Annotated in this window: 54 protein-coding genes and 1 tRNA gene (1 of these 55 running past the window's edge); 33 read left to right on the top strand and 22 right to left on the bottom strand. The window is 66.5% G+C overall.

The genetic code is table 11. From position 1 onward, the window contains the following. Positions 1 to 587, bottom strand: the beginning of a protein-coding gene (locus tag AC07UK_RS26840; RefSeq protein ID WP_436221340.1) for a PAS domain-containing sensor histidine kinase. The gene continues 1999 nt to the left of window position 1, outside the view; only the first 587 of its 2586 coding nucleotides appear in the window; the start codon lies at positions 585 to 587; its stop codon lies off the left edge, out of view. Positions 588 to 1009: 422 nt separating this feature from the next. Between AC07UK_RS26840 and aceE the strand changes: the two genes are divergently transcribed. From aceE to amrS, 7 genes are all read left to right on the top strand, one after another. Continuing rightward, complete coding sequence (gene aceE, locus AC07UK_RS26835) at positions 1010 to 3697, top strand: pyruvate dehydrogenase (acetyl-transferring), homodimeric type (protein WP_494686819.1); 2688 nt, start codon at positions 1010 to 1012, stop codon at positions 3695 to 3697. Positions 3698 to 3864: 167 nt separating this feature from the next. Further along, a complete protein-coding gene (aceF, locus tag AC07UK_RS26830; RefSeq protein WP_494686818.1) occupies positions 3865 to 5532 on the top strand; it encodes a dihydrolipoyllysine-residue acetyltransferase in 1668 nt (555 codons plus the stop codon). A 72-nt stretch (positions 5533 to 5604) separates the two neighbouring features. After that, positions 5605 to 6282 (top strand): Ntn hydrolase family protein, encoded by a 678-nt coding sequence (locus tag AC07UK_RS26825; protein ID WP_436221343.1) that lies wholly within the window; start codon positions 5605 to 5607, stop codon positions 6280 to 6282. Positions 6283 to 6315: 33 nt separating this feature from the next. Then, the gene (lpdA, locus tag AC07UK_RS26820; protein ID WP_436221344.1) at positions 6316 to 8106 is read left to right on the top strand and encodes a dihydrolipoyl dehydrogenase; all 1791 of its coding nucleotides are present in this window, start codon (positions 6316 to 6318) and stop codon (positions 8104 to 8106) included. A 276-nt stretch (positions 8107 to 8382) separates the two neighbouring features. After that, entirely contained in the window at positions 8383 to 8820 is a 438-nt protein-coding gene (locus AC07UK_RS26815) for a universal stress protein (RefSeq protein WP_436221345.1), read from the top strand. An 85-nt stretch (positions 8821 to 8905) separates the two neighbouring features. Next, on the top strand, positions 8906 to 9100 hold the full coding sequence (locus AC07UK_RS26810; protein ID WP_013956395.1) for a hypothetical protein: 195 nt from the start codon (positions 8906 to 8908) through the stop codon (positions 9098 to 9100). After that, complete coding sequence (gene amrS / locus AC07UK_RS26805; protein WP_494686817.1) at positions 9097 to 10185, top strand: AmmeMemoRadiSam system radical SAM enzyme; 1089 nt, start codon at positions 9097 to 9099, stop codon at positions 10183 to 10185. Before AC07UK_RS26810 ends, amrS begins: the two co-directional genes overlap by 4 nt. A 278-nt stretch (positions 10186 to 10463) precedes the next feature. On the opposite strand, the gene phaP1 is transcribed toward amrS, so the two are convergent. Further along, positions 10464 to 11042 carry a TIGR01841 family phasin PhaP1 gene (gene phaP1 / locus AC07UK_RS26800; RefSeq protein WP_011615034.1) on the bottom strand — a complete coding sequence of 193 codons (579 nt, stop codon included), beginning with the start codon at positions 11040 to 11042 and terminating at the stop codon, positions 10464 to 10466. Between the two features lie 359 nt (positions 11043 to 11401). Between phaP1 and AC07UK_RS26795 the strand changes: the two genes are divergently transcribed. The 5 genes from AC07UK_RS26795 to pbpG all read left to right on the top strand — a co-directional run bounded on the left by AC07UK_RS26795 (position 11402) and on the right by pbpG (position 16009). Continuing rightward, positions 11402 to 12322: a histone deacetylase family protein gene (locus AC07UK_RS26795; RefSeq protein ID WP_494686835.1), complete on the top strand. Its 921-nt coding sequence runs from the start codon at positions 11402 to 11404 to the stop codon at positions 12320 to 12322. Then, on the top strand, positions 12319 to 13242 hold the full coding sequence (locus AC07UK_RS26790) for a DMT family transporter (RefSeq protein ID WP_436221348.1): 924 nt from the start codon (positions 12319 to 12321) through the stop codon (positions 13240 to 13242). Before AC07UK_RS26795 ends, AC07UK_RS26790 begins: the two co-directional genes overlap by 4 nt. Positions 13243 to 13314: 72 nt before the next feature. Next, complete coding sequence (locus AC07UK_RS26785) at positions 13315 to 13773, top strand: acyl-CoA thioesterase (protein WP_436221349.1); 459 nt, start codon at positions 13315 to 13317, stop codon at positions 13771 to 13773. A gap of 17 nt (positions 13774 to 13790) precedes the next feature. Beyond that, the gene (locus AC07UK_RS26780) at positions 13791 to 14513 is read left to right on the top strand and encodes a nitroreductase (RefSeq protein WP_081050391.1); all 723 of its coding nucleotides are present in this window, start codon (positions 13791 to 13793) and stop codon (positions 14511 to 14513) included. A gap of 272 nt (positions 14514 to 14785) precedes the next feature. Further along, on the top strand, positions 14786 to 16009 hold the full coding sequence (pbpG, locus tag AC07UK_RS26775; protein ID WP_436221350.1) for a D-alanyl-D-alanine endopeptidase: 1224 nt from the start codon (positions 14786 to 14788) through the stop codon (positions 16007 to 16009). 68 nt (positions 16010 to 16077) lie between these two features. Here pbpG and AC07UK_RS26770 read toward each other — a convergent pair whose 3' ends face one another. The 3 genes from AC07UK_RS26770 to AC07UK_RS26760 all read right to left on the bottom strand — a co-directional run bounded on the left by AC07UK_RS26770 (position 16078) and on the right by AC07UK_RS26760 (position 19180). After that, positions 16078 to 17490 carry an FAD-binding oxidoreductase gene (locus AC07UK_RS26770; protein WP_013956403.1) on the bottom strand — a complete coding sequence of 471 codons (1413 nt, stop codon included), beginning with the start codon at positions 17488 to 17490 and terminating at the stop codon, positions 16078 to 16080. A 16-nt stretch (positions 17491 to 17506) separates the two neighbouring features. After that, positions 17507 to 18253, bottom strand: coding sequence for a FadR/GntR family transcriptional regulator (locus AC07UK_RS26765; RefSeq protein ID WP_494686816.1), 747 nt, complete (start codon positions 18251 to 18253; stop codon positions 17507 to 17509). A gap of 141 nt (positions 18254 to 18394) precedes the next feature. Then, positions 18395 to 19180 carry an IclR family transcriptional regulator gene (locus tag AC07UK_RS26760; RefSeq protein ID WP_013956405.1) on the bottom strand — a complete coding sequence of 262 codons (786 nt, stop codon included), beginning with the start codon at positions 19178 to 19180 and terminating at the stop codon, positions 18395 to 18397. A gap of 235 nt (positions 19181 to 19415) precedes the next feature. On the opposite strand from AC07UK_RS26760, the gene AC07UK_RS26755 reads away from it, so the two are divergent. The 3 genes from AC07UK_RS26755 to AC07UK_RS26745 are packed head-to-tail and all read left to right on the top strand — an operon-like array spanning position 19416 to position 21849. Continuing rightward, positions 19416 to 20141 carry a (Fe-S)-binding protein gene (locus AC07UK_RS26755; RefSeq protein WP_011615043.1) on the top strand — a complete coding sequence of 242 codons (726 nt, stop codon included), beginning with the start codon at positions 19416 to 19418 and terminating at the stop codon, positions 20139 to 20141. Between the two features lie 29 nt (positions 20142 to 20170). Then, entirely contained in the window at positions 20171 to 21583 is a 1413-nt protein-coding gene (locus AC07UK_RS26750) for a LutB/LldF family L-lactate oxidation iron-sulfur protein (RefSeq protein WP_436221352.1), read from the top strand. After that, positions 21580 to 21849: a hypothetical protein gene (locus AC07UK_RS26745; RefSeq protein WP_011615045.1), complete on the top strand. Its 270-nt coding sequence runs from the start codon at positions 21580 to 21582 to the stop codon at positions 21847 to 21849. Before AC07UK_RS26750 ends, AC07UK_RS26745 begins: the two co-directional genes overlap by 4 nt. Positions 21850 to 21867: 18 nt before the next feature. Here the strand turns inward: AC07UK_RS26745 and AC07UK_RS26740 are convergent, their stop codons facing one another. After that, on the bottom strand, positions 21868 to 22755 hold the full coding sequence (locus AC07UK_RS26740) for a LysR substrate-binding domain-containing protein (RefSeq protein WP_436221353.1): 888 nt from the start codon (positions 22753 to 22755) through the stop codon (positions 21868 to 21870). A 151-nt stretch (positions 22756 to 22906) separates the two neighbouring features. On the opposite strand from AC07UK_RS26740, the gene AC07UK_RS26735 reads away from it, so the two are divergent. Genes AC07UK_RS26735 through AC07UK_RS26725 form a run of 3 tightly spaced genes read left to right on the top strand, consistent with a single transcriptional unit; the run spans position 22907 to position 25844 of the window. Then, positions 22907 to 23908, top strand: a complete 1002-nt coding sequence (locus tag AC07UK_RS26735; RefSeq protein WP_011615047.1) for an ornithine cyclodeaminase family protein — start codon at positions 22907 to 22909, stop codon at positions 23906 to 23908. Next, positions 23905 to 24741 (top strand): phosphate/phosphite/phosphonate ABC transporter substrate-binding protein, encoded by an 837-nt coding sequence (locus AC07UK_RS26730; protein ID WP_436221354.1) that lies wholly within the window; start codon positions 23905 to 23907, stop codon positions 24739 to 24741. Before AC07UK_RS26735 ends, AC07UK_RS26730 begins: the two co-directional genes overlap by 4 nt. Positions 24742 to 24797: 56 nt before the next feature. Next, positions 24798 to 25844 carry a tripartite tricarboxylate transporter substrate binding protein gene (locus tag AC07UK_RS26725; protein WP_436221355.1) on the top strand — a complete coding sequence of 349 codons (1047 nt, stop codon included), beginning with the start codon at positions 24798 to 24800 and terminating at the stop codon, positions 25842 to 25844. Positions 25845 to 25908: 64 nt separating this feature from the next. On the opposite strand, the gene AC07UK_RS26720 is transcribed toward AC07UK_RS26725, so the two are convergent. The 3 genes from AC07UK_RS26720 to AC07UK_RS26710 all read right to left on the bottom strand — a co-directional run bounded on the left by AC07UK_RS26720 (position 25909) and on the right by AC07UK_RS26710 (position 28754). Continuing rightward, complete coding sequence (locus AC07UK_RS26720; RefSeq protein ID WP_035815713.1) at positions 25909 to 26703, bottom strand: ABC transporter ATP-binding protein; 795 nt, start codon at positions 26701 to 26703, stop codon at positions 25909 to 25911. 1 nt (position 26704) lies between these two features. Continuing rightward, entirely contained in the window at positions 26705 to 27601 is an 897-nt protein-coding gene (locus AC07UK_RS26715) for an ABC transporter permease (RefSeq protein ID WP_013956412.1), read from the bottom strand. 175 nt (positions 27602 to 27776) lie between these two features. Then, positions 27777 to 28754 (bottom strand): ABC transporter substrate-binding protein, encoded by a 978-nt coding sequence (locus AC07UK_RS26710; RefSeq protein WP_436221356.1) that lies wholly within the window; start codon positions 28752 to 28754, stop codon positions 27777 to 27779. Positions 28755 to 29391: 637 nt separating this feature from the next. On the opposite strand from AC07UK_RS26710, the gene AC07UK_RS26705 reads away from it, so the two are divergent. Further along, positions 29392 to 30210 (top strand): DUF2092 domain-containing protein, encoded by an 819-nt coding sequence (locus AC07UK_RS26705; RefSeq protein ID WP_436221357.1) that lies wholly within the window; start codon positions 29392 to 29394, stop codon positions 30208 to 30210. 11 nt (positions 30211 to 30221) lie between these two features. Next, on the top strand, positions 30222 to 30722 hold the full coding sequence (locus tag AC07UK_RS26700) for a hypothetical protein (RefSeq protein ID WP_494686815.1): 501 nt from the start codon (positions 30222 to 30224) through the stop codon (positions 30720 to 30722). 53 nt (positions 30723 to 30775) lie between these two features. Here the strand turns inward: AC07UK_RS26700 and AC07UK_RS26695 are convergent, their stop codons facing one another. The 11 genes from AC07UK_RS26695 to AC07UK_RS26645 form a co-directional block, all read right to left on the bottom strand. Further along, positions 30776 to 31810, bottom strand: a complete 1035-nt coding sequence (locus AC07UK_RS26695; protein WP_436223062.1) for a quinone-dependent dihydroorotate dehydrogenase — start codon at positions 31808 to 31810, stop codon at positions 30776 to 30778. Positions 31811 to 31920: 110 nt separating this feature from the next. Then, positions 31921 to 32688 (bottom strand): arginyltransferase, encoded by a 768-nt coding sequence (locus tag AC07UK_RS26690; RefSeq protein ID WP_436221359.1) that lies wholly within the window; start codon positions 32686 to 32688, stop codon positions 31921 to 31923. 68 nt (positions 32689 to 32756) lie between these two features. Further along, the gene (gene aat / locus AC07UK_RS26685) at positions 32757 to 33509 is read right to left on the bottom strand and encodes a leucyl/phenylalanyl-tRNA--protein transferase (protein ID WP_436221360.1); all 753 of its coding nucleotides are present in this window, start codon (positions 33507 to 33509) and stop codon (positions 32757 to 32759) included. Between the two features lie 40 nt (positions 33510 to 33549). Then, positions 33550 to 34134, bottom strand: coding sequence for an NUDIX hydrolase (locus AC07UK_RS26680; RefSeq protein ID WP_436221361.1), 585 nt, complete (start codon positions 34132 to 34134; stop codon positions 33550 to 33552). Between the two features lie 213 nt (positions 34135 to 34347). After that, a tRNA-Met gene (locus AC07UK_RS26675) sits at positions 34348 to 34423 on the bottom strand. Positions 34424 to 34545: 122 nt separating this feature from the next. Then, entirely contained in the window at positions 34546 to 35298 is a 753-nt protein-coding gene (locus AC07UK_RS26670) for an RES family NAD+ phosphorylase (protein WP_494686814.1), read from the bottom strand. Beyond that, positions 35258 to 35647 (bottom strand): antitoxin Xre/MbcA/ParS toxin-binding domain-containing protein, encoded by a 390-nt coding sequence (locus AC07UK_RS26665; RefSeq protein ID WP_436221363.1) that lies wholly within the window; start codon positions 35645 to 35647, stop codon positions 35258 to 35260. Before AC07UK_RS26665 ends, AC07UK_RS26670 begins: the two co-directional genes overlap by 41 nt. 93 nt (positions 35648 to 35740) lie before the next feature. Further along, the gene (gene boxA, locus AC07UK_RS26660) at positions 35741 to 36991 is read right to left on the bottom strand and encodes a benzoyl-CoA 2,3-epoxidase subunit BoxA (protein WP_494686813.1); all 1251 of its coding nucleotides are present in this window, start codon (positions 36989 to 36991) and stop codon (positions 35741 to 35743) included. A gap of 43 nt (positions 36992 to 37034) precedes the next feature. Continuing rightward, on the bottom strand, positions 37035 to 38459 hold the full coding sequence (gene boxB / locus AC07UK_RS26655; RefSeq protein WP_436221365.1) for a benzoyl-CoA 2,3-epoxidase subunit BoxB: 1425 nt from the start codon (positions 38457 to 38459) through the stop codon (positions 37035 to 37037). A gap of 35 nt (positions 38460 to 38494) precedes the next feature. Then, a complete protein-coding gene (gene boxC, locus AC07UK_RS26650) occupies positions 38495 to 40204 on the bottom strand; it encodes a 2,3-epoxybenzoyl-CoA dihydrolase (RefSeq protein WP_436221366.1) in 1710 nt (569 codons plus the stop codon). A gap of 106 nt (positions 40205 to 40310) precedes the next feature. Then, positions 40311 to 41270 (bottom strand): helix-turn-helix transcriptional regulator, encoded by a 960-nt coding sequence (locus AC07UK_RS26645; protein ID WP_436221367.1) that lies wholly within the window; start codon positions 41268 to 41270, stop codon positions 40311 to 40313. Between the two features lie 268 nt (positions 41271 to 41538). Here AC07UK_RS26645 and AC07UK_RS26640 point away from each other — a divergent pair, with 268 nt between their 5' ends. The 7 genes from AC07UK_RS26640 (at position 41539) to AC07UK_RS26610 (ending at position 48904) form a co-directional block, all read left to right on the top strand. Continuing rightward, positions 41539 to 43194: a benzoate-CoA ligase family protein gene (locus AC07UK_RS26640; protein WP_436221368.1), complete on the top strand. Its 1656-nt coding sequence runs from the start codon at positions 41539 to 41541 to the stop codon at positions 43192 to 43194. Between the two features lie 56 nt (positions 43195 to 43250). Next, positions 43251 to 44066: an alpha/beta fold hydrolase gene (locus tag AC07UK_RS26635; RefSeq protein ID WP_436221369.1), complete on the top strand. Its 816-nt coding sequence runs from the start codon at positions 43251 to 43253 to the stop codon at positions 44064 to 44066. A 120-nt stretch (positions 44067 to 44186) separates the two neighbouring features. After that, positions 44187 to 45389: an ABC transporter substrate-binding protein gene (locus tag AC07UK_RS26630; RefSeq protein WP_013956428.1), complete on the top strand. Its 1203-nt coding sequence runs from the start codon at positions 44187 to 44189 to the stop codon at positions 45387 to 45389. 72 nt (positions 45390 to 45461) lie between these two features. Beyond that, complete coding sequence (locus AC07UK_RS26625; RefSeq protein ID WP_153956163.1) at positions 45462 to 46328, top strand: branched-chain amino acid ABC transporter permease; 867 nt, start codon at positions 45462 to 45464, stop codon at positions 46326 to 46328. A 1-nt stretch (position 46329) separates the two neighbouring features. After that, positions 46330 to 47427, top strand: a complete 1098-nt coding sequence (locus AC07UK_RS26620; protein WP_436221370.1) for a branched-chain amino acid ABC transporter permease — start codon at positions 46330 to 46332, stop codon at positions 47425 to 47427. Continuing rightward, a complete protein-coding gene (locus AC07UK_RS26615; RefSeq protein ID WP_114134773.1) occupies positions 47424 to 48194 on the top strand; it encodes an ABC transporter ATP-binding protein in 771 nt (256 codons plus the stop codon). The genes AC07UK_RS26620 and AC07UK_RS26615 overlap by 4 nt, the downstream gene beginning before the upstream one ends. Then, positions 48191 to 48904 (top strand): ABC transporter ATP-binding protein, encoded by a 714-nt coding sequence (locus AC07UK_RS26610; protein ID WP_436221371.1) that lies wholly within the window; start codon positions 48191 to 48193, stop codon positions 48902 to 48904. Before AC07UK_RS26615 ends, AC07UK_RS26610 begins: the two co-directional genes overlap by 4 nt. Before the next feature lie 62 nt (positions 48905 to 48966). Here AC07UK_RS26610 and AC07UK_RS26605 read toward each other — a convergent pair whose 3' ends face one another. Beyond that, positions 48967 to 49224: a hypothetical protein gene (locus AC07UK_RS26605; RefSeq protein WP_436221372.1), complete on the bottom strand. Its 258-nt coding sequence runs from the start codon at positions 49222 to 49224 to the stop codon at positions 48967 to 48969. Between AC07UK_RS26605 and AC07UK_RS26600 the strand changes: the two genes are divergently transcribed. From AC07UK_RS26600 to AC07UK_RS26575, 6 genes are all read left to right on the top strand, one after another. Continuing rightward, entirely contained in the window at positions 49223 to 51121 is a 1899-nt protein-coding gene (locus AC07UK_RS26600; protein ID WP_436221373.1) for a potassium transporter Kup, read from the top strand. The two genes, AC07UK_RS26605 and AC07UK_RS26600, sit on opposite strands and share 2 nt — an antisense overlap. Positions 51122 to 51402: 281 nt before the next feature. Beyond that, positions 51403 to 51807 (top strand): hypothetical protein, encoded by a 405-nt coding sequence (locus AC07UK_RS26595; RefSeq protein ID WP_436221374.1) that lies wholly within the window; start codon positions 51403 to 51405, stop codon positions 51805 to 51807. Between the two features lie 211 nt (positions 51808 to 52018). Next, positions 52019 to 52408 (top strand): hypothetical protein, encoded by a 390-nt coding sequence (locus tag AC07UK_RS26590; protein WP_436221375.1) that lies wholly within the window; start codon positions 52019 to 52021, stop codon positions 52406 to 52408. A gap of 67 nt (positions 52409 to 52475) precedes the next feature. Then, entirely contained in the window at positions 52476 to 53612 is a 1137-nt protein-coding gene (locus AC07UK_RS26585) for an alpha/beta fold hydrolase (protein WP_436221376.1), read from the top strand. Between the two features lie 225 nt (positions 53613 to 53837). Continuing rightward, positions 53838 to 54278, top strand: coding sequence for an Hsp20/alpha crystallin family protein (locus AC07UK_RS26580; protein WP_436221377.1), 441 nt, complete (start codon positions 53838 to 53840; stop codon positions 54276 to 54278). Between the two features lie 15 nt (positions 54279 to 54293). Beyond that, positions 54294 to 54719, top strand: a complete 426-nt coding sequence (locus AC07UK_RS26575; protein ID WP_436221378.1) for an Hsp20/alpha crystallin family protein — start codon at positions 54294 to 54296, stop codon at positions 54717 to 54719. Between the two features lie 102 nt (positions 54720 to 54821). Here AC07UK_RS26575 and AC07UK_RS26570 read toward each other — a convergent pair. Next, the coding region (locus tag AC07UK_RS26570; RefSeq protein WP_494686812.1) for a bifunctional UDP-4-keto-pentose/UDP-xylose synthase at positions 54822 to 55367 on the bottom strand (546 nt) is incomplete at its 5' end.

Raw genomic sequence — 55367 nt, 5'->3', positions numbered from 1 at the left:
AGCGGCTGGTCCTGGGTCTCGCGCAGGCGGCTGGCGAATTCCGAGGTCGATGGCAGCGACCAGCGGCCGCGCTTGGTGGCATCGAGCCAGTTGATGAAGACGATCTCGGGGTTTTCGCGCAGGATTTCCTGCGCCGCGGTGCGGTAGGCACCTTGCTCGAGCTGCGCGGCGGCGATGTCGCGCGCCAGCGAGGCCAGCTGGTCCTGGTTGCTCAGCAGCGACAGGCGCACGCGCTGCTGTGCCCAGGCGGCGTCGCGGTACAAGGCGTCGCGCTGCTGCTGGCGCTCGGTCTCGTGCAGGGACCACAGGATCACGCCCATCGCCACCGTGAACAGTACGATGGCAACCAGCGGGATGAACATGAACCAGCTGGTGGCGACCAGGTTGCGCCAGCGCAGCCACCACAGCCCGCGCGGTGCGGCCACGGGGGCGCCGTCGTCGGGGCCCAGCGCCTCGATCGGCCCCAGTCCGGCCGCCGGCGAAGGGGCGTGCGCGGGATCGCCTCCGGCCGCCTTGGCTGACCCCGACGCGTCGGGAGGAAGCATGGCTGCACGCAGGCTGGAGAGAAGTCGGTCGAAAAACGGCATGGGAGGGATTGACGGCTGACCGACCAGTGTACCGAGATTATTGCGGTGCGTCGCTTGGGGAAAGCGCCAATGAAAACATTGCTGCTGCGGCCGGTGCGGGCAGGCTTATGGCGCATGGCAGGCCGGTCCGCTGGTGATTCTTGGTGCGCTGCCGCATAATTCCACATTATAAAAAACGATATCGCAATTTGAAAATTTCACTTGTGTTGGACTTTGCGCTTCCATAGAATCGGTTCGACCCAAGAATGCGGGCGGCAGCCATGCGCCTGCCGCGCGGAGAGACCGGAACAGGTTTCCCGGCGGTGGCCCGATGCAAGGCGGCATGGCGCCGGATCCGCAAGTCGGTGCGAGTCATACGTAAAGTCGTGTCCGGGCGCTGCCAGCGCGGGCGCGGAAGCAAAGAATTCACCCAGGAGACAGTCATGTCCGCCGTACCAGAGCAGATTCTCGGCGCCTCGAGCGCCAACGACGCCGATCCCCAGGAAACCCATGAATGGCTCGACGCCCTGCAGGGCGTCCTGGCCGCCGAAGGTCCGGCGCGCGCCGCTTTCCTGATCGACAAGCAGATCGAATACGCACGCGTGAACGGCGTGACCCAGCCGTTCCACGCCGAGACGCAGTACATCAACACGATTCCGGTCGAGCAGCAGGCCCGCATCCCCGGCGACCAGGACATCGAACACCGCATCCGCTCGTACACCCGCTGGAACGCCATGGCGATGGTGCTGCGCGCCAACAAGCACACCAACGTCGGCGGCCACATCTCGTCGTTTGCCTCGGCGGCCACGCTGTATGACGTCGGCTACAACCACTTCTGGCGCGCCCCGTCGGAAGCCAGCGGCGGCGACCTGGTCTTCGTGCAGGGCCACTCGGCCCCGGGCGTGTATTCGCGCGCCTTCCTGCTCGGCCGCCTGACCCAGGACCAGCTCGACAACTTCCGTCAGGAAGTGGACGGCAAGGGCATCTCGTCCTACCCGCACCCGTGGCTGATGCCGGACTTCTGGCAGTTCCCGACGGTGTCGATGGGCCTGGGCCCGATCATGGCCATCTACCAGGCCCGCTTCATGAAGTACCTGGACAGCCGCGGCCTGGCCAATGCCGGCGACCGCAAGGTCTGGGCCTTCCTGGGCGACGGCGAGACCGACGAGCCGGAATCGCTGGGCGCGATCGGCATGGCTGGCCGCGAGAAGCTCGACAACCTGGTCTTCGTCATCAACTGCAACCTGCAGCGCCTGGACGGCCCGGTGCGTGGCAATGGCAAGATCATCCAGGAACTGGAATCCGAGTTCCGCGGTGCCGGCTGGAACGTGATCAAGGTGGTGTGGGGCAGCAAGTGGGATTCGCTGCTGGCGCGCGACACCAAGGGCCTGCTGATGAAGCGCATGATGGAATGCGTCGACGGCGAGTACCAGACCATGAAGGCCAAGGACGGCGCCTACGTCCGCGAGCATTTCTTCAACACGCCTGAGCTGAAGGCGATGGTGGCCGACTGGTCCGACGACGACATCTGGCGCCTGAACCGCGGCGGCCACGATCCGCACAAGATCTATGCCGCCTACAAGTCCGCCAGCGAGCACAAGGGCCAGCCCACGCTGATCTTGGCCAAGACCATCAAGGGCTATGGCATGGGCGACGCCGGCCAGGCCATGAACGTGGCCCACCAGCAGAAGAAGATGCCGGTGGACGCGATCCGCAAGTTCCGCGACCAGTTCAATCTCCCCGTTGCCGACGACCAGCTGGAAGATGTGCCGTACATCACCTTCCCGGAAGGTTCGAAGGAACTGGAATACATGCGCCAGGCGCGCCAGAACCTGGGCGGCTACCTGCCGGCCCGCCGCCAGAAGGCCGAAGCGCTGCCGGTCCCGCAGCTGTCCGCGTTCGAGGCGCTGCTGAAGGCCACCGGCGAGGGCCGCGAAGTGTCCACCACCATGGCCTTCGTGCGGATCCTGAACACCCTGCTGAAGGACAAGCAGATCGGCAAGCACGTGGTGCCCATCGTGCCGGACGAGTCGCGCACCTTCGGCATGGAAGGCCTGTTCCGCCAGGTCGGCATCTGGAACCAGGAAGGCCAGAAGTACGTGCCGGAAGACCATGACCAGCTGATGTTCTACAAGGAATCGCAGACTGGCCAGGTGCTGCAGGAAGGCATCAACGAAGCCGGCGCCATGTGCGACTGGATCGCCGCCGCCACGTCGTACTCGACGCACGGCGTGCAGATGATCCCGTTCTACATCTACTACTCGATGTTCGGCATCCAGCGGATCGGCGACCTGTGCTGGGCCGCTGCCGACATGCGCTCGCGCGGTTTCCTGCTGGGCGGCACCGCCGGCCGCACCACGCTGAACGGCGAAGGCCTGCAGCATGAAGACGGCCACTCGCACGTGTTCCACGCCGCCATCCCGAACTGCATCTCGTACGACCCGACCTTCCAGTACGAGCTGGCGGTGGTCATGCAGGACGGCCTGCGCCGCATGTACGCCGAGCAGGAAGACGTCTACTACTACCTGACGGTGATGAACGAGAACTACGAGCATCCGGAAATGCCGGCTGGCGTAGAGCAGGACATCGTCAAGGGCATGTACCAGTTCCGCAAGGGCGTCGAGAACAGCAACGCGCCGCGCGTGCAGTTGCTGGGCTCGGGCACGATCTTCCGCGAGGTGATCGCCGCTGCTGACCTCCTCAAGAAGGACTGGGGCGTGGAGTCGGACCTGTGGGGCTGCCCGAGCTTCACCGAACTGGCCCGCGAAGGCCACGACGTCGAGCGCTTCAACCTGCTGCACCCGACCGAGACCCCGCGCGAATCGCACGTGGCCAAGAGCCTGAAGTCGGCCCGCGGCCCGGTGATCGCCTCCACCGACTACGTGCGCGCGTTTGCCGAGCAGATCCGTCCGTTCGTGCCGCGCCGCTACGTGGTGCTGGGCACCGACGGCTTCGGCCGCTCGGATACGCGCGAGAAGCTGCGCCACTTCTTTGAAGTGGACCGCTACTGGGTCACGCTGGCCGCGCTCAAGGCGCTGGCCGACGAGGGTGCGATCGGCCGCGACAAGGTCGCCGAGGCCATCAAGAAGTACAACCTCGACCCGAACAAGCCCAACCCGATGTCGGTCTGATCCGGCAGCCAGCACCAACCCCCGCAGTACGGCAACGCCGTGCCGCGGGCGCCCCGGCCAGATGCCGGACGGCGCCTTGCGGCATGGCGGCGTGACAGAAGCGGGCGGCGAAGGTAATCTCGCCGCTTGCGGACGTCGCGCGTGCCGGCCTGCCCAGGAGACACTGAATGAGTCAAGCGATTGAAATCAAGGTGCCGGATATCGGCGACTATGACGCCGTTCCCGTCATTGAAGTGCATGTGAAGCCCGGCGACAGCATCGACGCGGAAGACGCGCTGGTGACGCTGGAGTCGGACAAGGCCACCATGGACGTGCCCTCGCCGCAGGGCGGCGTGGTCAAGGAAGTCAGGATCAAGGTTGGCGACAACGTTGCCGAAGGCTCGGTGCTGGTGATGCTGGAGCCGGCCGGCCAGGCCGCTGCCGCGCCCGCGCCTGCAGCCGCACCGGCGCCTGCCGCCGCTGCACCGGCCCCGGCCCCGGCACCCGCCGCAGCTCCCGCGCCGGCCCCGGCCGCAGCGCCGGCTGGCGGTGGCGGCATCATCGAGGTGAAGGTGCCCGATATCGGCGACTACGACGCCGTGCCGGTCATCGAAGTCCACGTCAAGGCGGGCGACACCATCAATGCCGAAGACGCCGTGGTGACGCTGGAGTCCGACAAGGCCACCATGGACGTGCCGTCGCCGCAAGGCGGCGTGGTCAAGGAAGTCAAGGTCAAGGTCGGTGACAACGTCGCCGAAGGCACGTTGCTGCTGATCCTGGAAGGCGCAGCCGCCGCCGCCGCCCCGGCCGCTGCCGCCGCGGCACCGGCTCCGGCTGCCAGCGCGCCCGCACCGGCACCGGCCCCCGCAGCCGCCGCCCCGGCTCCGGCCGCAGCGCCTGCTGCCGCGCCGGCCGCCGCTGGCGCAACCGGCAAGGCCGCCCACGCCAGCCCCTCGGTGCGCAAGTTCGCACGCGAGCTGGGCGTGGACGTGTCGCGCGTGCCGGGTACCGGCCCCAAGGGCCGTATCACCCAGGAAGACGTGCAGGGCTACGTCAAGGGCGTGATGAGCGGCCAGGCCGCCGCGCCCGCGCAGGCCGCGGCGGCTGGTGCCGGTGGTGGCGAGCTTGGCCTGCTGCCGTGGCCGAAGGTCGATTTCACCCGCTTCGGCGAGGTCGAAAGCAAGGCCCTGTCGCGCATCAAGAAGATCTCGGGCGCCAACCTGCACCGCAACTGGGTCATGATCCCGCACGTCACCAACCATGACGAAGCGGACATCACCGAACTGGAAGCCTTCCGCGTCCAGCTGAACAAGGAAAACGAGAAGGCCGGCGTCAAGGTGACGATGCTCGCCTTCATGATCAAGGCCACGGTGGCGGCGCTGAAGAAGTTCCCGAACTTCAATGCCTCGCTGGACGGTGACAACCTGGTGCTGAAGAAGTACTTCAACGTCGGTTTCGCCGCGGACACCCCGAACGGCCTGGTCGTGCCGGTGATCAAGGACGCCGACAGGAAGGGCGTGCTGGAGATCAGCCAGGAGATGAACGAGCTGGCCAAGCTGGCACGCGACGGCAAGCTCAAGCCGGACCAGATGCAGGGCGGCTGCTTTTCGATCTCGTCGCTGGGCGGCATTGGCGGAACGTACTTCACGCCGATCATCAATGCGCCGGAAGTGGCCATCATGGGCGTGTGCAAGTCGTACCAGAAGCCCGTGTGGGACGGCAAGCAGTTCGTGCCGCGCCTGACGCTGCCGCTGTCGCTGTCGTGGGACCACCGCGTCATCGACGGTGCCGAGGCCGCGCGCTTCAACACGTACTTCGGGCAACTGCTGGCGGATTTCCGCCGGATCCTGCTGTAAGCGGGGTTGCGCCGGGCGGGCAGGCCGACGGCCTGGCCTGCCCGGCGCACCACGCGCAACCGGGAGCGAGCCATGACTACCTGCGTGGTCGTCAGGAAGGGCGCCGAGGTGGCCATTGCGGCAGACGCGCTGGTCACCTTTGGCGACACGCGCCTGTCGCGCGCCTACGAGCGCAACCAGAAGGTGTTCCCGGTGGGCGACGGCTTTATCGCGCTGGCCGGGACCACCGCGCACTTCCCGGTCATGCGCACGCTACTGGCGGGGATGGGCGAAGAGTGCCGGCTGGGCTCGCGCGATGACGTGTTCCGCACCTTCCTGAAGGTGCACGAGAAGCTGAAGACGGACTACTTCGTCAACACCAAGGAAGACGAGGACGATCCCTACGAGTCGTCGCAGATCGTTTGCCTGATCGCCAATCCGGCGGGCATCTTCGGCGTCTACTCGTACCGCGAGGTGTTTTCGTTCGACCGCTTCTGGGGCATCGGCTCGGGCCGCAACTACGCGCTGGGCGCGATGCATGCGGTCTATGACCGGCCGGACCTGGATGCGGGCGAGATCGCGCGCATCGGCGTCGATGCGGGCGTGGAGTTCGACAAGAGTTCGGCGGGGCCGATCGAGGTGCACACCGTGCGGCTGCACGAGGGTGACGCTGCACCGGCGCCGGCGGCTGGCGGTACCGCGGGTGGCAATCCGTCGACCGGCAATACAGCACCCGACAGCGCGGCAACCAACAACGACGGCGCGCCCTGAAGCCGAGAGGCGGGCGCGCATAGAGGAGCAAACATGAGTGTGATCGAAGTCAAGGTGCCGGATATCGGCGATTTCGACGCGGTGGAAGTGATCGAGGTGCTGGTCAAGGCCGGCGACACGGTCGAGGTGGAACAGTCCCTGATCGTGCTGGAATCCGACAAGGCCAGCATGGACGTGCCGTCGTCGGCCGCCGGCAAGGTGGTCGAGGTCAAGGTCAAGGTCGGCGACAAGGTCGGCCAGGGCGCGGTGATCTGCACCATCGAGGCCCAGCAGGCCGCGGCCGCCCCGGCGCCCGCGCAAGCCCCGGCATCGGCACCGGCGCAGGCTCCCGCACCCGCGGCGGCTGCTCCGGCCCCGGCTCCTGCCGCCGCCAGCCACAGCGGCGGCGCCGATATCCAGTGCGAGATGCTGGTGCTGGGCGCCGGCCCCGGCGGCTATTCGGCCGCCTTCCGCGCCGCGGACCTGGGCATGAACACCGTGCTGGTGGAGCGCTACGGCACCCTGGGCGGCGTCTGCCTGAACGTGGGCTGCATCCCGTCCAAGGCGCTGCTGCACAACGCCGCTGTGATCGACGAAGCCAAGGCGCTGGCTGCCCACGGCATCCTGTTCGGCGAAGCAAAGATCGACCTGGACGGCCTGCGCCACTACAAGAACCAGGTGGTCGGCAAGCTGACCGGCGGCCTGGCCGGCATGGCCAAGGCGCGCAAGGTGCAGGTGGTGCGTGGCATCGGCAACTTCCTCGACCCGCACCACCTCGAGGTCGAGCTGACCGAAGGCGAGGCCAAGCGGACCACCGGCAAGAAGACCGTGATCCGCTTCGAGAAAGCCATCATTGCCGCCGGCAGCCAGGCGGTGAAGCTGCCTTTCATCCCGGAAGACCCGCGCATCGTCGACTCGACCGGCGCGCTGGAGTTGCCGGAAGTGCCGAACAAGATGCTGGTCATCGGCGGCGGCATCATCGGCCTGGAAATGGCCACGGTGTACAGCACGCTGGGCGCCGACATCGACGTCGTCGAAATGCTGCCGGGCCTGATGAACGGCGCCGACCGCGACCTGGTCAAGGTCTGGGAAAAGAAGAACAAGGACCGTTTCGGCAAGGTCATGCTGAATACCAAGACCGTTGCGGTGGAAGCCAAGCCGGACGGCGTCTACGTCAAGTTCGAAGGCGAGCAGGCGCCGGCCGAGGCGCAGCGTTATGACCTGGTGCTGGTCTCGGTGGGCCGTGCGCCCAACGGCAAGCGCATCAGTGCGGAGAAGGCCGGCGTGGCCGTGACTGACCGAGGCTTTATCAACGTCGACAAGCAGATGCGCACCAACGTGCCGCATATCTACGCGATCGGCGATATCGTCGGCCAGCCGATGCTGGCGCACAAGGCGGTCCATGAAGCCCACGTGGCGGCGGAAGCCGCGCACGGCGAGAAGGCTTACTTCGATGCCAAGCAGATCCCGTCGGTGGCCTTCACCGATCCGGAAGTGGCCTGGGCCGGCCTGACCGAGGACGAGTGCAAGGAGCAGGGTATCAAGTACAGCAAGGGCGTGTTCCCGTGGGCCGCTTCGGGCCGCGCCATTGCCAACGGCCGCGACGAGGGCTTTACCAAGCTGATCTTCGATGAGGAAACCCATCGTGTGATCGGCGGCGGCATCGTCGGCACGCACGCGGGCGACCTGATCAGCGAAGTGTGCCTGGCGATCGAGATGGGCGCGGATGCGGTGGATATCGGCAAGACCATCCACCCGCACCCGACGCTGGGCGAGTCGATCGGCATGGCGGCGGAGATCTACGAAGGCACGTGTACCGACGTGCCGCCGCCGCGCAAGCGCTGAGCGCCGTTCGCTGCAAGCGAGAAAGCCCGCCTGGACAGGCGGGCTTTTTCATCGGAAAATTATGCAATTAACCGCCAGAATTTGCCGACGTCCGCGAGATTGCGACAGAAGCTGCGCAAGACCTTCGCTGCCTATACTGAATTCAGCCGGCATGCACCCCAAGGCGACCGAGGCCAGCACTGCATATTCGCACGCGGCCGATCGTTTGCCGGATGCCTGCTGCCGGGATCCGGTGGCCCCCGGTGGGCTACCGTTCAGCTGACAAGGAGGCACGACGTGTTCAAGCATCTTCTTGTTGCGGTAGACGGCTCCGCTCTGGCCGAAGCGGCCTTTCGCAAGGCACTGGCGTTCGCGAAGGAGACCCAGGCCAGCATTACGGCGGTGCGCGCCTGCCAGGATTTCCATATCACGACTTACCACACCGAAATGCTCACCGACACCCGGGAGCAGTTCGAAGAGGCGGTCCTCGAGGACGCATCGAAATACCTCGACGGTATCGCGCGAGAAGCCGCCGCGGCAGGCGTGCCCTGTGACACCAGCAGCGTGGTCGACGATCACCCCTACGACGCCATCATCAAGGCTGCCGAAGAAAGGGATTGTGACCTGATTGTCATGGCGTCTCATGGGCGCCGCGGTGTGAAGGGGCTGCTGATCGGCAGCGAAACCCTGAAGGTACTGACCCACAGCAAGATTCCGGTGCTGGTATATCGCTGAATGTCGGGGGCCCCAGCATCATGCCGCCGGACACATTCGTGATGCCACCATGGTTGCCTGTCATGGGCGCCATAAAGGATCCGCCATGAGCACTCGCCGCTATGTCGTGATGATCGACCAGCCCAGGGACGTTGCCGACGAGCAGATGGCAGAGTACATCAAGCATGCCATCGCCGGCTGGGGTGCCGGATTGCCCCCGCCTCCGGCGGACAGCCCGTTCTTCGACCTGGATGTGTTGTCGGTAACCGTGATCAGCAAGCCGCACAAGGACCATCCATGAAGGATGTGCCCGGTTCAGGGAGCTACCCCGGCCGTTACTGGCATTTCCTGGATGACGGCCGCATGCAATGCGACCTCTGCCCGCGCCACTGCCGCCTGCATGGCGAGCAGCGCGGCGCTTGCTTCGTGCGCCAGCGGGTCGGCGACCGGATGGTGCTGACCGCCTACGGCCGCTCGTCGGGCTTCTGTATCGATCCTGTCGAGAAGAAGCCGCTCAACCACTTTTACCCGGGCTCCGCCGTCCTGTCGTTCGGCACGGCCGGCTGCAACCTGGCCTGCAAGTTCTGCCAGAACTGGGATATCAGTAAATCGCGCGAGATGGAGACCCTGGCCGATGCGGCCATGCCCGAAGCGATCGCCGCATCGGCGGCGGCGCATGGTTGCAAGAGCGTGGCCTTCACCTACAACGACCCGGTGATCTTCGCCGAATACGCCATGGACGTAGCCGATGCCTGCCACGATCTGGGCATCAAGGCGGTGGCGGTGACCGCCGGGTATATGGGCGCCGAGGCGCGGCGTGATTTCTATTCCAGGATGGATGCGGCAAACGTCGACCTGAAAGGCTTTACCGACGCGTTCTATGTTGCCTTCACCGGGGCGCACCTGCAGCCGGTACTGGAGACGCTCCGGTACCTGAAACACGAAACCGATGTCTGGCTGGAGATCACGACACTGCTCATTCCCGGCAAGAACGACAGCGATGACGAGATCCGCGCCGAGGCCCAGTGGATCGCCAGGGAGCTTGGCCCCGACGTCCCGCTGCACTTCACCGGATTCCATCCAGACTACAAGATGCGAGACGTGCCGCCGACACCATGCTCCACCCTTGCGCGCGCTCGCAAGCACGCGTTGGCGGAGGGACTGCATTACGTCTACACCGGCAACGTCCACGATACCGCCGGTGCCACCACGTATTGCCCTGTTTGCCGCGCGCAGCTCATTGTGCGCGACTGGCATGCGATCGAAAGCTATCGCCTGACGCCCACGGGAACTTGCCCGGACTGCTTTGCGCAGATTGCAGGACGTTTCGGCAATTTTGAGCGTCAGTTCGGGCGGCGACGGATTCCTGTGCACATCGGAGGATAGGCCTGCATGCAGGCCCGGGGCCCACGGCCGTTGTCACTGGAACCAACCTGGTGGAAAGGTGAAGAGCAAAAAAAAGCCCGACCTGTAGAGGTCGGGTTTAACGATACCTTTGGACAAGGAGACCGCGGTACCGAGGAGACATCGGCAGACAAGGCAGCGCCGGTGCAACTCAGTCAGGGCACTTCCTTCATCGTTGGCAAAGCACACCGCAAACGCCGGGCGTCGATATGCTTTGCCAACGGACCGGCCGTAGCCGGTCCATCCAACGCAGACTGCTATCAGGCAGCCGTCGTCTTCTTCGCCGTGGCCGTACGGGCCGTGGCGCTGGCTTGCTGGGCAGCCTTGGTGGCAGCCGTTGCCGCAGCCTGGAAGTTGGTTTCAGCGATTTCGACCGCTTGCTTGGTCGCCTTCTGCACCGACTCGTAGGCGTTGTTGGCAGCGGAGATCGCCGACTTCACGATGGCCACGGTCGATTCCGAACCGGCCGGGGCATTCTTGGCCAGGTTCTCGACCAGCGCTTGCACGTTCTTCGAGCCTTCGGCCAGTTGGGCCTCGGCTACCTTGGTGAACTCGCTCTGGGTTTCCGAAGCGATTTCATACAGGTGGCGGGTGTAGGCCAGGGTCTTTTCGGCAACCGGCTGCACGGCTGCGGCCTGGATGGCCAGCAGTTCCTGCGCGTCCTTGGCCGACAGTGCCTTCTTGGCGTTGTCGACGCCTTCTGCGAACGAGGTCTTGACGACCTGCAGGTTCAGCTCGACGAGCTTTTCGACGCCTTCAAACGCCTTGGTGGTCAGGCCGAACAGCGTTTCGAGGTTGGCCTTTTGCGCTGCTGCAACTTGTTCCGGGGTGAGGATCATTGCTGGTCTCCAGTGGTGAACTTCAAGGTCTAGCAAATTAAGCCGCCTAGATGTCAAGGCCGTGACGGTGTTGTGCCCGATTCGGCCAGCCCAGGCGTGTGGGTGGGTCAAGGCGCATTTCTTGTTTGGTGCGCCGCAACAATTCCTATTTTAGAGACGCCGGATTCAATGTCAAGTGGATTTTGTGCGATGCACAAAACAGCGTGGCAGAAGATGTACGGATGTGGCGGCTGCGCCATCCCGGGGCGCTCCGACGATGACCGGGCAGGGGTGCTACCATCCCGGATTGCCCGCGCCCGCACGGCTGGCCGCCGCCGGGAATCCAACAAGACGTGAACCGAACCGCCCAGGCCACTTCCATGCTCGCCTTCTACGCCGACCACTTTGTGCTGCCACTGCCACCCGGGCACCGTTTCCCGATGCGCAAGTACAGCATGCTGCGCGATGCCGTCGCGGCGCAGGTGCCGGGGCTGCTCCTGGTGGAGGCGCCACGCGCGGGCGACGACGCCTTGTTGCTGGCGCACACACCCGGGTACGTGCAGGCCGCGTCAGCCGGCACGCTCGACGCGGCGCGCCAGCGCGAGATCGGCTTCCCGTGGTCCGAGGCCATGGTGGAACGCTCGCGGCGCTCCGCCGGCGCCACCATCGAGGCCTGCCGGACGGCGCTGCGCGAAGGCGTTGCCGTGAACCTGGCGGGCGGCACCCACCATGCGTATGCCGACAAGGGCGGCGGCTTCTGCGTGTTCAACGATGCCGCCATTGCGGCGCGCGTGCTGCAGCGCGATGGTGCCGTGCGCCGCGTGGCCGTGGTCGACCTAGACGTGCACCAGGGCAACGGCACCGCGTCGATCCTGCAAGGCGATCCGTCCGTGTTCACGCTGTCGCTGCATGGCGAGAAGAACTATCCGTTCCGCAAAGAAGCCAGCGACCTGGACGTCGGCCTGCCGGACGGCTGCGACGACGACACCTATGCGCAGGCGCTGCAGGCGGCGCTGGACACGCTGTTCAGCCGCTTCGATCCTGAGCTGCTCATCTACCTGGCCGGTGCCGATCCGCATGAGGGCGATCGCCTCGGACGGCTCAGGCTGACCCTGGCGGGCCTGGCGCGGCGCGACCGGCTGGTGTTCGATGCCGCGCATGCACGCCAGTTGCCGGTGGCGGTGGCGATGGCGGGCGGCTACGGCAACCAGATCGAGGACACGGTTGCGGTCCACGCACAGACTGTGAGCCTGGCCGCGCAATATCACGCGCGCCATGCACAGGTGGCGCTTGCCTCATGAGCGGCGTGATGGAGCAAGGCGGCGCAGCGGCAAGCGCCCGCGCCACGCTGTGGGTGGCGTCGATGCCGTGGCTGTTCGTGCTGATCTGGAGCACCGGCTTTATCGTCGCCAAGTACGGCATGCCGTATGCGGAGCCGATGACCTTCCTGTTCCTGCGCTTTGCCGGCGTGGTGGTGCTGATGGTGCCATTCGTGCTGCTGGCGCGCGTGCCGCTGCCGCGCCTGCCAGGCAAGGCGGAAACGGACTGGCGCGGGGTCGGCCATATCGCCGTCGCCGGGCTGCTGCTGCAGACGGGCTACCTGGGCGGCGTCTGGGCGGCGATCAAGCTTGGCATGCCCGCCGGCGTATCGGCGCTGATCGTCGGCATGCAGCCGATCCTGACCGCGCTGATCGCCACGCGCATGGGTGAGCGCATCGGCGCGCGCCAGTGGCTGGGGTTGCTGCTGGGCATTGCCGGCGTGGCACTGGTGGTGGCCAACAAACTGGGTGCCAGCGGGCTCACGCCGGCAAGCCTGGCACTGGCGGGTGGCGCCTTGCTCAGCATCACGGTCGGCACGGTCTACCAGAAGCACTTTTGCCCGGTGTTCGACCTGCGCATGGGCTCGGTGATCCAGTTCGCCGCGGCGGCACTTGCGTGCGTGCCGTTCATGTTCCTGTTCGAGACCCGCGCGGTGCAGTGGAGTGCGGCGATGTTCGGCGCCATGGCGTGGTCGGTGGTGGCGCTGTCGATCGGCGCGATCTCGCTGCTGTTCCTGCTGATCCGGCAGGGCGCGGCCACCAAGGTGTCGAGCCTGATGTACCTGACGCCGCCCACTACCGCGGTAATGGCCTGGCTGCTCTTCGGCGAGCGCTTTCCGCCGCTGGCCGCTGCCGGCATGGTGCTCGCGGCGCTGGGTGTCGCACTTGTCATCCGCCGCTAGCCGCGGCGCGTTCGAGTCGCGTACGCGGCTACTTCAGAGTATTCCTATTCCATCCTGTTCCGTCCACGTCTCATGAAACCGCAAGCCGAGTCGCGCAGTGCCTATCCGTACTTCCAGCCGATCACCACGCGTTGGATGGATAACGATATCTATGGCCACGTTAACAACGTTGTCTACTACAGTTATTTTGATACCGTGGTGAATACCTACCTGATCCGGCAGGGCGTGCTCGATGTCACATCGGGCGACACGATCGGGCTGGTGATCGAGACGCAGTGCAACTACTTCTCGTCGCTCAGCTTCCCCGAGACTGTCGTGGCCGGCCTGCGCGTGGCAAGGCTGGGCGCGTCGAGCGTGCGCTATGAGGTCGGGCTGTTCAGCGGCGACAACGAGACCGCCGCCGCGCAGGGGCATTTCATCCACGTCTATGTCGATCGCGCCACGCGCCGGCCGGTGCCGTTGCCCGAGCCGCTGCGCGAGGCGCTGCTGCCGTTGGTAATGACCGACGCGGTGGCGGGCGGGCAAGGGTAGGGACGGGGCAACAGGAGATGAACAAGATGTCCCACGAGGTGCAATTCGGTTCGCAGGATGCCGTGGACTGCGTGGATCGCGCGATCCTGACGCGGCGTTCGGTGCGGGCCTTTCTCGATACGCAGGTGCCACGCCGGACCGTCGAAGAAATCCTGGCCGTGGCCAGCCGTGCGCCGTCGGGCACCAATACGCAGCCGTGGCGCGTCTATGTGCTGTCCGGCGAGGCCAAGGCCAAGCTGTGCGCCGATGTGCTGGGCGCCTACGAAGACCCCGAGCGCGACAGTAAGTACCTGGAGGAGTATCCGTACTACCCGCGCGAGTGGGCCGATCCCTACTTGTCGCGGCGGCGCAAGGTGGGCTGGGACCTGTACGGGCTGCTTGAGATCAGCCGCGAAGACAAGGCGCGCATGCATGAACAGCATGCGCGCAACTTCCGTTTCTTCGATGCGCCGGTGGGGATGATCTTCACCATCGACCGCATCATGGAGCAGGGCAGTTGGCTGGACTACGGCATGTTCCTGCAAAGCATCATGGTCGCCGCCCGGGCGCGCGGGCTCGATACCTGCCCGCAGGCGGCGTTCACGCAGTTCCACAAGATCATCGGCAGTCACCTGCGGCTGCCGCCGGAGGAAATGGTGGTGTGCGGCATGTCACTGGGTTTTGCCGACCCGGAAGCGATCGAGAACCAACTGACCACGGAACGTGAACCGGTCAGCGGGTTCGCGCGTTTCCTCTCATAGTAAAGCTTGTATCAATGTGTAACGATGAATGCCGATATACAAGGTGACTTCCCTGTATTGGCTGGAGCGTTTCCAAGGGGCAGCAAGGTGAACCCGGGTACGCCTGGGGCAAGCCAGAGACGGTTCGCATGCAAACGTGACCTTTTGGTTGCTTTTTCCACAATGTGGAAATGTTTGCAAATCGAACTTTAAGGAGCGTCTGTAAGTCTTTAATCTTGCTAACAATTTCTTTCTTTCCTACACTAGCGCCATTCCTATGCGCTGAACGAATCATGTTCCGGTCTGATTCCATTTTTTCAAGATTCTTCGGCTCCGCACCCCTGTCCGCTGTTGCTGCCGCGGTCCTGGTGTCGGTGTCGATGGTCGCGGCACCCGTGGCCCAAGCGGCCACCACTTCTGCAACCACCCAAAAAACGACCAAGAAGCAGGCAAAATCGGCTAACGCCGAGAAAAAGAGTGCTTCGAAGACTGTCGCCAAGAGTTCGCGTGGCGGCAAGGTCGCCAAGAGCGAAGCGAGCAGCACGCGCAAGGTGGTGGTGCTGAGGAACGGCAAGCGCCATACCGTCGTGGCCCAGCGCGCGGCACCCGTGCGCGCCGTCTTCACCCCGGCCAAGCCGTCGCTGGGCGAAGCCATGGGCTTGCGCGACACCGATGACGCGCTAGCACTGCGTTCCAGCGTGGCGCTGGTGATGGACCAGAACTCGAACGAGGTGCTGTTCCAGAAGAACGCCAGCGCGGTGCTGCCGATTGCCTCGATCACCAAGCTGATGACCGCGCTGGTGGTGATGGACGCCCGCCTGCCGATGGACGAAGTCCTGACCATCTCCGAGGACGACCGCGACACCGAGAAGCACAGCAGCTCGCGCCTGCGCTTCGGTACGCAGCTGACGCGCCAGGAACTGCTGCTGCTGGCGCTGATGTCGTCCGAGAACCGCGCCGCGTCGGCACTGGGCCGCAACTATCCGGGCGGCCTGCCGGCCTTTGTGCAGGCTATGAACCGCAAGGCCCGCGAGCTGGGCATGAATGACAGCCACTTCGTCGATTCCAGCGGGCTGTCGAGCAGCAATGTGTCGAGCGCAACAGACCTGGTGCGCATGGTCAACGCAGCGTACCGCAACCCGACCATCCGCGAGTTCTCGACGCAGACCGAGCATGAGGTCAACGTGATGGGCCGCACCCAGCACTACGTCAGCACCAACCGCCTGGTGCGCGGCGGCAACTGGGAGATCGGCCTGCAGAAGACCGGCTTTATCTCCGAAGCTGGCCAGTGCCTGGTGATGCAGGCCAAGGTCCAGGGCCGCAACGTGGTGATGGTGTTCCTGGACTCGGCCGGCAAGCTGTCGCGCTTTGCCGATGCCAACCGCGTCAAGGAATGGCTGGAGCATGCGCCGTCGCCATCGTCCCCGCAGCGCGGCTTCCCGTCGTCGCCGAACCTGACGCAGGCTCCGGGCGGCGCGCACGCGATCCTGGCCTCGCAGCAGTCGCGCGGCATCTGATACGGAAAGCCTGACCGGAAAAAACGCGCCGTGCTACGGCGCGTTTTTCTTTTTGGCGGCCGCTGCCGTCAGAGCAGCTTGCCGGGGTTCATGATCCCGGCCGGGTCGAACACGGCCTTGATCTCGCGCATCAGCCGCAGTTCCAGCGGGTCCTTCATGGCCAGGAAGGCATGGCGCTTGAGCTGGCCGATGCCATGCTCGGCGCTGATGCTGCCGCCGTAGCGCATCACTTCGTCCAGCACTGCGTCGGTCACCGCATCGCCTTGCGTGGCCGCCCAGTCCCTGGGCGCGCCGGCTGGGCGCGACAGGTTGTAGTGCAGGTTGCCGTCGCCGAAGTGCCCGAAGATAAAGGGCCGGATGGCGGGATCGAGCCCACGCAGCCGCGTTTCCATCGAGGTCATGAAGGCCGGGATCTGCTCGATCGGCAGCGAGATGTCGTGCTTCAGGTGCGGGCCGTCGGCGCGCTGTGCCTCGGAGATTTCCTCGCGCAGTTTCCACAGCGCCTGCAATTGTGCGAGCGAGGCAGACACGGCTGCATCGAGGCACAGCTCGCGCTCCAGCGCCTCGCCGATGACGCGTTCGAGCAGCGCGTTCAGTGCCGCTTCATCGGTGGTGTCGGCCAGCTCCACCAGCACATAGGCGGGGTAGCGCTGCGCAAACGGTTCCTGCACCCCTTCCGCGTGCGTGAGCACCAGGTCCAGGCAGTCGCCGGTAAAGAACTCGAAGGCCTGCAGGCGCGCGCCGCATTGCGCGAACAGCAGCTCGTAGAGTGCCAGCGACTGCGCCGGTGAGGCCACCGCCGCCAGCACCACGCTGCGCGTGTCGGTGCGCGGGAACAGCCGCAGCGCGGCCGCGGTAATCACGCCGAGCGTGCCTTCGGAGCCGATCAGCAACTGCTTCAGGTCATAGCCGGTATTGTCCTTGCGCAGCGTGCGCAGGCCGTGGAAGACCTCGCCGTTGGGCAGCACCGCTTCCACGCCCAGCACCAGCTCGCGCGCCATGCCATAGCGCACCACGTTCACGCCGCCGGCATTGGTCGCAAGGTTGCCGCCGATCTGGCATGAATCTTCAGCCGCCAGCGACAGCGGCAGCAACCGGTTGGCGTCTTGCGCCGCGCGGCGCAGGTTGCCGAGGATGCAGCCGGCCTCGGCAACCATGGTGTTGGCGATGGTGTCGAGCGAGCGCACCGCGTTCATGCGATCCAGGCTCAGCACCACGTTCTGCGCCTGCGCATCCGGCGTGGCGCCTCCGCACAGGCCGGTATTGCCGCCGCGCGGCACCACCGGCACCGCGGCCTGCTGGCACAGCGCCAGGGCGCGCGATACCTCGTCCACGGTACGCGGCCGCAGCACGGCCTGGGCCTGGCCGCGGTAGATGCCGCGCCAGTCGGACAGCCACGGGGCGATGTCGTCGGGGTTGGTCAGGACGGTGTCGGCGCCGAGGGCCTCGGTGAGCCGCTGGGCGAATTGGCCGGTTTGCATGATGGCGATTGTCGTTTCAGGAAAGGGAATGGTGGCTGGCGGCGCGCGCTGTCGACGTTTCATCGGCGCGCGTGCGCAGCACAAGGCCAAGCCGGCGTGCGGCGCATTGCAGGTGCGTCACCGCGGCCGCGCGGGCTGCCGCGGCGTCGCCACGGCGGATGGCATCGACGATCGCTTCATGCTCGGCATGGACGGTCTCGGCCAGGCCGGCCTGGCGCAGCGTATTGGCGCGCGCGGTGGCCACGGCCTGGTGCAGTTGCAGGTTCAGGTACTGCAGCAGTTGGCGGTAATAGGGGTTGTGCGTGGCGGCAGCAATGCCGATATGGAAGGCGGCGTCGATATCGGCGGCCGGCTGCGGGTCATAGAGATGAGCGTGCAGCCGCTGCAGCAACGCGCTCAGTGCGGCCACGTCCTCGTCGCTGCGGCGCACGGCGGCCAGCGCCGCGGCGGCGCCTTCCAGGTCGATGCGCAGGTCGTACAGGTCGGCCAGCCCGCTGGCGTCGATGTCGGGTTCGCGCAGCTGGAACCCCGCCGCTCCGGTACGCGAGCGCACCGTGCAGCCAACGCCCTGGCGTGACTCGACGAACCCCTGCGAACGCAGGTGCTCGGTGACTTCGCGGATCACCGCGGCGCTGACGCCGTACTGCTCGGCCAGCTGCCTGCCGGTCGGCAGCCGGCTGCCGACCGGGTAGGCGCCGCTTTCGATATCGGCGCGCAGCTGGCGGGTGACCTGTTCGGTGAGGGTGACGGCGCGGGTTCGCATGGGTCCCGATTATAAGGTTTGCTGGTTATCTGAAAACTAAGGGTAAACCTTTGAATTGGGATGGCCGCAGCCACAAAGCAAAACGCGCGGACTGCCATGATGGCAGCCCGCGCGTTGGCGGTGGCTGGTGATTCGGTCTTTTCAGGCGGCAGCTTCGGTCACGTAGCCCATGCCGCGCGAGATCTGCAGCGCCGTGTCCTTCAGGTTCTGCAGCCAGCTGTCCTGCAGCCGGTCGGCCGGCGCCGACAGCGACAGCCCGGCCACCAGCCGGCGCGAGTCGTCATAGATGCCGGCGGCAATGCAGCGCACGCCCAGTTCCAGCTCTTCATTGTCGCGCGCATAGCCGTTGGAGCGAACCCAGCTGAGCTCCCGCTCCAGCTTGGTCAGGTCGGTGATCGAGGTGCGGGTATGTCCGGCCAGCCCGGTGCGGGTGGCGTAGTTGCGCACGCGCGCGGCTTCGTCCGCAGCCAGGAACAGCTTGCCGACCGAGGTCAGGTGCAGCGGCGCGCGGCCGCCGATGGCGCGCACCACCTGCATGCCCGAGCGCTCGCTGTAGGCGCGCTCGATGTAGACGATCTCGTCGCCCTGGCGCACCGACAGGTTCACGGTCTGGCCGGTGACGCGGTGCAGTGCGCGCATCGGCGCCAGCGCCGCGTCGCGCACCGACAGGCGTGCCTTGACCAGGTTGCCCAGTTCCAGCAGCCGCATGCCGAGCCGGTAGCTGCCGGGATCGGAGCGGTCGACAAAGCGGCAGGCCACCATGTCGTTGAGAATGCGATGGGCAGTTGAGGGATGCAGCCCCGTGGCCAGTGACAGCTCTTTCAGGCTGACCGGGTCGGCGTGCTGTGCGAGCGCGTCCAGCAGGGTCATCATGCGCTCGATGACCTGGATGGACGTCTTGCCGGGTGACTTGTCTGCGTCGGACATAGAAGTGAAGAGGAGAAATGTTGCCTTGCGGCATTTTTAAGCGTCTGCCTGATTCTATCTCGCATTGTGAAAATTTCAATAGGTGAAATGACATTACCGTAAGAAACGCCCGGTGATGTCGCTCCCGGAAGTGATGTGCATTGCACCGGATTCACGTGCTTGCTGAACGGTTTGTGCGCCACGCGCGACGCAAACGCGCATAATTGCGGGGTTTCGGGGTCTGGAGAAGTCGACAATGCGAGTTGGTCTGTTCGCCACCTGCCTGGTGGACCTGATGCGTCCGGAAATCGGGTTTTCGGTGCTCAAGCTGCTGGAAGCCGCCGGCTACGAGGTCATGGTGCCCGAGGCGCAGACCTGCTGCGGCCAGCCGGCCTACAACTCGGGCGAGCGCGCGGTGTCGCGCGACCTGGCGGAGAAATTCCTGCGCGAGTTCGAGATGTTCGACTACATCGTGGTGCCGTCGGGCAGTTGCGGCGGCATGATCCGCCAGCACTACGGCGACCTGCTGCACAACGATCCCGAACTCAACGGCCGCTACGAGCGCCTGCGCGAACGCGTGTTCGAGCTGACGGATTTCCTGGTCAACGTGGCCAGGGTGCAGACGCTGCCGTCGTCGTTCTCGGGCCATGTCACCTATCACGATTCCTGTTCCGGCCTGCGCGAGCTGGGCGTCAAGCAGCAGCCGCGTGAGCTGCTGTCGCGCCTGCCGGGCGTGCAGTTGACAGAAATGAAGGATTGCGAAGCCTGCTGCGGTTTTGGCGGCACCTTCTCGGTCAAGTACGGCAATATCTCGACGGCGATCGTCGATGAGAAGTGCGCCAACATCAAGGCCAGCGGCGCCGATACGGTGGTGCTGGGCGACCTGGGTTGCATCCTCAATATCGAAGGCCGCCTGCGCCGCACCGGCGACAGCAGCACGCGCGTGCTGCATATCGCCCAGGTGCTGGCGGGCGACGCCTGACATCCGCTGAAATCGGGGGAATCGCCACGATGCAAGTCCACAGCATGGAATTCAAGGCGCGCGCCGGCCAGAAGCTGGCCGACCAGCGCCTGCAGCAGAACCTGAAGAAGCTTTCGACCAAGTTCGTCACGGCCCGCGCCGACGCGATCCGCGATATCGACTTCGACGCCACGCGCGAGGCCCTGAAAGAGCGCCGCGACCGCGCGCTGGAAAACCTCGACGTCTGGCTGGCCACCTTCGAAGAGAACGCGACGAAGCGCGGCGCCACGGTGCTGTTTGCCGAGACCACTGCCGATGCCGCGCGCCTGGTGGCCGAGATCGCGCAGAAGCATGGCGTGAAGAAGGTCATCAAGAGCAAGTCCATGGTGACCGAGGAAATGCGGCTAAACCAGGTGCTGGGCGAGATGGGCGTGCAGAGCATCGAGACCGACCTGGGCGAATACATCCTGCAGATCAACGACTCGGAACCGCCGTCGCACATCATTGCGCCGGTGGTGCACAAGGACAAGGACGAGATCGCCGACCTGTTCGCCAGGGTCCACCACAAGCCGCGGCTGACCGAGATCCCGGAGATGACGCGCGAGGCGCGCGAAGTGCTGCGCCCCGAGTTCCTGAGCGCCGACATGGGCGTCACCGGCGGCAACTTCATCATTGCCGAGACCGGCTCGGTGGCGGTGGTCACCAACGAGGGCAACGAAGGCATGTGCACGGTGATGCCGCGCGTGCACGTGGCCGTGACCGGCATCGAAAAGGTGCTGCCGACGCTGGAAGACCTGGCCACGGTGATGCGCCTGCTGCCGCGCTCGGCCACCGGCCAGGCCATCTCGAACTACTTCTCGCTGCTGACCGGCCCGCGCGCCGAGGGCGAGCGCGACGGCCCCGAGCACATGTACTTCGTGCTGGTCGATGGCGGCCGCACCGGGCTGATCGGCGGCGACTTCCAGGAGATGCTGCGCTGCATCCGCTGCGGCGCCTGCATGAACCACTGTCCGGTCTACCAGAAGATCGGCGGCCACGCGTATGGCTGGGTCTATCCGGGCCCGATGGGCAGCGTGCTGACGCCCAGCTACGTCGGCCTGGCCAATGCGATCGACCTGCCGCAGGCGGCGACCATGTGCGGCGAGTGCAACCGCGTGTGCCCGGCATCGATCCCGCTGTCGGACCTGCTGCGCAAGCTGCGCGAGAAGCAGATGGAGCGCGGGCTGCGCCCATGGCAGGAGCGCTTCGCGCTGCAGGCGTGGGGCTACGTCGCCAAACGCCCGGAGCTGTATGCCTTTGTCACCCGCATCGGCGCCTGGCTGCTGGGCCGCATGGGCGGCAGCAACAAGCTGATTGCCAGCCTGCCGATGGCGGGCAAGGGCTGGACCGAAACCCGCGACATGCCGGCCCCGTCGGGCCGCACGTTCCGCGAACTGTACAAGGAAAGGAGGGCACGTTCATGAGCGCCGCCAACAACGAAGCACTGGCGCGCATGCGTGCCGCACTGGACCAGCACCTGGCCGGATCGATGCCCGCTGGCGACCTGGTGCGCGCATGGCGCGAAGCCGGTACCGGGCTGGCGCTGCCGCCGGTCTACGGGCAGGCGATGGAAGAGCTGCTGCGCCGGCTCGAGATGTCGGCAGTGTTCGCGCAGGATAGCTGCTCGTTTTCGAGTTCGGCTGTGACGGACCAGCTGACGCGCTGGCTGGACAAGGCGGCAACGGTCTGAGGCTTCAGTACAGCACCACTAGCCCTTCATCATCCCCGTCAGCGTATCCACGAATTCCAGCGACAGCCGCGACAGCGGTTCGGTCTGCACATGGAAGATCTGCACCGAGGCATTGACCTTGGTGCGTATCGGCACCGCAACGATATTGGGCCAGCTCTGGCCGAACACGGTCATGGCATCGACCAGCGCGATGCCGGCGCCGGCCTGCGCCAGCGCGCGCGCCACGTGCGCCTGCTCCACCTGCACGCGCATATCGGGCTGGTTGCCCTCGCTGCCGAACATCTCGTGGACCAGCAATCCGAACGGCACGTCCGGTCCGTAGCCGATCAGGTCTTCTCCGACCAGCTCGGCCGGGCGCACCCAACTCCGCGTGGCCAGCCGGTGATCCACCGGCACCAGTGCCACGATCGCGTTCTTTACCAGCAGGCGCGCCTCCAGGTTGGGGTGCACCAGCGGCATGTTCGACACGGCCAGGTCCACCTGTCCCGACAGTAACGCGCGCAGCATATTGCCGGGGATCTGCGTTCGCACCACCACGCGCACCGCCGGGTGCGCGGCGCGAAAGCTCGCGATGGCGCGCGGCAGCACGGTCTGGCCCAGGTTGGGGCTGCATGTGAGGCGCAGGCTGCCGGTGCGGTTGGCCGCGAGGTCCTCGGCGATCTCGTTGACGCGCTCGATCCCTTCGTAGACCGCATTCACCTCGCCCAGCAGGCGCCGCGCTTCCGGCGTAGGGTAGAGGCGCCCCTTGGTGCGGCGGAATAACTCCAGGCCGAGGCGTTGCTCGGTGTGCGACATCAGCCGGCTGATGGCCGGCTGCGACACATACAGCAGCTTGGACGCGCCGCTGATCGAGCCGGTCAGCATCACCGCGCGGAATACCTCGATCTGGCGCAGGTTCATTTTCATGGCATTAACCTGATGTTAAGGCTGGTGGACATATAAGCATATGACAGTCAATGGCGCCATACCTACACTGGACTCCATCGACACACGCCGCGCGCCACAGGGCACGCACCAGCGATGTGCAGGGTTTTCCATCCCGGAGGCAGGAGACTGTATGAGCGACATCCATCTCACCTACATCAACGGCAAGGACATTGCGCGCCTGGAAATGACCGACGCCGAGATCCTCGACGCGGTCGAACAGGCGCTGGTGGCGCAGGGCAACGGCCAGACCGTGATCGAGCCACGCGTGCACCTGATTCCCGACCCCGCCTTCAACGGCCACTTCAACGTGTTGCGCGGCTATGTGGCGCCGCTGGGGCTGGCAGGCGTCAAGATCGTCGGCGACTTCGTCGACAACTACAAGCTCGGGCTGCCATCGGAAATGGCGATGCTCAACCTGTTCGATCCGCGCACCGGCATGCCGGTGGCGATGATCGATGCCACCTTCATTACCGATGCCCGCACCGGCGCGCTGACCGCGCTCGGCGCCAAGCATCTGGCGCGCCGCAACAGCAAGGTGCTGGGCCATATCGGCGCGCGCGGCACCTCCTACTGGAATGTGCGCCTGCTCGACAGCCTGTTCGACTTCGACGAGATCCGCGTGCACTCGCGCCGCCCCGAAAGCCGCAATGCCTTCGCCGCGAGGCTGGAGCGCGATCTCGGCAAGAAGATCGTCGTCACCGAAGACTGGGAGTCGTGCGTGCGCGGCGCCGATATCGTGATCGAGGCTTCGCGCCTGGAGCGGCCCACGCCGATGCTGAAGACCGAGTGGATCAAGCCAGGCGCCTTTGTCGTGCCGTACGGCACCATGAGCGCGGTCGAGCTGTCGCTGACCGACATCATGACCAGGATGGTGGTGGATGACTGGGGCCAGTGCAAGGGCGGCATGTTCGGCTCGCTGCGCGCGCATGTGGAAGCCGGCAAGCTGTCGGAACAGACGCTCTATGCCGAACTGGGCGAGATCGTCGCCGGGCGCAAGCCGGGCCGCCAGAGCGACGACGAGACCAACCTGTTCTGGCACCGCGGCCTGTCGCTGAGCGATATCGCGCTGGGCCACGCCATCCTGAAAAAGGCCGAGAGCCGCGGCCTGGGCCAGAGGTTGCTCTACGCATGATCGCCAACGCCCGCATGTACTCGGTCAGCGCGCCGGTGGAGCAGGCGTGGCGCGCGCTGCTGGCGCACGTGGCCGACCGCGCAGGCGTGGACCTGCCGTATGTCGAACATCCCGCGCCGGCCCCGGTCAACGCGTTGTGGGCGCGACCGGACTGCGGCTGCGTATTCATGTGCGGCTATCCCTATGCCAGCGCGCCGGTAACGCCGCAATTGCTGGCCGCGCCGGTGCCGGTGCTGGCGCGCTACGGCGGGCGCCCGGTCTACTTCAGCGAATTCATCGTGCGTGCTGACGCGCCGGTGCAGGCGCTGGCGCAGACCTTCGGCGCTCGGCTGGCATGCATGCTGCCAGAGTCCAACTCGGGCTACAACGCGCCGCGCCATCACCTGATGCGGCTGGCGCCGGCCGGCACCCGTGCGCTGTACCGGCCTGCCGCCGCACCCACGCCAACCCCGCGCCAAGTCATCGACGCGGTCATCGGCGGGGACGCCGAGGTGGGAGTGGTCGACAGCTATGTGCTGGACCTGCTGCGCCGCTTCGAACCCGGGCTCGCGGGCCAGCTGAAAACGCTGGAGGTGACCCCGGCCGCGCCGATCCCGCCGCTGGTCGCCTCGGCTCAGGCCGACCCGCACGAGTGCGCGTACGTGCGTGCCGCGCTGCTGACGCTGCATGAGGGTGCAACGGGGACCGCGTTGCTGTCCATGCTGGGGCTGGCGCGCTTTGCGCCGGTGCAACCGGCCGACTATGCCGTTCTGCCTGAACTCGCACGCGAAGCGGACCAGGCGGGGTTTGCGCTGACCGATGCCGGACCGGGCACGGCCAAGCACGATAATTAGACTGCCGGCGCGGTGGGGGAGCCAAGCCTGATCACTGCCAAATAGGGGAAACCGTCATGAAGACCGCTGTGAAACCTGATGTGGAAGCTGCCGTGAAGCCCGCCGTAAATCCTGTCCTTCGACGCATGGCCATGCGCTGCATGCTTGCCTGCATCGCGGCCTGCGCCCCGTGGCTCGCTGCCGCACCCGCGCTGGCCCAGCCGCCTGGGTACCCCGCCAAGCCGGTGCGCATCGTGGTGCCGTTCGCCGCCGGCGGGCCCGCCGATGTGCTCGGCCGCGCGGTTGGCGAAGGCATCGCCAAGGCCACCGGCCAGAGCGTGCTGGTGGAGAACAAGGCCGGCGCTGCCGGCACCATCGGCGTCGACATGGTGGCCAAGGCCGCGCCCGACGGCTATACGCTGGCGCTGGTGCCGGTCGGCAATATCGCGGTGAACCCCACGCTGATGCCGAACCTGCCGTACAAGCCGGCCGATCTGGCGCCGGTGGCGATGCTGGCCACCGCCGAGAACGTGCTGGTGGTCAATGCGGCCACGCCAGTCAAAACGCTGGCGGAACTGCTCAAGCTGGCCGGGCAGAAGCCGGGTGAGCTGAGCTTTGCTTCGCCCGGCGCCGGCAGCCAGGCGCACCTGGCCGGCGAACTGCTGCAGCTGGATGCCCATGTCAAGCTGAACCACGTGCCGTACAAGGGCATCAGCCCGGCCATGACCGATGTGGTCGGCGGCCAGGTGACGATGATGTTCGCGCAGATGTCGGCGGCGCTGCCCTATATCAAGGCCGGCAAGCTGCGCCCGCTGGGTGTGGCCAGCGCCAAGCGCTCGGCGGTGCTGCCCGATGTACCGACCATCGCCGAACAGGGCTTTCCGAAGTTCGAGGCGTTGTCGTGGTATGCGCTGATGGCCCCGGCCGGTACGCCCGCGGAGATCGTGCGCAAGCTCAGTCAGCATGTTGATGCAGTGCTGGCTGATGCGACGCTGAAGGAAAAGCTGGCAACGCTGGGGATGGAAGCGGCCGGCGGCACGCCGCAGCAGCTTGCCACCACCATCCAGAAGGAAAGCGCGCGCTGGGCCGGCGTGATTCGGCAGCGGCATATCACTATCGACTGAAGCGTCGCGCACTGGCATGAAAAAGGGGAGCCGCCTGGCTCCCCGTCTTCATTGCCCGCTGTCTTCAACCCAGCAAGAGCGCATCATCATCCAGCTGCTCGTGCCGCGTCTGCTCAAACATCTTCAGCAGGTCCGGCACATCCAGGCCCTTGCGCTTGTCGCCCGACACGTCCAGCACCACCTGCCCCTGGTGCAGCATCACCGTGCGCTGCCCATAGTCCAGCGCCTGGCGCATGCTGTGCGTCACCATCATCGTGGTCAGCTTGCTCTCCTCGACGATGCGCGCGGTCAGCTCCAGCACGAAGGCCGCGGTCTTCGGGTCCAGCGCGGCGGTGTGCTCGTCCAGCAGCAGAATGCGCGACGGCTGCAGCGAGGCCATCAGCAGGCTCACCGCCTGGCGCTGGCCGCCGGAGAGCAGGCCGATGCGGTCCGTCAGGCGGTTCTCCAGCCCCAGGTTCAGCAGCCGCAGCTTCTCGCGGAACAGCTCGCGCGAGGCGCGGTTCAGTGCCGGGCGGAAGCCGCGGCGGCTGCCGCGGGCCATGGCCAGGGCCATGTTTTCCTCGATGGTCAGCGCCTCGCAGGTGCCGGCCATCGGGTCCTGGAACACGCGGGCCACCAGTCGGGCGCGATCCCATGCGGGCTGGCGCGTGACGTCGGTGTCATCGATGGCAATGCGGCCCGAGTCGACCATCTGGTCGCCGCTGATCGCGTTCAGGAAGGTCGACTTGCCGGCGCCGTTGGAGCCGATCACGGCCACGAACTGGCCGCTCGGGATCTCCAGGCTGAGGCCGCGCAGGGCGCGGGTCTCGATCGGGGTGCCCGGGTTGAAGGTGAGCTTCAGGTCTTGTGCGCGCAGCATCTCAGGCACCTCCGTTCTTGCGGGCGAACAGCTTCTTGCGGGTCGCCGGCAGCACCAGCGCGATCGTCACCAGCGCGGCGGTGACCAGGTTCAGGTCCTGCGCCTTGAGGCCGATGAAGTCGCTGTTCAGCGCCAGCGCAATGAAGAAGCGGTACAGGATGGCGCCCAGCACCACGGCCAGCGTGGTCCAGATCAGGCGGCGTGCCGGCAGGATGGTTTCGCCGATGATCACCGCGGCCAGGCCGATCACGATGGTGCCGATGCCCATGGAGATATCGGAGCCGCCCTGGGTCTGCGCGAACAGCGCGCCGGCCAGTGCCACTAGCGCATTGGACAGCGCCATGCCGGCCAGCGTGGCGCGGCCGGTGGGGATGCCCTGCGAGCGGGCCATGCGCGGGTTGGCGCCGGTGGCGCGCATCGCCAGGCCCAGCTGCGAGCTGAAGAACCAGTCCAGGCCGACCTTGGCCACCACCACCACCACGAGCAGCACCAGCGGGCGCAGCACGTAGTCAGGCAGCCATTCGGGCTGCAGGATGGTGAACAGCGTGGGCTCGGTGATCAGCGGCACATTGGGGCGGCCCATGATGCGCAGGTTGACCGAGTACAGCGCGATCATCATCAGGATACTGGCGAGCAGATCCATGATCTTCAGGCGCACATTGAGCCAGCCGGTGATGAAGCCTGCCAGCGCGCCGGCCGCGATCGCCACGGCAGTGGCCACGAACGGGTCCTGGCCGGCGGCGATCAGCGTCGCGGCGACGGCGCCGCCGAGCGGAAAGCTGCCATCAACGGTCAGGTCGGGGAAGTTGAGGATGCGGAAGGAGATCAGCACCCCGAGCGCCACCAGGCTGAAGATCAGGCCGATCTCCAGGGCGCCCAGAAGGGAAAAGAGGGACATGGGGGAATCCTGTTGCAGGGGCTGGCAGCTGCCTTGGCGCCGCCTTCGGGGCGGGTGGGCCGGCACGCCCGTGTGGGGCTGCCGGCCGCCTCGCCCTGTTCTGTCCCGTCGGGCCGGATAGGCCCGACGGAGCACCCGCCGCCTTGCGGCGGCAGGGGGCAGTGCTGGTCTGTGCTTACTTGATGACCGTCTTGGCTTCCTTGACCAGCTCCGGCGACAGCGTGACGCCTTGCTTGGCAGCGGCGCCCGTGTTGACGAAGAGTTCCAGGTTGTCGCTGGTCTGCGAGGCGATCGCGCCCGGCTTCTCGCCCTTCAGGATGCGCACCACGACCTTGCCGGTCTGGCGGCCGAGGTCGCCGTAGTTGATGCCCAGCGCGGCCACGGCGCCACGCTTGACGCTGTCGGTATCGGCGGCCACCAGCGGGATCTTGGATTCGTTGGCGACCTTGACCAGGGACTCATACGCCGACACCACGTTGTTGTCGGTGTTGGTGTAGATCACGTCGACCTTGCCGATCAGGCTCTTGGCGGCCGGGCCGATGTCCACGGTACGCGGCGCGGCGGCTTCCTTGAGCGTCAGGCCGTCCTTGGCCAGCAGCTCCTTCAGTTCCTTGACCACTACCACCGAGTTGGCTTCGCCCGGGTTGTAGACCATGCCCACGGTCTTGGCCTTGGGCACCACGCGCTTGATCAGGGCGACCTGCTTGTCCAGCGGCAGCTTGTCCGACACGCCGGTCACGTTGGTGCCCGAGGCCGACCAGCTCTTGACCAGCTGCGCGGCGACCGGATCGGTCACGCCCGAGTACACCACCGGCACGGTCTTGGTGGCGGCAACCACGGCCTGGGCCGACGGCGTGGCGATGGCAACGATGGCGTTCGGGTTGTCGCCGACGAACTTGCGGGCGATCTGCGCCGCGGTGCCGGTGTTGCCCTGGGCGCTCTGGTATTCCCACTTCAGGCTCTTGTCGGCGTCATAGCCGGCGGCCTTCAGTTCGGCGCGCACGCCGTCGCGGATGGCGTCCAGCGCGGGATGGTCAACGATCGACAGCACCTTGACGGTCTGGGCCTGCACGGCGCCGCCGTACAGCAGTGCCAGCGCCACGGCGCCGCCCAGGATGGACTTGGTTGCTGCGAGACCCCTGATGGACTTCATTGTCTGTTCTCCCCCGAAACTCGGTTCTGGATTGGATACGGCCGCGGATGGTTCGGTCCGCCGTCCTGGCCCGCGCGCATGCTGGCGTACGGTGCCGGTCCGGGCGGGCGCGGCGGCTTCCTGCGGCTGGAGGGAGCGTGCGCGGGCGCGTCGGATGCGACAGCGATAAGCCTGCGAGGATACCACTTCCCGCGCACGATATGGACAGTCATCATGCCGAAGTGGGGCATCGGATGCTGTCAGACGCCCGCAATCCGCCATCGAGGCGCATTTAATTGCGCGGGATTCATATTTTGCTTGTGGATTACCCTGATTGCGGCGGCGACATCTTCATGCAATTGCGCGATCCGGGTGTCGAGGCTTTCCTCGATCCCTGGCCTTCACCACCATGATGAAAACGATGGGGCACGCGCCACGTACTGACGGTCAAAGCGGGGATCTTGAATTCACGTTTCGAAAAGATTCATGTCTTCCGATCGATATCCGGAATTTCAGATCAGCTAGCATTCATCCACCGCGGCAGCGCCGGGACACCCCTGGAAGAGGGCTTGCCCCGAACTCTCCGGCACAGTGCTGGATCCGCGAGCGATGAGATGGATTGTCCTCCGTGATGGCATCAAAACCTGTGAGGTTCGCTATGTATCGTGTCTTGAGTATTGCCGTGCTGGGGGTCTCGCTTGCGGCGTGCAGCAGCCCGGCCCCGACGGCTTCGGCGCCGGTTACGCAGCCCGCGTCGGTCCAGCCCGCGGCTTCCACTGAACCGGCGGCTGCCAGCAAGCCGGCAGGCAATGCCGTGGACCCGGCGGTGATCCAGGCCCTGAACAACATGGGCACCTACCTGTCGACGCTGAAGCGTTTCAGCGTCGATATCGACCTGGACGGCGAGCGCGTCCTGGCCGATGGCCAGAAGCTGCAGCATTCGGCGACCGCCAAGATCGACATCGACCGGCCGAACAAGATTCGGGCGCAGATGCGAAGCGCGCGCGCGCAACGTGACCTGTTCTACGACGGCAAGACCGTTACGCTCTACCAGCCGGAGCAAAAGTACTACGCGTCAGCCGGCGTGACGGAAAACCTTGGCGACCTGATCGTTCATCTGCGCCAGCGGTTCGGGATCGAGGTGCCGATCGGCGACCTGTTCCTGTGGGGAACGCCCGCGGCACCTGTGGACAACATCACCTCGGCCATGTACGCGGGCAGGGACTACATCGATGGCACCCTCTGCGATCACTATGCCTTGCGCCAGGAGGCGGTCGACTGGCAGATCTGGATTGCAAGCGGCAGCCGTCCGGTGCCGCGCAAGGTGGTGATGACCAACCGGGCTGACGAGGCACGTCCGCAGTCGGTGACCTGGCTGGACTGGAAGCTGAAGCCGGCTTTCAAGGATTCCGTCTTCCACTTCACGCCGCCGCAGGGCGCCCGTGAGGCCAAGTTCGTTCCGCTCAAGACCCAGTGAAGGAGAGGCACATGAAACGAGTCGAAAAGTCCCTCCTCGCGCTCCTGGGTGCCGTCGTGCTTGCCACCTATGGCTGGGTGCCGCAGGCTGAAGCGCGTGGCGGCGGTCACGCCGTGGGGCGCGGCGGTGGTGGTGGTGGTGGTGGTGGTGGTGGCGCACAGGTCAGCAACGTGCGGGCCGACGCGCGTACGAACAATGTGCGCAGCGCCAGCGTGAACAGTGTCAGTGCCAACCGGAACGTCAACGTCAATACGAACCGGAACGTCAACGTCAATGTCGACACGCATGGCGGATGCTGCGGCGGCTGGGACAACGACTACCATCCGGTTGCCACCGCTGCCGCCGTTACCGCAACGGTGGCTGTGACCGCTGCTGTGGTGGGTTCGGTCGTGCGCTCGGTTCCGCCAAGCTGCGTCCCGGTCAGCTATGGCGGCATGGTGTACCAGCAATGCGGCAGCACCTGGTATCAGCCGCAGGGACCCCAGTACGTTGTGGTGAATGCTCCGTACTGACGCGGCCGGCTGCGATCGGTTGAGCCGCGTCAGTCCTGCCTGACGGCGCCGGCTCAGCCGCGCAGCGCCGCGGCGCACTCGCGCACCAGCGCCGGGCCGCGGTAGATCAGGCCGCTGTAGACCTGCACCAGCTTCGCGCCGGCATCGATCTTGGCGCGCGCATCGGCGCCGCCGAAGATGCCGCCCACGCCGATGATCGGCACCGCGTCGCCGACCACGCCGTGCAGCGCGCGCACCACCCGGGTCGAGGCCTCGAACACCGGGCGGCCGGACAGGCCGCCGGCTTCGTCGGCGTGGGGCAGGCCCTTGACCGCCTCGCGCGAGATGGTGGTGTTGGTGGCGATCACGCCGTCGATCTTGTGCCGCACCAGTGCGTCGCCGATATTGCCGACCTGGTCGGCATCCAGGTCCGGCGCGATCTTCAGCGCCAGCGGCACGTAGCGCTTGTGCCGGTCGGCCAGGCGCTGCTGCGCATCCTTCAGCGTCGACAGCAGGCTGTCCAGCTCGCTCGCGCCTTGCAGCTGGCGCAGGTTCTTGGTGTTGGGCGACGAGATATTGACCGTCACGTAGCTGGCGTGCGGGTAGACGCGCTCCAGGCAGTAGAGGTAGTCATCGTTGGCGCGCTCGATCGGCGTATCGGCGTTCTTGCCGATGTTCAGCCCCAGCACGCCGCCCTCGGCCTTCCAGCGCGATGCCCGCACATTGGCGACAAAGGCATCGACGCCACCGTTGTTGAAGCCCATGCGGTTGATCAGCGCATCTGCCTGCGGCAGCCGGAACATGCGCGGGCGCGGGTTGCCCGGCTGCGCGCGCGGCGTGACCGTGCCCACCTCGATAGAGCCGAAGCCGAGCGCGGCCAGCCCGTCGATATAGGCGCCGTCCTTGTCCAGCCCCGCGGCCAGGCCGACCGGGTTGGGGAAGCGCACCCCCATGACCGTGCGCGGGTCGTCGGCGATCTTGTTGCCGATGCAGCCGCCCAGGCCCATGCGGTGGGCGCGCAGCAGGTTGTTCAGCGTGAAATGGTGGGCGTCCTCGGCATCCATCGAGAACAGGGCCGGGCGAAACAGGGGGTAGAGCGCGTTGAGCACGTGGGGCAGGGGCAGAGTGAATACCAGGCCCGCATTGTAGCGGCTGGGCCGCATGCCCGGGCAGCGCGCGGACGGATGCCGCGCCCCGGCTATTCCCGGCTGGGTGCAGGCTAGGGGCTGGCCGCATCCCCGGCTTCATCCTCGAACGCGTGCCAGTGGTTGCCGGTCAGAACCTGCAGCGGCCGGAAGCGTGCCTTGTAGGCCATCTTGCGGCTGTCGGCGATCCAGTAGCCCAGGTAGAGGTGCGGCAGGCCCAGCTCGCGCGTCTGGCGGATCTGCCACAGGATGTTGTAGGTGCCGTAGCTGGCGTTGCGTTCGAGCGGGTCGTAGAAGGTGTAGACCGACGACAGCCCGTCGTCGAGCACGTCGATCATGCTGACCATGCGCAGGCGCCCGGCCTCGGGCGAGCCCGGCGGTTCGCGGAACTCCACCAGGCGCGAGTTGACGCGGCTCTGCAGCAGAAACTGTTCGTACTGGTCGCGGCTGTCCTGGTCCATGCCGCCGCCGGCGTGGCGCATCGACTGGTACAGCAGGTACAGCGAATAATGCTCTTCGACATAGGTCAGCGGCGCCACCAGTGCCTGCAGGTGCTGGTGGCGGCTCCAGGCGCGGCGCTGCGAGCGGTCCGGCGCGAACTGGTCGACCACCACGCGGCAAGGCGTGCAGGCGTGGCATTCGTCGCAATACGGCCGGTAGGTGAAGATGCCGCTGCGACGAAAACCGGCGCGCACCAGGCGTGAATAGACGTCGGCATTGATCAGGTGCGCCGGGGTGGCAACCTGGGAGCGTGCCATGCGGCCGTCGAGATAGCTGCAAGCGTAGGGCGCCGTGGCATAGAACTGCAGCGCGGAGAGCGGAAGTTCCTTCAGCTTGCTCATGACTCAGGGGGCTCCGGGCGGGACGTTGTGGCCGGACGCGCAGTCAGCGGGGCGTCCCGTGCCAGGTTTCAGCCGGCCGGCGCGGCTGGCGTCCCGGCCCAGCGCTCCAGCACCGATTTGTCGAACCGCCACGGGCTGATCGCCGGTTGCGCCGTCGCCGCCCGCACATGGGCCACGAATTCCGCGCGGGGGATCGGGCGCGCACCCAGCGAGGCCAGGTGGTCGGTTTCCTGCTGGCAGTCTATCATCGCCACGCCGTGATTGCCGAGGAACGCGCACAGCGCCGCCAGCGCAATCTTCGAGGCATCGGTGCGGTGCGCGAACATCGATTCGCCGAAGAACATCCGCCCCAGCGCCACCCCATACAGGCCGCCTACGCGTTCGCCGCGGTACCAGCTTTCGACCGAATGGGCCATGCCGTTGCGGTGCAGCGTACCGTACGCGGCAATGATGTCGTCGGTGATCCAGGTGCCATCCTGGCCGTCGCGCGGCGTGGTCGCACAGGCGCGCATCACCGCCAGGAAGTCGTCGTCGACGCGGATTTCCCAGTCAGCATCGCGCAGCACGCGCCGCAGGGTCTTGCGCAGGTTGAGCGAGACGCGCAGCGCCGGCGGGGGCAGCACCATGCGCGGATCGGTGCTCCACCACAGCACCGGCTGGCCACTCGAATACCACGGGAAGATGCCCTGGCGGTACGCCAGCAGCAGCCGCTGGGGCGACAGGTCGCGGCTGGCCGCCAGCAGGCCGGGGGCCTCGGAATCGGGCCCGAGCGCCTCGGCAACCGGCGGAAACGGATCTTGCGGGTCCAGCCAGGCAATCATGCGGGCTGCGCCGTAGGGCGATGCGCGGCAGCCGCGCCGCTCAGGGCGTGACCGTGGCCCGGCTGGTCAGCGGGCGCATGGGCTTGTCGATATCCAGGCTGTGCAGCCGGAAGCTGCCGTCCTTCAGCCGGCCGGCGGCGCGGTCGGCGAAGAAGCAGCGCAGGGTGTGGATCACGGTGGGGAATGCCAGTTCATCCCAGGGCACATCGGCCTCTTCCACCAGCTTGACCTCCAGGCTTTCCTCGCCGGGGGCGATATCCAGGTCGTCCAGCGTGGCCAGGTAGAAAAGATGCACCTGGTGCACATGCGGCACGTTCAGGATCGAGAACAGCTCGCCGACCTGTACGCGCGCGCCGGCTTCCTCCAGCGTTTCGCGCGAGGCGGCCTGCGCGGTGGTCTCGCCGATCTCCATGAAGCCCGCCGGCAGGGTCCAGAACCCGTAGCGCGGCTCGATCGCGCGCTTGCACAGCAGGATCTTGTCTTCCCACACCGGGATCGTGCCGACGACGTTGCGGGGATTGACGTAGTGGATGGTGCCGCAGTTGTCGCAAACACTGCGCGGGCGGTTGTCGCCATCAGGCACGCGCAACACGACCGCATGACCACAGTTCGAGCAGAATTTCATGAGGGGCGTCCGGGAGGAATGGCGAAAGTGTATCACCCTCGCCGAGGGGGCCGGCAGGCATGATTGGGGCGGTGGGGCACCATCGGTCAATGCAGCCTGGGGCTGCACGGAGGGCAACATCTGGTTGCCAGCGCCGGGGCAGCAGAAAACAAAAAACCCGCCAGTGGCGGGTTTATCTGCTTTGACGGCGCCGCATGATACGCATCATGCGGTTGGTTGCGGGGGCAGGACTTGAACCTGCGACCTTCGGGTTATGAGCCCGACGAGCTGCCAACTGCTCCACCCCGCGTCCGTCGAAGAGAAGACTATATAGCATCTGGTTGCGCAATGCAACACCTGATTGAAAATACCTTCCAGCGGTGAGCATTGCCGCCTGCCATAACGATTAGATCGCCGGCACGGGTCAGAGGTTCATCCCTTGCCAGCGTTATCGATTGTGCGCTGCCACAGGGCGGCTTCGAACTCGAAGCTGTCGCGTTGCTGCAGGTCGTCGCGCTGCCAGATCACGCGGTCGCGGCGTACCGTCAGCATCCAGGTGGTGGTGGCCAGCGGCGCCGGGTGGGAGAACGCGCGCGGGGTCAGCACCGCGCCGCAGGGGCCATGCTGGGGATCGCGCACGGAGGTGTAGCGGATCATGCCGAGGCCGGCTTCGCGCGCGATGCGGCCGAAGGCCTGGCAGGGCTCGTGGTGGTCGGGGTCGGTCCAGGTGGCGAGGTCCTGGTCGAACGGCGGTGTATCCAGCGCCACGCCCCAGGTCTCGACGCGCACTTCGAACAGCGTCTGCGCGCGGGCGTCGATGCCCGGCAGCGCGGGGCTGTCGTTGAGGAAGCGCCAGCGCCAGTAGCCGAGTTCGGCGCAGGCGGTGCGGATTTCGTTGGCGCCGTAGAACACGCCCGGGTCCTGGCTGGCGCGAAAGCGCGAGCCCCAGGGCGAGGGCGGATAGCGGAACGGGGTGAACAGCAGGTAGTGCAGGTGGCGTGCCTCGGCGGGCACGGCGGGTTTGCCGGCGTCGAGCACGGCTTCCAGCACAGCCTGTTCTTCCAGGCTGTCGACCAGCGGCATGGTGGATACGACGTGCTGGGCCTCCACCGCCCGCCACAGCGTGAGCGCGAACTGCCGGCGCTCAGATGCGACCGCGGGTGGCGTCCAGGTAGTGAACGACACGGACCAGACCTTCCGTTGTGCGGATCATTTCAAGGGGCTTGCCGCCCAGCGCCAGGTTTTCATGGGTCAGCCATAGCCGGGCCTGGTCGCCGTGGCCCAGGATGGCATCCAGCGATCGGAACAGGCGCACGAACAGCACGCCGAATTCCCACTCCTTGCGGTGCGCATCGAGCACATAGCCGCCAGATGCCATGCGCGACACCGATGCCGTGCTGATGCCCAGCACGCTTGCCACGACGGCCTGGCTAATGCCGAGGAAGCCAGCGGCACGCATCACCGCCTTGGTCAGCGTGGTGCCGGGGTCGGGGCCGCCGGCGGGATCGATTTCCGGAATCCGCCTCGATTGCATCGCCATCACTCCTGTTTCTTGAGAAATATTATAGGCGATGCATTTCACAAGGGAAGCGCTTGCTGAAAAAAGCAGCAAACTGCGGGGGCTGCGTCAGTAGGTCTCGATATGAAGCCGGCCCTCTGCCTTCATTGCGGCTTCGATCTCCGGCCAGGCGTGCCCGGAGCCGGCGCACACTGCTTCGAATGCCTCCAGTACGCCTGCTTCCATGCCCTTCAATCCGCAGATATAGACATGGCCGTTGGGATCGGCCAGCAGGGCGGCGGCGCTGTCCGCGGCCTCGCGGATCGCGTCCTGCACGTAGCGGCGCGGCGCGGCCGGGTCGCGCGAGAAGGCGAAATGGATGTCCAGGAAGTCCCTGGGCAGCTTCAGCAGCGGGCCGAAGTAGGGCAGTTCGTTGGCGTTGCGGGCGCCGAAGAACAGCATCCGGCGCCCGCCGAAGTGCGCCATGTTGCGGCGCATGCGCTCGGTCATGGCGCGCATCGGCGCCGAGCCCGTGCCGGTGCAGATCATCATGATGCTGGCCTCGGCATGGTTGGGCATCAGGAAGGTCGATCCGAACGGGCCCACCACCTGTACGTTGTCGCCCTTGGCCAGGTCGCACAGGTAGCTGGACGCGACGCCCCGCACCGGCTTGCCATCGTGGTCCTGGTCGACCCGTTTGACGGTCAGCGCCAGGTTGTTGTAGCCGGGGCGCTCGCCGTCGCGCGGGCTGGCCACCGAGTACATGCGGATGTAGTGCGGCTTGCCCGACGCATCCGTGCCGGGCGGCACGATGCCGATCGACTGGCCTTCCAGGATCGGGAAGAAGTGCGTGCCGAAATCCAGCACGATATGGTGGATGTCGCTGGACGCGTCCTCGGCGGTCAGCCGGTAGTTGCCGGCCACGGTCGCAGTGACCGGCGCGCGCACGCCGTGCAGGTTCACATAGGGATGGGCCGCCGACCACGGCGCACGCGGCGAAGTGTGGCAGCTGGTTTCCACGGACTGGATGGCGGCGTCGGGCGCGGCGCCGGTTGCCGCGCCGCTGCCGAGGGTTGCCTGCGGCGCCTCGCCCAGGTCGGCCAGTTCCGGCAGCGGCACCTCGGCCGGCAATTCGTCCCACAGCAGTTGCGCCTCGATCGGGTAGGCCTGGCCGCGCAGCATGGTGCGCCAGTTGTCGATGGCGCCGGTCGGGCACGGCGACAGGCAGGCGTTGCAGCCATTGCACACGTCCGCCCTGACCACGTAGTTGCGGTCGTCGTGGGTGATGGCATCGATCGGACAGGTGTCCTCGCAGGTATTGCAGCGGATGCAGATTTCCGGATCGATCAGGTGCTGCTTGATGATGTCGGGGGCGCCCATGGCGTGTCTCCGGTGGCTCCTGGCCTGTCCTTGTGGTTCTGGTTCAGTTGAAACGCACGTACTCGAAATCCATCGGCTGGCGGTTGATGCCCACCGCCGGCGGCGCGATCCAGTTGGCGTACTTGCCCGGCTCCACCACGCGGCCCATCAGCGAAGCCACAAAGGCGCGGTCTTCATCGGTGGCCAGCCACTTGCGTTCGTTGGCCTTCCACTCGGCTTCGGAAATCAGCTGGCCCTCGGGCGAGACGTGCACATTGGCCAGCGTACCGATCTTGCGGTTGAAGGCCTTGTGCGGCACGGTCAGGCGGAACGCGATGCCGGCCTTCTCGATGACCTTGTTCCAGCGCGCCACGCCGCCCATGCTGTCCTTGATGTAGTCGTCGCGCAGCACTTCATTGAGCGCATTGAGCATCGGCACCTCGCGCTCGCCCAGGTGGCCGTCGCGCACTTCCAGCACGCGGTAGACATCGCCCTTGAGCATGTGGTCGTCGGCGCGCTTGCCTTCCTCGAAGCGGCCCTTCAGCCCGGCGCTGTAGAAAGTGGCGGCGTTGGACGACTGGTCGGCGCCGAACAGGTCGATGGTGACGCTGTAGTGGAAGTTCAGGTAGCGCTGGATGGTCTCCAGGTCGATCACACCGGCGGCGCGCACTTCGGCGGGGTCTTCGATGCCGCGTTCGCGCATCACCTCGCAGGTGCGCTGGATCACGCGCGACACGCCGGATTCACCCACGAACATATGGTGCGCTTCCTCGGTCAGCATGAAGCGCGTGGTGCGCGCCAGCGGATCGAAGCCGGATTCGGCCAGCGCGCACAGCTGGAACTTGCCGTCGCGGTCGGTGAAGTAGGTGAACATGAAGAACGCCAGCCAGTCCGGCGTGCGCTCGTTGAAGGCGCCGAGGATGCGCGGATTGTCCTGGTCGCCCGAGCGGCGCTCCAGCAGCGCCTCGGCTTCCTCGCGGCCGTCGCGGCCGAAATAGCGGTGCAGCAGGTACACCATCGCCCACAGGTGGCGGCCTTCCTCCACATTGACCTGGAACAGGTTGCGCAGGTCATACAGGCTCGGCGCGGTCAGGCCCAGGTGGCGCTGCTGCTCCACCGAGGCGGGCTCGGTGTCGCCCTGCGTGACGATGATGCGGCGCAGGTTGGCGCGGTGCTCGCCCGGCACGTCCTGCCAGGCGGCTTCGCCCTTGTGCTCGCCGAAGTGGATCCTGCGCTCGGGGTCGGCCGGCTGCAGGAAGATGCCCCAGCGGTAGTCCGGCATCTTGACGTGGTCGAAGTGCGCCCAGCCCGATGGATCGACCGACACCGCGGTGCGCAGGTAGACATCGAAGTTGTGCGAGCCGTCCGGCCCCATGTCGCGCCACCAGTCGAGGAACGCCGGTTGCCAGTGTTCCAGTGCGCGCTGCAGCGCGCGGTCGTCGGACAGGTTGACGTTGTTGGGGATCTTCTGGCTGTAGTCGATGCTCACGTGCTGTCTCCTTGTTGTCTGGCGGGGCCCGGGCCCTACACCCGGTCCCAGTCGAAGCGTGCCTTGTTGCCACTGCCGAAGACCTTCAGCGCGCCGTTCTCGCCGACGGCGTTGGGGCGCTGGAAGATCCAGTTCTGCCACGCGGTCAGGCGGCCGAAGATGCGCGTTTCCATGGTCTCGGCGCCGCCGAAGCGCAGGTTGGCTTCCATCCCGGTCAATGCATCCGGCGACAGGCTGGCGCGTTCTTCCAGGGCGATGCGGATCTCGTCCTCCCAGTCGATATCGTCGGGCGCGGCGGTGATCAGCCCGAGCGAGTCGGCGCTGAGCGCATCCAGCGGCGCGCCGATATGCTCGCGCACCGCCGTAAGCGCGGCCTCGTCGCCATAGAAGCGCGCCGCCAAGCGGGTTTGCCCGTTGGGCATGGGGTAGTGGCCGAAGTTGAGCGCGGAGGCGAACACGCGCGGCGCGTCGTCCGGGGCGTCGGGCAGGTGCAGCATGTAGCTGCGGTCGGCGGCCAGCGCCAGTTCCAGCAGCGTGCCGGCAAAGCAGGAATCGGCTTCGATCAGCGCGATCAGGCTGCGCGACGACACATCCAGCCGCGCCAGCGTGCGGCGCAGCATGCCGATGGTCTCGCGCACGAACCAGTGGCCGGCATGCGCCTGCAGCAGCGCGTCGGCGGCCAGCACCGCGGCCGGGTCGCCATCGGTCTTGAGCACCCAGATGCCGATATCCAGGTGGTTGGCGCGCAGTGTCAGGATGGCGTCGTCAAGCTCGCGCGCCATCTTCAGCGGCCACCATTGCGCGCCGGCCGCGACCACGCCGGCAAGATCCGCGGGCTGGTGCTTGTCGGGCCCGAACACGGTCAGCGTGGCCTTGCGCGCAGCGGAATCGACATGCACGCGCACGGTCTCGTAGCGGTAGCCGTCGGGCTCGATGGTGCGCGACAGCGGTGTCAGCGTGATGCCGTGGTGTCCCTGTGGCCGGTCGCTGGTGGCCGCCAGCGCCGCCGCGCGCTCGGCGATATGCTCGGCAAAGCGCGCCGGCTTGACCACCTCGTCAACCAGCTTCCAGTCCTTCGCGCGTTGGCCGCGCACGCCTTCCGTGGTGGTGCAGAAGATGTCCGCGTGGTCGCGGCGCACGTGGCGCTTGTCGGTCACGCGCGTGAGGCCGCCAGTGCCGGGCAGCACGCCGAGCAGCGGCACCTCGGGCAGGCTGACCGCGGACGAGCGGTCATCGACCAGCACGATCTCGTCGCACGCCAGCGCCAGTTCATAGCCGCCGCCGGCGGTGGTGCCGTTGCAGGCGGCGATGAACTTCAGCCCCGAGTGCCGGCTGGCATCCTCGATGGCATTACGGGTCTCGTTGGTGAACTTGCAGAAATTGACCTTCCATGCATGCGACGACAGCCCCAACATGAAGATATTGGCGCCCGAGCAGAAGATGCGGTCGCGCGCGCTGGTCAGCACCACGGTGCGCACTTCTGGGTGTTCGAAGCGGATGCGCTGCAGCGCGTCGTGCAGTTCGATATCGACGCCAAGGTCGTAGGAATTGAGCTTCAGCGCGTAGCCGGGGCGCAGTCCGCCTTCCTCGTCGACGTCCATCGCCAGCGTGGCGACGGGGCCGTCGAAACTCAGTTTCCAGTGGCGGTACTGGTCGGGATGACGCTCGAAGGTGACGGGTGCGGGGGCGTCTGACGGGGCGGCTGCCTGGTCAGGGCGCAGTGGGGCGGTTGCCGGCGCGGACATGGCTGTCTCCTGAGTGCACTATAGTGCCTTGCGGCTTTTGATGAAATATAGTGCATGGAGACGGCCGGCGCAATGTCTTTGTCAGTCGCGCGCCGCCGGCAGGTGGTCAGGCGCCGGCGGCCTGCAGCTGGGCGCGCAACTGTTGCAGCGAGGCGGCGGCGTCCTGCCCGCTGGTGTCGATCGAGATATCAGCGCGGTCATAGAGCGGCGCGCGTGCCTGCAGGATGCGGCGCAGGTCGGCCATGGCCTCGCGGTTGCCTTCCATCGGCCGCATGTCGCCCTGGGCCACCACGCGCGCCATGTGTTCCTCAGGCGAGGTGCGCACCCAGATGGTGTAGCACTGCGACAGCAGCAGGTTGAAGGTGGCGGGTTCAGAGACCAGGCTGCCCGGCGTGGCCAGCACCAGGCGGTCGTGCTCGCGCAGGGTGCGCTCCAGTGCGCGCATTTCGTAGCGGCGGTAGGCCGCCTGGCCGTAGAGCGAATGGATTTCCGACAGGCTGGCGCCGGCTTCCTGCTCGATCACGGTGTTCAGTTCGACAAAGGGCACGTCCCTGGCCGCTGCCAGCGCGCGGCCCAGGGTCGACTTGCCGGCGCCGCGCAGGCCGATCAGTGCGATGCGGCGGTGGCGCGCATCGCCGGACTCTGCGGGGGCCAGTGCATGGCGGCAGGCTTCACGCACGCGCGCCAGGTCGCCCGCGGGCAACTGCGCCAGCCATTGCACCATCTGCGCAAACGCGGTGGCCTGCTCGCCGTTGAGGCCGTCCACTTCGGCCAGCACCACCGGCAGCGGCACGTCGAGCGCGCGCGCCACCTGGCGCAGCAGCAGCACCGACGCATTGCCGGTGCCGGTTTCCAGGTTGGCCAGGTAGCGCTCGGACACGCCGGCGCCGCGCGCCAGGTCCTTGCGCGACATGCCGCGCGAGGCGCGCAGGGAGCGGATGCGCTCGCCCAGCAGCGTCAGGTAGGGGTCGCGCTCGGCGTTGGCGGCTGCGACGGGCGCATCCCCGGCAGGACGCGCGTCGGCTTCGGTCTCGTTGGCGGGCAGCGGGGCGGGATCGCGACGCATGGTGGTGGTTTCGGGTTGACCGGCAGAAAAAGCAAGGGCGCATTATACGAGCAGCCCTGGTGCGCCAAGTGGCGCGGCAGGCAGTCGGTTCGATAAAGCCTGTCCTATAGTGCATCCCCTCGCTTGCATAATAGTTGATATGAAATAAAATGCATCAACAAGCGGATGCCGGCATGCACATTGGCGGACATCGGCACACAGAACAGCGACTGGACTGACGCTGGCGCGGCGCCCGTGGCCCGCGGCGCGACACCAAGGAGTGGAGACAATGACGCCCCCCAATACCGCCGCCGGCATGCCAGCGGCAGCATCGCCCGTGCCGCCGGCTGTTCCACCCGCTACCGATGCCGTGGCGGCACTGCCCACCCGCTACAACGCCGCCGAGGACCTGCTGTCGCGCAATATGGAGGCAGGGCGCGGGGGCAAGACTGCCTACATCGACGACACCACCTCGCTGACTTATGCCGAGCTCGATGCCCGCGCCCGCCGCTTTGCCGGCGCGCTGCGCGACGCGGGCTTCCGCCAGGAAGAGCGGCTGCTGCTGTGCGCGCTCGATACCATTGATTTCCCCACGGTATTTCTCGGCTGCCTGCTGGCGGGCGTGGTGCCGGTGGCGGTTAATACCCTGCTGACCGCAGACGATTACGCCTATATGCTTGGCCACAGCGGCGCGCGCGCCGTGGTGGTGTCGGAGCCGCTGCTGCCGGTAATGAAGGCGGCCATCGAGAAGAGCGGGCTGGCGCCGATGGTGATCCAGGCGGCGCCGCATGCCGATGGCGCGCCGGCGTGCAGCGTGGGCGCGATCCTGGCGCGCACGCGTTCTGCCGTGCAGACCGTGCGCAGCGGCCCGGACGACATGGCGTTCTGGCTGTATTCGTCGGGCTCGACCGGACGGCCCAAGGGCACCGTGCACACGCATGGCAACCTGTTCCATACGGCTGACCTGTATGCCCGCCAGGTGCTGGGCATCCGCGAAGACGACGTGGTGTTCTCGGCCGCCAAGCTGTTCTTTGCCTACGGGCTGGGCAATGCGCTGACCTTTCCGATGTCGGTCGGCGCCACCACCGTGCTGATGGCCGAGCGGCCCACGCCGGCGGCCGTGTTCAGGCGGCTGCGCGAGCAGCGGCCCACGGTGTTCTGCGGCGTGCCCACGCTGTTTGCGGGCATGTTGGCGGCGCCTGAGCTGCCACCGCGCGCCGAGGTGGCGTTGCGTGTATGCACCTCCGCCGGCGAGGCCCTGCCGCGCGATATCGGCGAACGCTTCCTGGCGCATTTCGGCTGCGACATCCTGGATGGCATCGGCTCCACCGAGATGCTGCATATCTTCCTGTCGAACCGGCCGGGTGAGGTGCGCTACGGCACCACCGGCAAGCCGGTGCCAGGCTACGCGCTGAAGCTGCTGGACGAGCGCGGCGAGCCGTGCGCGCCCGGCGAGATCGGCGATCTCTATATCAAGGGCCCCAGTGCCGCGCTGATGTACTGGTGCAACCGCGACAAGAGTCGCGATACCTTTGTCGGCGAATGGACGCGCAGCGGCGACAAGTACCTGTGCGATGCCGATGGCTACTACACCTATGCCGGCCGCAGCGACGACATGCTCAAGGTCGGCGGCATCTACGTGTCGCCGTTCGAGGTCGAGGCCGCGCTGGCGCAGCACCCGGCCGTGCTGGAGGCGGCGGTGATCGGCGTCACGGATGCCGACGAACTGGTCAAGCCCAAGGCCTTTGTCGTGCTGCGGCCCGGCCAGCAATGGCATGACGGCATGGCGGCGGAACTGCAAGCCTTTATCAAGTCGCGCCTCGCGCCGTACAAGTACCCGCGCCAGATCGAATGCGTGCCCGAACTGCCCAAGACGGCGACCGGCAAGATCCAGCGTTTCCGCCTGCGCCAGCGCGAGCAGGCCGCGCGGGAGGCGGCGCAATGAAGCGCCCGTAGCTTCTGGACATTCCTTCTGAACTGACGCAAGACAATAACGTGCCCATGCAAAGCAGCCTTGTGGAAATTCCCTTCGACAACCGCCGTATCCGGATCGAGTACCAGTGGCTGCGGCCTGAACGCGCGCAGCGCCCGCTGGTGGTGTTCCTGCATGAGGGGCTGGGCTCGGTCAGCATGTGGCGCGATTTTCCGCGTGAATTTTGCGAAGCCGGCGACTATCGTGGCCTGGTGTTCTCGCGCTACGGCTACGGACGTTCGACGCCGCGGCCGCACGACGAAAAATGGTGTTCCGACTTCATGCATCGCCAGGCATGCGAGGCGCTGCCCGCATTGTTCGACGCGCTCGACATCGGTCCCGGCCGCGCGCACGGCATGCCCTGGCTGCTGGGCCACAGCGACGGCGGCTCGATCGCGCTGATCCACGCCGCCAGCTTTCCACAGGCGGTTGCCGGCATCACCGTGCTGGCGCCGCATATCGTGGTCGAAGACCTGTCGGTGCGCAGCATCGCGGGCACGCGCCAGGCTTACCTGGAAACCGACCTGCGCCAGCGGCTGGCGCGCCATCATGACGACGTCGATTCGGCCTTCTGGGGTTGGAACGATATCTGGCTCGACCCCGAATTCCGCCAGTGGGACCTGCGTCCGCTGCTGTCCGGGCTGCGCTGCCCGGTGCTGGCGGTGCAGGGCGAGGACGACGAGTACGGCACCATGGCGCAGATCGAGGGTATCCATCGATATGCCCCCCACACCACCTTGCTTAAACTCGCGCGATGCGGGCATTCGCCACACCGGGACCAAAAAGAACCGTTGACGCTGGCTGCCGTTCGGCATATAAATCTGCATACTTCAAACCTAAAATAATTCGGCTTCCCGCCTGTTGCGAAGGGTCCTCACGGTGCATGCGCCAGCGCGGGACACGGCAAGGGCAGGGGTGACCGGCAACGGTCCAGCGAGCCACCGGCTTGACCACCAGGAGACACCATGCGTCGCTTCACCTCGCGCAGGCTTGCGCCTGCCTGCCTTGCCGTCGCCACCGTCTTTGCCATGGCCGGCGCGTCCGCGCAGCCCGCGGCCCCCGCACCCGCTGCGCCCGGGGGAAAGATCAAGGTCGGCTTCATGCTGCCGTACACCGGCACCTACGCGGCCCTGGGTACGGCCATCGAGAACGGCTTCCGCATGTATGTGCAGCAGCAGGGTGGCAAGCTTGGCGGACGCGACATCGAGTACTTCAAGGTCGACGATGAATCCGATCCGGCCAAGGCGCCGGAGAACGCCACCAAGCTGGTCAAGCGCGACCAGGTCGACGTGGTGGTCGGCACGGTGCATTCGGGCGTGCAGATGGGCATCGTCAAGGTGGCCAAGGAGAACAACACGCTGCTGATCATCCCCAATGCCGGCGTGGACGAGGCCACCGGTCCGCTGTGCGGCCCCAATATCTTCCGCACCTCGTTCTCGAACTGGCAGCCGGGCTACGCCATGGGCCAGGTGCTGGGCGAGCGCGGCCTGAAGAAGGTGGTGACGCTGACCTGGAAGTACGCCGCCGGCGAACAGTCGGTGAAGGGCTTCAAGGAAGCGTTCGAGGCCAAGGGCGGCAAGGTGGTGAAGGAACTGAACCTGCCGTTCCCCAATGTCGAGTTCCAGGCGCTGATCACCGAAGTGGCGTCACTCAAGCCTGACGCCGTGTTCGTGTTCTTTGCCGGCGGCGGCGCGGTCAAGTTCGTCAAGGACTGGGCTGCGGCGGGGCTCAAGGACAAGATCCCGCTGTACGGCTCGGGCTTCCTGACCGACGGCACGCTCGAAGCACAGGGCAACGCCGCGCAGGGGCTGGAAACCACGCTGCATTACGCCGATGGCCTGACCAACCCGCGCGACAAGAACTTCCGCCTGGACTACGCCAAGACCTACAAGCTGCAGCCCGACGTGTACGCAGTGCAGGGCTACGATGCCGCCCAGCTGCTGGCGGCCGGCGCCACGGCGGTGAAGGGCGACATGACGCGCAAGGCCGACCTGTACAAGGCCATGGGCGCGGCCAGGATCGACAGCCCGCGCGGCGCCTTCACGCTGTCCAAGGCGCATAACCCGGTGCAGGATTTCTACCTGCGCAAGGTCGACGGGCGCGAGAACAAGGTCAGCTCGGTAGCCGTCAAGGCACTGGCCGACCCGGCCCGCGGCTGCCGCCTCTGATCGGCTCTTCCGGAGCAGCCTGATACCGCGCCTTCGTCCTCCAGGGACAGGCGCGGTGGCGGCTGACGCAACATGGATATCGTCTCCTTCCTGATCCAGTGCCTGAACAGCGTCCAGTACGGCCTGCTGCTGTTCCTGGTGGCCAGCGGCCTGACGCTGATCTTCGGCATCATGGGCGTGATCAACCTCGCCCACGGCAGCTTCTACATGCTGGGCGCCTACCTGGCCTTCACGCTCGCCGGCCTGACCGGCAACCTGTTTATCGCTATCCCGCTTGGCATCGTGCTGGCGGTGGCATTCGGCTACGTGCTGGAATGGGCCTTCTTCAGCTACCTGTATGAGCGCGACCACCTGCAGCAGGTGCTGATGACCTACGGGCTGATCCTGGTGTTCGAGGAGTTGCGCAGCATCCTGGTCGGCGATGACGTGCACGGCGTGCAGGTGCCTGCGCTGCTGGACGGCTCGTTGGCGATCGGCAACGACATGACCTATCCGGTGTACCGGCTCTTTATCTCCGCGGTATGCCTGGTGGTGGCCCTGGCGATGTACTACGTGATCCGGCGCACCCGGCTGGGCATGATGATCCGCGCCGGCGCCACCAACCGCGAGATGGTGCAGTCGCTGGGCATCAACATCACGGTGCTGTACCGTTTCGTGTTCGCGCTGGGTGTGGCGCTGGCAGTGCTGGCCGGCATGATCGCCGCGCCGGTGTCGTCGGTCTATCCGGGCATGGGCGCGCAGGTGCTGATCGTCTGCTTCGTGGTGGTGGTGATCGGCGGCATCGGCTCGGTCAAGGGCGCGCTGGTGGCGTCGCTGCTGCTGGGCTTCGTCGATACCTTCGGCAAGGTGTTCTGGCAGGAGGCGGCCGGCGTGCTGATCTACCTGCTGATGGCGGTGATCCTGCTGTGGAAGCCGCAGGGGCTGTTCAAGGCAGGATGACATGAACCCGACGACATTGCCGGCGCGCCGGCACTCCTTGCGCAATGCCACGCTGGCCACCGGGCTGGGCTGGCTGGTGGCGTTCGCGGTGCTGGCGGCACTGCCGCTGCTGCTGACCGCGGACAGCAACAAGTTCTACATCGAGCTGCTCAGCAAGGTGATGATCATGGCGATCTTCGCGCTGTCGCTGCAGCTGCTGATCGGCTACACCGGGCTGGTCAGCCTGGGCCATGCCGCGTACTTCGCCATGGCGGCGTATGCCACCGCAATCCTGGCGCCGCAGGCCGGCCCGGGCAACGGCTGGCTGCTGCTGGCGGGTGCGCTGGCCGCATCCGCGCTGCTGGCGCTGGTGGTGGGGGCGCTGGTGCTGCGCACCCGCGGCGTGTATTTCATCATGGTCACGCTGGCGTTCGCGCAGATGGTGTATTTCGTCTTCCACGACACCAAGATCGCGGGCGGCAGCGACGGCACCTATATCTACTTCCGGCCGGAATTCCCGGTGCCTGGCGAGCACCTGCTGACAGTCAACGATCCCACGCATTTCTACTGGATGGTATGGATCGGGCTGGTGCTGACGGTAGCGGTGCTGGCGCTGGTGCTGCGCTCGCGCTTCGGGCACGCGCTGGTCGGCATCCGCCACAACGAGCAGCGCATGCGCGCGGCCGGCTATGCCACCTACCGCTACCAGCTTGGCGCCTTTGTCGCGGGCGGGATGCTGGCGGGGCTGGCCGGCTTTCTGTATGCGATCCAGTTTGGCTTCGTCAATCCGGAGATCGCGTCGTGGCACCAGTCCGGCAACGCCATGCTGATGGTGATCCTGGGGGGCGTGGGCAGCCTGGCCGGCGCGGTGCTGGGCGCGTTCTCGTTCGTGCTGCTGGCCGAGTGGTTCAGTACGCTGACCAAGCACTGGCAGCTGCTGATGGGCGGCTTCATCATCGTCGCGGTGGCGCTGCTGCCGCGCGGGCTGGTCAGCCTGCCGTCGGTGTTGCGGCACGGTCGCCGCGGACGCCGCAATGGCGATGCCGGCACCGGCACGGACGAGGCCGCGGGCACCGCGGACAGCCGCCGTGAAGGGCGCCGCAATACGGAGGCCGCATGACATCGCAAGGAACCCCGATCCTGCAGGCGCAGCAACTGACCCGGCGCTTCGGCGGCTTGACCGCCGTGGCGGGCGTCGACCTGTCGCTGGCGCTGCATGAGATCCATGCCGTGATCGGCACCAACGGCGCGGGCAAGTCCACGCTGATCAATATGCTGTCCGGCGAACTGCCGCCGTCGTCCGGCCGCCTGCACCTGAAGGGCGAGGACGTGACCGGCTGGTCGCAGCCGCGGCTGGCGCGCCATGGGGTGGGGCGCAGCTACCAGCGCAACAATATCTTCCTGCCGCTGACGGTGCGCGAAAACTGCCGGCTGGCCGCGCAATCGCGCGCGCAGCGGGCGTGGCGGCTGTGGGAAAGCGCCCAGGGCTGCCGCACCAGCGCCACGCTGGCCGACGAGGCCCTGGAGCGGGCCGGCCTGGCGCCGCTGGCGGACCGGCTTGCCAGCGACCTGGCACATGGCCAGAAGCGCCAGCTGGAGGTGGCGATGTGCCTGGCCACGCAGCCGGTCGCATTGCTGCTGGACGAGCCGCTGGCCGGCATGGGCGCGGAAGAGTCGGCGCGGATGCTGGCGCTGCTGCGCGGCCTGCGCGAGGGCCACGCGATCCTGCTGGTCGAGCATGACATGGACGCGGTGTTCTCGGTCGCCGACCGTATCACCGTGATGGTCAACGGCGCCGTGATTGCCACGGGCAGCCCCGAGGCGATCCGGACCAACCACGAGGTCCAGGTCGCCTACCTGGGCGAGGAAGAAAGCGAGGCCGCATGAATGCCCCGATGATCGAAGCCACCCGCATCAACGCCTGGTATGGCTCCAGCCACGTGCTGCGCGACGTCGACTTCACCGTCGGCGTGGGCGAAACGGTCGGGCTGCTGGGCCGCAACGGCATGGGCAAGAGCACGCTGCTGCGCACGCTGCTGGGCCATGTGCGCCAGCGCCAGGGACAGATCCTGGTGGCCGGCCGCGACGTCTCGCGCGCGCAGCCGTTCGAGGTGGCGCGCCTGGGCGTGGCCTACGTGCCGGAGGGCCGCGGCATTTTCCCCAGCCTGTCGGTGCGTGAAAACCTGCTGATGGCCGCGCGCAAGGGCTGCAACGGCCGCAATGACTGGGATGAAGCGCGCGTGCTCGACCTGTTCCCGCGGCTGAAGGAACGCCTGTCCCATGGCGGCCAGCAGTTGTCCGGCGGCGAGCAGCAGATGCTGTCCATCGGCCGCGCGCTGATGACCAATCCCGACTGCCTGGTGCTGGACGAGGCCACCGAAGGGCTGGCCCCGCGCATCGTGCGCGAGATCTGGGCGGTCATCGCCACCGTGCGCGGCACCGGCATCGCCTCGGTCGTGGTCGACCGCAATTTCCGCTCGGTGCTGGCGCACGCCGACCGCGCCGTGGTGCTGGAGAAGGGCCGGGTGGTGATGGCTGGTCCCGCGTCGGACCTTGCCGGCAAGCCCGAAGCGCTGGACCGCTATCTCGGTGTTTGAAGTTTTGGTGCCTCATAAGGCGCTTTTGTTGCCCTGCCGCAACGCCACTCGCGGGCGCAAGGTCACGCTGTTTTGCTCAGCCAGGGCTTGACCATCCGCCGCTTCCCTCCCATCCTTGCGAAGTCACGAAAGCGGCATCCCTGTTTGCCGCAGTGGTCGATAGTCGACAGTTCAACTAGAATTGCGCGCGTTTGTGCAATGCAATAAGAACCGCAAGCAGAACCGGAAACGGGCGCAGCAACGTGTTGCGCTGGATGGGACCGGACCGCGGCAGAGCCAACAAACCTGCCGGCGATCTGGTCGAGCAGACCCAATTTCATGACCCAATCCACAACCAGCCATTATTTTGTCGAGAGCCCGAGCACGCGCGCCCTGGTGCTCGGCGCGGTAGGCGTCGTCTTCGGCGACATCGGCACCAGCCCGCTCTATGCCCTCAAGGAATGTTTCAGCAAGGAGCACGGCATCATGTTCAGCACCGACGCCGTGCTGGGCATCATCTCGATGCTGTTCTGGGCCATGATCATCGTGGTCTCGATCAAGTACGTGGTCTTCGTGATGCGGGCCGACAACGACGGCGAAGGCGGGGTGCTGGCGCTGATGGCACTGGTGCTGCGCTCCGTGGCGCCACGCTCCGGCAAGGCCAGGGTGCTGATGATGCTGGGCATCTTCGGCGCCTGCATGTTCTACGGTGACGCGGTCATCACGCCGGCGATCTCGGTGCTGTCGGCGGTGGAAGGGCTGGAGATCGCCGCGCCGCAGCTGTCGCAGTTCGTGATACCGATCACGCTGGTGATCCTGGCGGCGCTGTTCCTGATCCAGCGCCATGGCACCGCCACCATGGGCAAGCTGTTCGGGCCGATCATGACGGCCTGGTTCCTGGCGCTGGGTGCGCTGGGCATCTTCCACCTGATCCAGGCGCCTGAGATCCTGAAGGCGGTCAACCCGTACTACGCCATCACCTTCCTGGTGGAGCACGCGCTGCAGGCCTTTATCGTGCTGGGCTCCGTGTTCCTGGTGCTGACCGGCGCCGAGGCGCTCTACGTCGACATGGGCCACTTCGGCGCGCGTCCGATCCGCATCGGCTGGTTCGTGCTGGTGATGCCCTGCCTGATGCTGAACTACTTCGGCCAGGGCGCGATGCTGCTGGACAACCCGGCCGGTGCCGAGAACCCGTTCTACCTGATGGTGCCTGAGCCGCTGCAGATCCCGATGGTGCTGCTGGCCACCTGCGCCACCGTGATCGCATCGCAGGCGGTGATTTCCGGCGCATTCTCGCTGACCAGCCAGGCGATCCAGCTGGGCTTCCTGCCGCGCATGCGCGTGCGCTACACCTCGGCTGCCGAGATCGGCCAGATCTACCTGCCGGTGATCAACTGGCTGCTGCTGGTGCTGGTGATCGGCGTGGTGATCTCGTTCAAGAAGTCCGAGAACCTGGCCGCCGCCTACGGCATCGCCGTGACCACCACCATGGTCATCACCACCATCCTGGCCGCGGTGTGCATGCGCAACGTCTGGAAGTGGAACCCCGCGCTGGTCGCGGTGGTCGGGCTGAGCTTCATCCTGGTCGACATGGCGTTCTTTGCCGCCAACCTGCTCAAGGTTGCCGAAGGCGGCTGGTTCCCGCTGCTGCTGGGCAGCCTCGCGTTCTTCCTGCTGATGACCTGGTACAGCGGCCGCAAGCTGCTGCGCGCGCGCAGCCTGGAAGACGGCATCCCGCTCGAGCCCTTTATCGCGGGCCTGCTGGCACACCCGCCGCACCGGGTCGAGGGCACCGCGGTGTTCCTGACTGGCAATACCGAGTCCGTGCCGGTGTCGCTGCTGCATAACCTGAAGCACAACCGCGTGCTGCATGAGCGCGTAGTGTTCCTGACCTTCGTCACGCGCGATATCCCCTACGTGGACGACGAGCAGCGCCTGAGCTGCAAGGACGTGGGCGGCGGCGTCTTTATCCTGAAGTCCGAGTACGGCTTCAAGGAAACGCCCGATGTGCAGAGGGTGCTGGACCTGGCCGACCGCAAGCTTGGCATGCACTTCGAGCTGATGGAGACCTCGTTCTTCATCGCGCGCGAATCGGTGATTCCGTCCAAGCTGCCGGGCATGCCGATGTGGCGCGAGAGCCTGTTCGCCTGGATGCACCAGAACGGCGCCAAGCCGTCGGACTTCTTCCAGATCCCGGCCAACCGGGTGGTGGAGCTGGGCACCAAGGTCGAGATCTGAACGCGCGGGCCCCGGCGCCCGCTTCCGTCGAACTCAGCAACCCCCGGACGCGCCGCCAGGCGACCCGGGGGGTTTTGCTTTCTGCCCGGTTTGCGCCGCCTGCCTGACATGCGCCACCCGCAGCCCGGCCCTCGGGGCGCTTGTCCCGGGAAGTCGCGCATTGCGGACCCCGACCCGGGACACCGGCCTCATGCGTGCACACCGCCCCGCGCCACACAATGCAACCCTCAGCTTGTCACTGACCGCCTTCATGGCGGTCCCTTCCAGAAGGAGCCTGTGCCATGTGCGCGTTGCAGCGGTGGTCTCGCCAGTCCAGCCGGCATGCCGACGGTATCCGTCGCATCCGTCGGCTGCGAGGGGCGCTGCCGCCGTGGCTGCCGCCGCTGCTGCCGGCGCTCCTGCTGCTCTACGTCTTCTGTCATTCACATGCGAACTGGGAATCGTGCCTCGCCTCACTGCGTGAGCTGAATCACGATCACGGCGCGCCGGCGCGCGAGCTGGGACGCGCGTTGTCGCTGGCGCGCTCCCTGCGCGGACGCCAGGCACCGGATCCGGCTGCCTGGCACGCCGCGGTGCAGCTGGCCGCCGACCGTGGGTCGGCGTGCCTGGCGGCACTCGGGCGCAGTCCGGCGCGGCTGCTGCCGTCGCTGGCAGCGCTGTTCGCGATGCTCGCATGGCTGCACTGACGCAGGGCGGCCGCTTTCCCGCATCCGCATACCACTGATCCAGGAGTCCGGCGCTGCGCTGCTGCCATGATGGGATGGCAGCCGGCTTGCGCCAGGCAACGGCTGGCACGGCTCGAGGCGATCCCGTGCGGCCCGTGCCGTTTCGTAGCCGATCGCCCGCATGAGGCGTGCCGTCGCGGCAATGCCGCAGGCATCCCTGTTGGAGATAGCAATGCATGAGAATTTTGCCAAGACCCTGCTTGTCGCTGCCGCACTCGCCGCCGGGTTCAGTCATGCCGCCCACGCCGGTGCATATGGCGAAGCACTGGCCGCTGCCGCGCCGCGCCACAACGCGCAGCGCGATGCCTTCACGGACGGTGCGCGCAGTCCGGCCGCCGAGGCCGCAATGCGGCCCGTGGTGGCGCGCGGCAGCATGTCAGTGTGCGTGGTCCGTGGCTTTGATCCGAACCGGGATGCGATGCGCAAGCCTGATCCCTACACGGATGGCGCGCGCATGGGACGCTTCGATCCCTTTACCGAAGGGGCGCGTATCAGTTCTCGCGATGGTTTCACCGACGGCGCGCGCAGCGATGCACGCGGCAGCGAGGAATGCCTGTCCTGAGTGATCGACGGCGCTTTGGCGCCGCCCATCCTTTGCCTAAGCTAGGGAAGTCACGCGGCGCGCCCGCATGGCAGCCGCGGCCCGCGGCTGCCGGCAGGCCGTCCCAGCACCGCGCGGCCCCGACATGCCGATGTTCAAGCAGCAGCTCCGCCTGTGCACCAGTCGTGACGGCGTTCGCCTTGCGTACGCCATCACGGGCAGCGGCGCGCCGATGGTCAAGGCGGCCAACTGGATGAGCCACCTGGAGTTCGACGTCGGCAGCCCGGTGTGGAGCCACATGATCACGGCGCTGTCCACCACGCATACGCTGATCCGCTATGACGAGCGCGGCTGCGGGCTGTCTGACCGGGATATCGAGGACCTGTCCTTCGACGCGTGGCTGCGCGACCTGGAAACCATCGTCGACGCCACCGGGGTGGACCATTTTCCGTTGCTGGGCATCTCGCAGGGCGCGTCGATTGCCGTCGCCTACGCGGTCGCGCATCCCGAGCGGGTCAGCCATCTGGTGCTGCACGGTGGCTACGCGCGGGGGCGCCTGAAGCGCGACAACCTGAGCCAGCGGCTGCTGGAAGAGGCCGAGCTGATGAACAAGCTCGCCGAGCTTGGCTGGGGCCAGGAGAATCCGGCTTTCCGCCAGTTCTTCACCACCCAGTTCATCCCCGGCGGCACGGCCGAGCAGCATGCATGGTTCAATGAACTGGAGCGGGTCTCGACTTCGCCGCTGAATGCCGCACGCTTCATGCGCGTCTTCAATGAGATCGACGTGGTGAAGCTGCTGCCGCAGGTATCGTGCCCGACACTGGTGCTGCACGCGGTGCGCGATGCGCGCGTGCCGTTCGACGAAGGGCGCCTGATCGCCAGCGAGATTCCCGGCGCGCGCTTCGTGCCGCTGGAAAGCGGCAATCACCTGTTGCTGGAAACCGAGCCCGCATGGCTGCGCTGGCTGGACGAGGTGCGCGCCTTCCTGCCGGCCGGGGAGCCAGTGCGCGACCCAGCCTTCACCGCGCTGACACGGCGCGAGCGCGATATCGTCGAACTGATCGCGCAGGGCCGCGACAACGCCCAGATCGCCGCGCATCTCGACCTGTGTGAAAAGACCGTGCGCAACCACATCACCAGCATTTTCGCCAAGCTGGAAGTGGAGAACCGCGCGCAGGCCATCGTGTTGGCGCGCAAGGCCGGCTTCGATCGCGCCGGCGCCTGAATTCCGGACCTGAGGCTGTGATGCGGCCGATACCTGCCAGCGTCAAATTGTCCCGCTATCCGACCCCTTGAAATCCGCGCGGGGCAGCACTAATTATGGATTGCCCAGTCGTCGCGGCAACGCGGCGCTGCGTGTTTTCCGTTGGTTAGCAGCGGCCTGGCAGGAGACCAGGTGCACTACATCAGGGTCCTGCGCCTCCCCGCTGCATAGAAGGAGGATCTAACCATGAGTGACTTCTTTTTCAGGAACGACCCGTTCAGTGAATTCGACCGGATGCAACGGCAGATGGCGAATCTCTTCGGCGGGTTTCCAACCAGCCTGCGTTCCGGGCGTTTCGGGGCGTTCCCCCCGCTGAATATCGGCGCGACCGATGACTCAATCGAGATCGTGGTGTTCGCGCCCGGCATCAAGACGGACCAGCTCGAGGTATCGGTCGACAAGGGCCTGCTGACCATCAGCGGCGAGCGTGCCCAGGTGCAGCCGGAGGGCGAAGCCGAGGTACGGCCCTATGCGCAGGAGCGTTTCTTCGGCAGCTTCCGCCGCGTGATCGAGTTGCCGCAGTCGGCCGATCCGGACAAGGTGCAGGCACGCTATACCAACGGCTGCCTGTCGATCAGCGTAGGCAAGCGCGAAGCGTCGCGTCCGCGCGCCATCACCGTCAGCTAACGTGAGGAGGAAGCCATGAACGATTCGAAGCAGGTCGTCCAGCGCGACCAGAACGCAAGCGGCCAAGGCGAGCAGGGCGCCGTCGCGCAACGCCGCGAGGAAATCCAGACCATGACGCTGGTGCCCGCGGTCGATATCTACGAGACCTCCGCAGGGGTCACGCTGTGGGCGGATCTGCCCGGCGTGCCGCGCGAGAACCTCGAGGTCAACGTCCACGACAGCAGCCTGCGCATCGAAGGCGAAGCCGTCGTGCCGACGCCCGCGAGCCTGCGCGTGCAGCATGCCGAGATTCGGCAGCCGCGCTATGCGCGTACGTTTACGCTCAGCCCGGATCTTGACGCCTCGCGCATCGAGGCCAACTTGCAGGACGGCGTGCTGAAGCTGACGATCCCGCGCAGGGAAGAGGCGCGGCCGCGGCGGATTGAAGTGTCGGTCGGCTGAGGCCGCGGGTGTGCTCCCCTCTCCCGCTTGCGGGAGAGGGAGTACCCAAGCGAGAAGGAACGCCAGCAGGCTTCGGCATGCGGCTTGAGACTGCCTCCAGCCTCACCCCTGGTTCACCAACGTCCTTGCGTCCGTCACGTGCGTGCGATACGCCTCGAAGATGCGGCGCAGCGCCGCTTCCATGCTGATCCCGGGCTTCCAGCCCAGTTCTTCGATGGTGTTGTCGATCTTGGGCACGCGGTGCTGCACGTCCTGGTAGCCCTTGCCGTAGAAGTCGCCCGACGAGGTCTCGATGATCTGCGTCTTGCGCGCTTCGTCAGCGTATTCCGGGTAGTCGGCGGCCATCTTCAGCATCATCTCGGCCAGCTCGCGCACCGAGTGGATATTGCCCGGGTTGCCGATGTTGTAGATCTTGCCGCTGGCCACGCCGTTGGGATTCTCGATGATGCGCATCAGCGCGTCGATGCCGTCGGCGATATCGGCAAAGGCGCGCTGCTGGGCGCCGCCGTCGACGAGCTTGATCGGCTCGCCGCGCACGATATGGCCGAGGAACTGCGTCACCACGCGCGATGAGCCTTCCTTCGATTCGAAGATCGAATCCAGCCCGGCGCCGATCCAGTTGAACGGGCGGAACAGGGTGTAGTTCAG

It is taken from the genome of Cupriavidus sp. GW821-FHT07C08 (genome assembly GCF_059419025.1).
The sequence above is the reverse complement of the archived record's forward strand: the minus strand, read 5'-3'. Positions and strand labels throughout refer to the sequence as shown.

What these genes read in the sequence shown, in the direction of transcription:
- aceF (WP_494686818.1), top strand. Translation starts at nt 3,865, where the DNA reads ATGAGTCAAGCGATTGAAATCAAGGTGCCGGATATCGGCGACTATGAC.
- AC07UK_RS26700 (WP_494686815.1), top strand. Translation starts at nt 30,222, where the DNA reads ATGAAACGAGTCGAAAAGTCCCTCCTCGCGCTCCTGGGTGCCGTCGTG.
- AC07UK_RS26630 (WP_013956428.1), top strand. Translation starts at nt 44,187, where the DNA reads ATGCGTCGCTTCACCTCGCGCAGGCTTGCGCCTGCCTGCCTTGCCGTC.
- AC07UK_RS26585 (WP_436221376.1), top strand. Translation starts at nt 52,476, where the DNA reads ATGGCAGCCGCGGCCCGCGGCTGCCGGCAGGCCGTCCCAGCACCGCGC.
- AC07UK_RS26785 (WP_436221349.1), top strand. Translation starts at nt 13,315, where the DNA reads ATGAAACCGCAAGCCGAGTCGCGCAGTGCCTATCCGTACTTCCAGCCG.
- AC07UK_RS26770 (WP_013956403.1), bottom strand. Translation starts at nt 17,490, where the DNA reads ATGCAAACCGGCCAATTCGCCCAGCGGCTCACCGAGGCCCTCGGCGCC.
- AC07UK_RS26715 (WP_013956412.1), bottom strand. Translation starts at nt 27,601, where the DNA reads ATGTCCCTCTTTTCCCTTCTGGGCGCCCTGGAGATCGGCCTGATCTTC.
- AC07UK_RS26780 (WP_081050391.1), top strand. Translation starts at nt 13,791, where the DNA reads ATGAACAAGATGTCCCACGAGGTGCAATTCGGTTCGCAGGATGCCGTG.
- boxC (WP_436221366.1), bottom strand. Translation starts at nt 40,204, where the DNA reads ATGTCCGCGCCGGCAACCGCCCCACTGCGCCCTGACCAGGCAGCCGCC.
- AC07UK_RS26790 (WP_436221348.1), top strand. Translation starts at nt 12,319, where the DNA reads ATGAGCGGCGTGATGGAGCAAGGCGGCGCAGCGGCAAGCGCCCGCGCC.
- AC07UK_RS26825 (WP_436221343.1), top strand. Translation starts at nt 5,605, where the DNA reads ATGACTACCTGCGTGGTCGTCAGGAAGGGCGCCGAGGTGGCCATTGCG.
- AC07UK_RS26575 (WP_436221378.1), top strand. Translation starts at nt 54,294, where the DNA reads ATGAACGATTCGAAGCAGGTCGTCCAGCGCGACCAGAACGCAAGCGGC.
- AC07UK_RS26745 (WP_011615045.1), top strand. Translation starts at nt 21,580, where the DNA reads ATGAGCGCCGCCAACAACGAAGCACTGGCGCGCATGCGTGCCGCACTG.
- AC07UK_RS26615 (WP_114134773.1), top strand. Translation starts at nt 47,424, where the DNA reads ATGACATCGCAAGGAACCCCGATCCTGCAGGCGCAGCAACTGACCCGG.
- AC07UK_RS26680 (WP_436221361.1), bottom strand. Translation starts at nt 34,134, where the DNA reads ATGAAATTCTGCTCGAACTGTGGTCATGCGGTCGTGTTGCGCGTGCCT.
- AC07UK_RS26590 (WP_436221375.1), top strand. Translation starts at nt 52,019, where the DNA reads ATGCATGAGAATTTTGCCAAGACCCTGCTTGTCGCTGCCGCACTCGCC.
- AC07UK_RS26595 (WP_436221374.1), top strand. Translation starts at nt 51,403, where the DNA reads ATGTGCGCGTTGCAGCGGTGGTCTCGCCAGTCCAGCCGGCATGCCGAC.
- AC07UK_RS26755 (WP_011615043.1), top strand. Translation starts at nt 19,416, where the DNA reads ATGCGAGTTGGTCTGTTCGCCACCTGCCTGGTGGACCTGATGCGTCCG.
- AC07UK_RS26710 (WP_436221356.1), bottom strand. Translation starts at nt 28,754, where the DNA reads ATGAAGTCCATCAGGGGTCTCGCAGCAACCAAGTCCATCCTGGGCGGC.
- AC07UK_RS26720 (WP_035815713.1), bottom strand. Translation starts at nt 26,703, where the DNA reads ATGCTGCGCGCACAAGACCTGAAGCTCACCTTCAACCCGGGCACCCCG.
- AC07UK_RS26735 (WP_011615047.1), top strand. Translation starts at nt 22,907, where the DNA reads ATGAGCGACATCCATCTCACCTACATCAACGGCAAGGACATTGCGCGC.
- AC07UK_RS26725 (WP_436221355.1), top strand. Translation starts at nt 24,798, where the DNA reads ATGAAGACCGCTGTGAAACCTGATGTGGAAGCTGCCGTGAAGCCCGCC.
- aat (WP_436221360.1), bottom strand. Translation starts at nt 33,509, where the DNA reads ATGATTGCCTGGCTGGACCCGCAAGATCCGTTTCCGCCGGTTGCCGAG.
- AC07UK_RS26645 (WP_436221367.1), bottom strand. Translation starts at nt 41,270, where the DNA reads ATGCGTCGCGATCCCGCCCCGCTGCCCGCCAACGAGACCGAAGCCGAC.
- AC07UK_RS26600 (WP_436221373.1), top strand. Translation starts at nt 49,223, where the DNA reads ATGACCCAATCCACAACCAGCCATTATTTTGTCGAGAGCCCGAGCACG.
- AC07UK_RS26690 (WP_436221359.1), bottom strand. Translation starts at nt 32,688, where the DNA reads ATGAGCAAGCTGAAGGAACTTCCGCTCTCCGCGCTGCAGTTCTATGCC.
- AC07UK_RS26750 (WP_436221352.1), top strand. Translation starts at nt 20,171, where the DNA reads ATGCAAGTCCACAGCATGGAATTCAAGGCGCGCGCCGGCCAGAAGCTG.
- AC07UK_RS26635 (WP_436221369.1), top strand. Translation starts at nt 43,251, where the DNA reads ATGCAAAGCAGCCTTGTGGAAATTCCCTTCGACAACCGCCGTATCCGG.
- AC07UK_RS26625 (WP_153956163.1), top strand. Translation starts at nt 45,462, where the DNA reads ATGGATATCGTCTCCTTCCTGATCCAGTGCCTGAACAGCGTCCAGTAC.
- AC07UK_RS26760 (WP_013956405.1), bottom strand. Translation starts at nt 19,180, where the DNA reads ATGTCCGACGCAGACAAGTCACCCGGCAAGACGTCCATCCAGGTCATC.
- AC07UK_RS26620 (WP_436221370.1), top strand. Translation starts at nt 46,330, where the DNA reads ATGAACCCGACGACATTGCCGGCGCGCCGGCACTCCTTGCGCAATGCC.
- amrS (WP_494686817.1), top strand. Translation starts at nt 9,097, where the DNA reads ATGAAGGATGTGCCCGGTTCAGGGAGCTACCCCGGCCGTTACTGGCAT.
- boxA (WP_494686813.1), bottom strand. Translation starts at nt 36,991, where the DNA reads ATGGGCGCCCCCGACATCATCAAGCAGCACCTGATCGATCCGGAAATC.
- lpdA (WP_436221344.1), top strand. Translation starts at nt 6,316, where the DNA reads ATGAGTGTGATCGAAGTCAAGGTGCCGGATATCGGCGATTTCGACGCG.
- AC07UK_RS26740 (WP_436221353.1), bottom strand. Translation starts at nt 22,755, where the DNA reads ATGAAAATGAACCTGCGCCAGATCGAGGTATTCCGCGCGGTGATGCTG.
- AC07UK_RS26730 (WP_436221354.1), top strand. Translation starts at nt 23,905, where the DNA reads ATGATCGCCAACGCCCGCATGTACTCGGTCAGCGCGCCGGTGGAGCAG.
- pbpG (WP_436221350.1), top strand. Translation starts at nt 14,786, where the DNA reads ATGTTCCGGTCTGATTCCATTTTTTCAAGATTCTTCGGCTCCGCACCC.
- AC07UK_RS26610 (WP_436221371.1), top strand. Translation starts at nt 48,191, where the DNA reads ATGAATGCCCCGATGATCGAAGCCACCCGCATCAACGCCTGGTATGGC.
- AC07UK_RS26795 (WP_494686835.1), top strand. Translation starts at nt 11,402, where the DNA reads ATGCTCGCCTTCTACGCCGACCACTTTGTGCTGCCACTGCCACCCGGG.
- AC07UK_RS26765 (WP_494686816.1), bottom strand. Translation starts at nt 18,253, where the DNA reads ATGCGAACCCGCGCCGTCACCCTCACCGAACAGGTCACCCGCCAGCTG.
- AC07UK_RS26810 (WP_013956395.1), top strand. Translation starts at nt 8,906, where the DNA reads ATGAGCACTCGCCGCTATGTCGTGATGATCGACCAGCCCAGGGACGTT.
- AC07UK_RS26605 (WP_436221372.1), bottom strand. Translation starts at nt 49,224, where the DNA reads ATGAAATTGGGTCTGCTCGACCAGATCGCCGGCAGGTTTGTTGGCTCT.
- AC07UK_RS26580 (WP_436221377.1), top strand. Translation starts at nt 53,838, where the DNA reads ATGAGTGACTTCTTTTTCAGGAACGACCCGTTCAGTGAATTCGACCGG.
- phaP1 (WP_011615034.1), bottom strand. Translation starts at nt 11,042, where the DNA reads ATGATCCTCACCCCGGAACAAGTTGCAGCAGCGCAAAAGGCCAACCTC.
- AC07UK_RS26640 (WP_436221368.1), top strand. Translation starts at nt 41,539, where the DNA reads ATGACGCCCCCCAATACCGCCGCCGGCATGCCAGCGGCAGCATCGCCC.
- AC07UK_RS26665 (WP_436221363.1), bottom strand. Translation starts at nt 35,647, where the DNA reads ATGCAATCGAGGCGGATTCCGGAAATCGATCCCGCCGGCGGCCCCGAC.
- AC07UK_RS26705 (WP_436221357.1), top strand. Translation starts at nt 29,392, where the DNA reads ATGTATCGTGTCTTGAGTATTGCCGTGCTGGGGGTCTCGCTTGCGGCG.
- aceE (WP_494686819.1), top strand. Translation starts at nt 1,010, where the DNA reads ATGTCCGCCGTACCAGAGCAGATTCTCGGCGCCTCGAGCGCCAACGAC.